The organism is Rhodovastum atsumiense (assembly GCF_937425535.1).
GTDB classification, from domain to species: domain Bacteria; phylum Pseudomonadota; class Alphaproteobacteria; order Acetobacterales; family Acetobacteraceae; genus Rhodovastum; species Rhodovastum atsumiense.
This window is the reverse complement of the sequence record NZ_OW485602.1, coordinates 173,015-220,129: the sequence shown is the minus strand read 5'-3', so window position 1 is coordinate 220,129 and position 47,115 is coordinate 173,015. Positions and strand designations below refer to the sequence as shown.

General features: G+C 66.2%; 41 protein-coding genes and 1 pseudogene. 15 read left to right on the top strand and 27 right to left on the bottom strand.

What is annotated here, in order from left to right; genetic code table 11:
* The coding region (locus tag NBY65_RS30015) for a hypothetical protein (RefSeq protein ID WP_250265951.1) at positions 1–399 on the top strand (399 nt) is incomplete at its 5' end.
* An 84-nt stretch (positions 400–483) separates the two neighbouring features.
* Complete coding sequence (locus NBY65_RS30010; RefSeq protein WP_250265949.1) at positions 484–1,818, top strand: bifunctional glycosyltransferase/class I SAM-dependent methyltransferase; 1,335 nt, start codon at positions 484–486, stop codon at positions 1,816–1,818.
* 57 nt (positions 1,819–1,875) lie between these two features.
* Here the strand turns inward: NBY65_RS30010 and NBY65_RS30005 are convergent, their stop codons facing one another.
* From NBY65_RS30005 to NBY65_RS29965, 9 genes are all read right to left on the bottom strand, one after another.
* Positions 1,876–3,657, bottom strand: a complete 1,782-nt coding sequence (locus NBY65_RS30005) for a DUF1217 domain-containing protein (RefSeq protein WP_250265947.1) — start codon at positions 3,655–3,657, stop codon at positions 1,876–1,878.
* Between the two features lie 4 nt (positions 3,658–3,661).
* Positions 3,662–3,991: a hypothetical protein gene (locus tag NBY65_RS30000; RefSeq protein WP_250265946.1), complete on the bottom strand. Its 330-nt coding sequence runs from the start codon at positions 3,989–3,991 to the stop codon at positions 3,662–3,664.
* Between the two features lie 85 nt (positions 3,992–4,076).
* Positions 4,077–4,505, bottom strand: a complete 429-nt coding sequence (locus tag NBY65_RS29995; protein ID WP_250265944.1) for a flagellar biosynthesis repressor FlbT — start codon at positions 4,503–4,505, stop codon at positions 4,077–4,079.
* Positions 4,506–4,564: 59 nt separating this feature from the next.
* Positions 4,565–4,972: a flagellar biosynthesis regulator FlaF gene (gene flaF / locus NBY65_RS29990; protein ID WP_250265943.1), complete on the bottom strand. Its 408-nt coding sequence runs from the start codon at positions 4,970–4,972 to the stop codon at positions 4,565–4,567.
* Positions 4,973–5,083: 111 nt separating this feature from the next.
* On the bottom strand, positions 5,084–6,766 hold the full coding sequence (locus NBY65_RS29985) for a flagellin N-terminal helical domain-containing protein (RefSeq protein ID WP_250265942.1): 1,683 nt from the start codon (positions 6,764–6,766) through the stop codon (positions 5,084–5,086).
* Positions 6,767–7,102: 336 nt separating this feature from the next.
* A complete protein-coding gene (locus NBY65_RS29980; protein ID WP_250265941.1) occupies positions 7,103–7,501 on the bottom strand; it encodes a hypothetical protein in 399 nt (132 codons plus the stop codon).
* Positions 7,502–7,535: 34 nt separating this feature from the next.
* Entirely contained in the window at positions 7,536–7,865 is a 330-nt protein-coding gene (locus tag NBY65_RS29975; RefSeq protein ID WP_250265940.1) for a rod-binding protein, read from the bottom strand.
* Positions 7,866–7,877: 12 nt separating this feature from the next.
* Entirely contained in the window at positions 7,878–8,354 is a 477-nt protein-coding gene (locus tag NBY65_RS29970; protein WP_250265939.1) for a bactofilin family protein, read from the bottom strand.
* A gap of 326 nt (positions 8,355–8,680) precedes the next feature.
* Positions 8,681–8,995, bottom strand: coding sequence for a hypothetical protein (locus NBY65_RS29965; protein WP_250265938.1), 315 nt, complete (start codon positions 8,993–8,995; stop codon positions 8,681–8,683).
* Positions 8,996–9,283: 288 nt separating this feature from the next.
* Between NBY65_RS29965 and NBY65_RS29960 the strand changes: the two genes are divergently transcribed.
* Both NBY65_RS29960 and NBY65_RS29955 read left to right on the top strand, forming a co-directional pair.
* Positions 9,284–10,987, top strand: coding sequence for a hypothetical protein (locus NBY65_RS29960; RefSeq protein ID WP_250265936.1), 1,704 nt, complete (start codon positions 9,284–9,286; stop codon positions 10,985–10,987).
* Between the two features lie 312 nt (positions 10,988–11,299).
* Positions 11,300–12,826: a tetratricopeptide repeat protein gene (locus tag NBY65_RS29955; RefSeq protein ID WP_250265935.1), complete on the top strand. Its 1,527-nt coding sequence runs from the start codon at positions 11,300–11,302 to the stop codon at positions 12,824–12,826.
* A 75-nt stretch (positions 12,827–12,901) separates the two neighbouring features.
* On the opposite strand, the gene NBY65_RS29950 is transcribed toward NBY65_RS29955, so the two are convergent.
* Together NBY65_RS29950 and NBY65_RS29945 are read right to left on the bottom strand one after the other, a co-directional pair.
* On the bottom strand, positions 12,902–13,348 hold the full coding sequence (locus tag NBY65_RS29950; protein ID WP_250265934.1) for a VOC family protein: 447 nt from the start codon (positions 13,346–13,348) through the stop codon (positions 12,902–12,904).
* A gap of 29 nt (positions 13,349–13,377) precedes the next feature.
* A complete protein-coding gene (locus tag NBY65_RS29945) occupies positions 13,378–13,800 on the bottom strand; it encodes a hypothetical protein (RefSeq protein WP_250265933.1) in 423 nt (140 codons plus the stop codon).
* A 184-nt stretch (positions 13,801–13,984) separates the two neighbouring features.
* Here NBY65_RS29945 and NBY65_RS29940 point away from each other — a divergent pair, with 184 nt between their 5' ends.
* Complete coding sequence (locus NBY65_RS29940) at positions 13,985–14,806, top strand: S1 family peptidase (RefSeq protein ID WP_250265932.1); 822 nt, start codon at positions 13,985–13,987, stop codon at positions 14,804–14,806.
* A gap of 48 nt (positions 14,807–14,854) precedes the next feature.
* Here NBY65_RS29940 and NBY65_RS29935 read toward each other — a convergent pair whose 3' ends face one another.
* Positions 14,855–17,689, bottom strand: a complete 2,835-nt coding sequence (locus tag NBY65_RS29935; RefSeq protein ID WP_250265931.1) for an ATP-binding protein — start codon at positions 17,687–17,689, stop codon at positions 14,855–14,857.
* A 572-nt stretch (positions 17,690–18,261) separates the two neighbouring features.
* Between NBY65_RS29935 and NBY65_RS29930 the strand changes: the two genes are divergently transcribed.
* Entirely contained in the window at positions 18,262–19,974 is a 1,713-nt protein-coding gene (locus NBY65_RS29930) for a PAS domain-containing protein (RefSeq protein WP_250265930.1), read from the top strand.
* A 621-nt stretch (positions 19,975–20,595) separates the two neighbouring features.
* A complete protein-coding gene (locus tag NBY65_RS29925; RefSeq protein WP_250265929.1) occupies positions 20,596–21,231 on the top strand; it encodes a hypothetical protein in 636 nt (211 codons plus the stop codon).
* A gap of 36 nt (positions 21,232–21,267) precedes the next feature.
* Here NBY65_RS29925 and panB read toward each other — a convergent pair.
* The 6 genes and pseudogenes from panB to NBY65_RS29895 all read right to left on the bottom strand — a co-directional run bounded on the left by panB (position 21,268) and on the right by NBY65_RS29895 (position 27,542).
* Positions 21,268–22,077: pseudogene (gene panB, locus NBY65_RS29920) on the bottom strand (3-methyl-2-oxobutanoate hydroxymethyltransferase).
* Complete coding sequence (gene panC / locus NBY65_RS29915; protein WP_250265928.1) at positions 22,074–22,940, bottom strand: pantoate--beta-alanine ligase; 867 nt, start codon at positions 22,938–22,940, stop codon at positions 22,074–22,076. The pseudogene panB and the gene panC overlap by 4 nt, the downstream one beginning before the upstream one ends.
* Before the next feature lie 156 nt (positions 22,941–23,096).
* On the bottom strand, positions 23,097–23,948 hold the full coding sequence (nadC, locus tag NBY65_RS29910; RefSeq protein WP_250265927.1) for a carboxylating nicotinate-nucleotide diphosphorylase: 852 nt from the start codon (positions 23,946–23,948) through the stop codon (positions 23,097–23,099).
* Between the two features lie 5 nt (positions 23,949–23,953).
* Positions 23,954–25,477, bottom strand: a complete 1,524-nt coding sequence (locus NBY65_RS29905; RefSeq protein ID WP_250265926.1) for an L-aspartate oxidase — start codon at positions 25,475–25,477, stop codon at positions 23,954–23,956.
* Positions 25,474–26,451 carry a quinolinate synthase NadA gene (nadA, locus tag NBY65_RS29900; RefSeq protein WP_250265924.1) on the bottom strand — a complete coding sequence of 326 codons (978 nt, stop codon included), beginning with the start codon at positions 26,449–26,451 and terminating at the stop codon, positions 25,474–25,476. The genes NBY65_RS29905 and nadA overlap by 4 nt, the downstream gene beginning before the upstream one ends.
* Before the next feature lie 167 nt (positions 26,452–26,618).
* Positions 26,619–27,542: an NUDIX hydrolase gene (locus NBY65_RS29895; protein WP_250265923.1), complete on the bottom strand. Its 924-nt coding sequence runs from the start codon at positions 27,540–27,542 to the stop codon at positions 26,619–26,621.
* 372 nt (positions 27,543–27,914) lie between these two features.
* Between NBY65_RS29895 and NBY65_RS29890 the strand changes: the two genes are divergently transcribed.
* Together NBY65_RS29890 and NBY65_RS29885 are read left to right on the top strand one after the other, a co-directional pair.
* Positions 27,915–28,328, top strand: coding sequence for a hypothetical protein (locus NBY65_RS29890; protein ID WP_250265921.1), 414 nt, complete (start codon positions 27,915–27,917; stop codon positions 28,326–28,328).
* A gap of 209 nt (positions 28,329–28,537) precedes the next feature.
* Positions 28,538–29,926 carry a trypsin-like peptidase domain-containing protein gene (locus NBY65_RS29885; protein ID WP_250265920.1) on the top strand — a complete coding sequence of 463 codons (1,389 nt, stop codon included), beginning with the start codon at positions 28,538–28,540 and terminating at the stop codon, positions 29,924–29,926.
* A gap of 33 nt (positions 29,927–29,959) precedes the next feature.
* On the opposite strand, the gene NBY65_RS29880 is transcribed toward NBY65_RS29885, so the two are convergent.
* From NBY65_RS29880 to NBY65_RS29870, 3 genes are all read right to left on the bottom strand, one after another.
* On the bottom strand, positions 29,960–30,343 hold the full coding sequence (locus NBY65_RS29880; RefSeq protein WP_250265919.1) for a hypothetical protein: 384 nt from the start codon (positions 30,341–30,343) through the stop codon (positions 29,960–29,962).
* 307 nt (positions 30,344–30,650) lie between these two features.
* Positions 30,651–32,348, bottom strand: a complete 1,698-nt coding sequence (locus tag NBY65_RS29875) for a thiamine pyrophosphate-binding protein (RefSeq protein ID WP_250265918.1) — start codon at positions 32,346–32,348, stop codon at positions 30,651–30,653.
* Between the two features lie 125 nt (positions 32,349–32,473).
* Entirely contained in the window at positions 32,474–32,728 is a 255-nt protein-coding gene (locus tag NBY65_RS29870; RefSeq protein WP_250265916.1) for a hypothetical protein, read from the bottom strand.
* A 136-nt stretch (positions 32,729–32,864) separates the two neighbouring features.
* On the opposite strand from NBY65_RS29870, the gene NBY65_RS29865 reads away from it, so the two are divergent.
* From NBY65_RS29865 to NBY65_RS29840, 6 genes are all read left to right on the top strand, one after another.
* Positions 32,865–35,198 carry an FdhF/YdeP family oxidoreductase gene (locus tag NBY65_RS29865; RefSeq protein ID WP_250265915.1) on the top strand — a complete coding sequence of 778 codons (2,334 nt, stop codon included), beginning with the start codon at positions 32,865–32,867 and terminating at the stop codon, positions 35,196–35,198.
* A 145-nt stretch (positions 35,199–35,343) separates the two neighbouring features.
* Complete coding sequence (locus tag NBY65_RS29860; protein ID WP_250265913.1) at positions 35,344–36,246, top strand: LysR family transcriptional regulator; 903 nt, start codon at positions 35,344–35,346, stop codon at positions 36,244–36,246.
* A 90-nt stretch (positions 36,247–36,336) separates the two neighbouring features.
* Positions 36,337–36,813 carry a formate dehydrogenase subunit gamma gene (locus NBY65_RS29855; RefSeq protein ID WP_250265911.1) on the top strand — a complete coding sequence of 159 codons (477 nt, stop codon included), beginning with the start codon at positions 36,337–36,339 and terminating at the stop codon, positions 36,811–36,813.
* A complete protein-coding gene (locus tag NBY65_RS29850) occupies positions 36,810–38,363 on the top strand; it encodes a formate dehydrogenase beta subunit (protein ID WP_250265910.1) in 1,554 nt (517 codons plus the stop codon). The genes NBY65_RS29855 and NBY65_RS29850 overlap by 4 nt, the downstream gene beginning before the upstream one ends.
* A 13-nt stretch (positions 38,364–38,376) precedes the next feature.
* A complete protein-coding gene (fdhF, locus tag NBY65_RS29845; RefSeq protein WP_250265908.1) occupies positions 38,377–41,217 on the top strand; it encodes a formate dehydrogenase subunit alpha in 2,841 nt (946 codons plus the stop codon).
* A 49-nt stretch (positions 41,218–41,266) separates the two neighbouring features.
* Positions 41,267–41,503: a formate dehydrogenase subunit delta gene (locus NBY65_RS29840; RefSeq protein ID WP_250265907.1), complete on the top strand. Its 237-nt coding sequence runs from the start codon at positions 41,267–41,269 to the stop codon at positions 41,501–41,503.
* 5 nt (positions 41,504–41,508) lie between these two features.
* Here the strand turns inward: NBY65_RS29840 and hypE are convergent, their stop codons facing one another.
* From hypE to mobB, 6 genes are all read right to left on the bottom strand, one after another.
* Entirely contained in the window at positions 41,509–42,543 is a 1,035-nt protein-coding gene (gene hypE / locus NBY65_RS29835) for a hydrogenase expression/formation protein HypE (RefSeq protein ID WP_250265906.1), read from the bottom strand.
* The gene (hypD, locus tag NBY65_RS29830) at positions 42,540–43,691 is read right to left on the bottom strand and encodes a hydrogenase formation protein HypD (RefSeq protein ID WP_250265904.1); all 1,152 of its coding nucleotides are present in this window, start codon (positions 43,689–43,691) and stop codon (positions 42,540–42,542) included. Before hypD ends, hypE begins: the two co-directional genes overlap by 4 nt.
* Positions 43,692–43,710: 19 nt before the next feature.
* A complete protein-coding gene (locus NBY65_RS29825; RefSeq protein WP_250265903.1) occupies positions 43,711–43,989 on the bottom strand; it encodes a HypC/HybG/HupF family hydrogenase formation chaperone in 279 nt (92 codons plus the stop codon).
* Between the two features lie 8 nt (positions 43,990–43,997).
* On the bottom strand, positions 43,998–44,813 hold the full coding sequence (gene hypB, locus NBY65_RS29820) for a hydrogenase nickel incorporation protein HypB (protein WP_250265901.1): 816 nt from the start codon (positions 44,811–44,813) through the stop codon (positions 43,998–44,000).
* A gap of 377 nt (positions 44,814–45,190) precedes the next feature.
* Entirely contained in the window at positions 45,191–46,441 is a 1,251-nt protein-coding gene (locus NBY65_RS29815; protein ID WP_250265900.1) for a molybdopterin molybdotransferase MoeA, read from the bottom strand.
* Between the two features lie 28 nt (positions 46,442–46,469).
* Entirely contained in the window at positions 46,470–47,000 is a 531-nt protein-coding gene (mobB, locus tag NBY65_RS29810; RefSeq protein WP_250265899.1) for a molybdopterin-guanine dinucleotide biosynthesis protein B, read from the bottom strand.
* Positions 47,001–47,115 lie beyond the last annotated feature (115 nt).

The window sequence follows — 47,115 nt, the reverse complement described above, 5'->3', positions numbered from 1 at the left end:
TCCAACTACTTTGTCGCCCGCCCCGCCTTCTGGCGGGAGTGGCTGGCCCTGAACGAGGTCCTGTTTGCCCTGTGCGAGGGACCGGACAGCCCCCTGCGCCAAGCGCTCTGCAGGCCAACGACCTATCCCGAGACGGTGCAACGGAAGGTGTTCCTGCAGGAGCGTGTCGCTTCTTTGCTGCTGGTGACCCAGCCACAGTGGCGCAGCGTGGCCTACAATCCGTTTGGCATGGGCTGGTCGGCATCGCGGTTGCGCGAACATCCAACCGACGCGGTCATCAGTGATGCATTGAAGATAGCATTTCGCGAGCAGGCATATCCTGAGTACTTGTCCGCCTTTGTCGGCGTGCGGGAGCGGTTCCGTAGTTCATCCGCGCCAGAAGGCGAGCAGTCTGAATGAAGCGCACGGCCACAAAGTCAATGCCGCACAGAATAATATAACACCTTTGGAGCTTTCTACGGACACGAAGAAGGAGAAAATTTCGTGAATGTGCAGGAAATTCCAATCATTACAGTATGTTATAATACTCCAGACCTTATTGAGAATTTAATTTCACAACTTCGAAATTACTATAGTAATATAATATATATTATTGATGGATCTGACGAAAAATACGCCAAATCCATCGCTGATATTGCTAAAAAATATAGCAACGTTAATTTGACGCACTTCAATTATAACATTCATCATGGTCCAGGGATGAAATGGGCTTTTCAGAATCTTGGTCTCTCTGGTCGTGTTCTTGTTCTTGATTCCGATGTCCACATTATTCGTGGAGGCTTCGTCGAAAAACTCGCGGCGATCCTGCAACCTCATATGTACGGCGTGGGTTGCCTCAACTGGGTGAACCGGGAAGGGTTCAACATAGATTACCGGGACGGGGCGATCAGGTATCTGCATCCGGCAGTGATGCTGTGCAATATGGATGTAGTACAGCAATGGCCAATGCCCACCAAGCATGGAGCCCCAATGGTGGAAACCATGGTGGCGTTGCACGATGCCGGCAGATCAGATTTGCTTGGCCATGCCGAGTGGTTGGAAAATGATTTCTCGAACTCTGATAATAAGAATTATCTTATTCATGATTCAAGGGGCACAGTGTTCAGGGTTGGAACGTACAATCTTGATGAATGGCAGGCAAGCGTCATGGAAGATCGTGTAAAGGCAGAAGGTTACAACAAAGAATTGCTGGCAATGATCCCGAAAGATGCCAGAGGTATTGTTGAAGTCGGCTGTAATAACGGCTCTCTGGCCTGTGCCTACAAGCTCATCAATCCGCAATGTATTTATACTGGAATAGAAATAAACTCAATGGCGGCCGAAAGCGCACGGCGCCATTGTGACTCCGTGCTCGCGATGGATATCGAGAAAGCGGAGGAAGGCTTTTTCCGGGAATGCATGAGCCGGAGCAATGTCTGGGTGTTCGGTGATGTTCTTGAACACCTGGTTGATCCATGGAGCTTACTGGGGAAAATCCGGAGGACCTTGCCGGCCGATGGATGTGTCGTCATATCCCTCCCCAATGCGCAGCATTGGAGCGTGCAGGGGAAGTTAAGCTGCGGTTTTTTACGATACGAGGAGCATGGTCTGCTTGATAGAACTCATCTGCGCTTTTTCACGCGCATCACGATGCTTGAACTTTTGCATGGAGCCGGTTTCCGGGTTGATCAGGGCGTAACCAGGAACTTCGGTGGCATCAACAGCAGCAATGTCATCGCGGCGATCAAGCTCATGGCCGCATCCTTCGGGGCGGATCCGGAGATGGCACTTGCCGATTCGCTGCCGCTTCAGTACGTCGTGCGCGCGGTACCGGCATAGCCACGCCAGTTGCGTATCTGCGCGGTGGTGATCATGGAGCCCGCGGCTGCCGGATGATCAGTTGCCCTGGGTGTTGGCAAGCAGCAGCGCGGCCAGGCTGGCGCCACTGAGCGTACTGGTTGCGCTCGATGCGCTGATGCCCGTCATGTTGCCCAGCATCATCACTGCGGGGTTCAATGAAGTGGCGCTGGTGGACGATGCCGGCACGTCAGTGCCGTTCGCCATACTCATTGAGACGAATTTGTTGAGCAAGGCGGCGAGCTTGGTCGGATTTTGGAAGTCCTTGACGTCCATCTTCGACTTCAGCATCGAGACCTGCCTGTCTACGTCCAGTTTCACGAAAGTGTCGGGCAGGCCGAAGGCCGTCTGGATGACATTGGCAAGCGGGCGGTCGGAAATCACCGAGTACCAATTGGTGATCTTGGGCAACTGGCGTTGCGCATACAGCGCCTTGCGCAAGGCGTCGGAAGAAGTGTCGCCCACCACCTGCTCGAATTTCGCCTGGGTGTAGAGCTGCACCACCTGGTCAATGAAATTCTTGCTGGTCACGGCGGGTCCGCCCTGCTGGGCCACCGCCTGTGAGCCTGCAACCAGCTTGGTGGGAGCGGCCGCGGTGGTGCCGTCGGAGGCAGCCGCGAAGATGAAGGAATCAGTGGTGCCGCCGCCCTGCCTGTCCTTGAACGTCAGCGTGTCGCCGTCCGCGGTTACGCTGATGCTGCTGCTGTAGTTGTCAGCCTTGTGGAATGCGGCCTGCAAGGCCGAGGCGACCTGCGCAGGTGTCGAGGCAGAAGAAAGGTCCACATTCTCCACCGTCACACCGGCAAAGTGCCCGCTGAAGGAATCGAAGCCGAGGCTGCCATTGAGATCCTTCAGCGTCAGCGAGGTCGCCGAGGCACCTGCCGTTGGGCCTTCCGACTTCGCGGCGAAGGTAAAGCTGTGCGAAAGACCGCGACTGCGCCCATCCGTGAGCACCAGATTGGATCCGTCAGCGGTCACGGTGATATCAGTGCGGCCGCCATCGGCCTTCTGGAAGGCGCTCTGCAATATGGCAGCGACCTGGCCGGGGGTCGTCGCCTTCGTCAGGTCGACGTCCTTCAGCGCCACATTGGCGAAACTGCCAGCGAAGGACTGGAATACACCTTTGTCCAGGCCATCCAGCGTGACCGTGGTCGAGGCCGCAGTCGCGCCTGGCACATTCTCACCGGTATCGAAGGTGAAATCCTGCGCCGTGCCGCGGCCAAGGGCATCGCTGAACTGCAGCTTGAAGCCGAGGGCCTTTACCGTGATGTCGCTGCGGTTGCCGTCGGCACGTCGGAAGGCGGCCTGCAACTTCGCTGCGATCTGGTCTGGCGTTACCGCATCCGTCAGCCAGACATCCTTCACACTGACACCGCCGAAGTTGCCAGAGAAGGAATTGAAGGCCTGTCCAGGATCCTTGATTTCAACCGCCGCCGTGGAGGCAACCGCAGCCTGCGCTGCCGTTACCTTCGCACCGTAATTGAACGCCGCCGCGATCGAGCGGTAGCGAGGATCGGTCATGCGTGCGGCGGCTGAAGTCTTGTCCGTGACATCCGAGGCAAGGACCTGCTTCATCAGCCCCTGCATGCCGATTTGCGCCGTCAACCCGAAGGCAGTCAGGGCGATCTCCTCGAGGCGCGGATCCTTCAGCAGCGCCTCCGGCGTTGTGGCCTTCGGCGCCTTGTCACGGAAATACGCGATCTCCCGCTTCAGCACGGGATCATTGGTAAACGCTGTGAAGTCCGCCGGCTTCTTTGTCTGCAACGTCTTCCAGCCGGCCAGGCCGGCGGGGATGCCCAGATTGGAAACCAGCAGGTCCATGGCGTCACGCAGTCTCTTCGAAGCCTGTGGTGTCAGGCTGGTTGTCAGCTTCGTCTTTGGGCTTGTAGTCAGCAGGGATGCGCAGCAGCACACGGTCGGTGGCCGGGTCACGCAGCTCGCTGTAGAGATGCAGCGTGCGCGCGTCGAACTTCACGTCGAAGCTCGGCGAGGGCGGCGGTGCCTCTTCGCGGCGAGACGCCGTCTGCACTTCGGTGGTTCCGGCCTGGGCCGGCGCGGGTTCGGCGCGCGCGGCCTTCACCTCGGTCTCCTGCGTCTCCTGCGTCTCGGGGGACGCAGCGGCGGGGGTCTTGACGGACGAGACTGCATCGATCACGGCTTGAGTTCCTTTCCTGTTGCGGCGTTCTGCCGTTCGGGGACGGAATTCTTCAGTCCGACGAGCAATCCTTCAGGCATGGGGTTCAGCCTTGCCCCAGTCGGGCCCGCCGCCAGGGCGGCGGGTCCAGGTTCAGCAGCGATGCCTCCACGCCGATCAGTGTCTGCAACTGTACCAGCGCCTTGTAGTAGTCACCGGCGGTAACCACCCGGTCCACTTCATCCAGTGCCACGAGATTGTCGGGGCGGACGAAGGCCCGGCGCAGGGCAGCCAGTTGCTCCTGGTAGGCCGCCACCAGCTCGGGCGAGGGCGGTGGCTTCAGCAGCATCGCCTGTACGTGGAAGTACAGCCGTTTGGTTGGGGTATCGGCCTGATCCTCCTGCAGCACGTCCTTCTCGCGCAGGATATGGGCGAAGTTGCGCACCATCAGCGTGGTGCGGTAGCCACCATTGACCATGACTGCGCCGTTGACGACGAGCTGTTCGTTGGCCCCGAGCTTGAGCTTGAGAGGCATCAGGCGTTCCCGGGCGCGTGCGCCCTGCATGAGGGTGAGGCCGTCCGCTGAGGCGGTGCTCAGCTGCGGCTGTCCGGTTCGGCCTCCATCGGCGGGCACAGCCCGAGCATCACCGCGCGGTTGGTCTCCACCAGGTCGTGCAACGGAGTACCTTCACGCAGTGCGCGCGTGGTCTCGCCGTTCACCCAGATGGCCAGGCTCAGCAGGTTCGCGCGCAATTGCTCGGGAAGGGCGTTCGTCTCATCGACCAGGTCGCAGGCCAGTGCGGTCCACAGCTCGCGATTGGCGTGCAGGGCCCGGACACGGTCCGTGAGGCCGGCAGCCGGATGGCTGGCTGCTTCCAGTGCTGCGGTCGCCTGGGCGAACACACGGCACTCGATTTCACGCGCCGATTCAGTGTGGCGGATGATGTTGCCGTAGACCGAGGCGGCGCTGGGCGCTGCGAGAAGCTGGGCGGAGTCGGACATGGTGCGGACCTTCTGTTCGCGAGGAGGGGGCTCAGGCCGGCCCGTACGGGCCGGCAGGCGCAGGCGGTTGGTGCGGGGCCGGCGTTGCCGCCGGTCCCGCACCGGTCAGGCTTACTTGAACAGTGACAGGATGTTCTGCGGCGCCTGGTTGGCGATCGAGAGCGCCTGCGTGCCGAGCTGCTGCTGCACCTGCAGCGCGGTCAGGCGGGCGGACTCGGTCGACATGTCGGCATCCACGAGGTTGCCCACGCCGGCCTGCAGGTTGGCAACCAGGCTGTCCACGAAGGTCTTCTGCGTCTCGACCCGCTTCTGCGCCGAGCCGAAGGTGGCCGAGGCAGTCGTCACGGTCGAGGCGGCGGTGTCGACCTGCGTGAGCAGGTTGGCGTAGTCGGTGGTCGCGCTGGTGATCTGGAGATCGTCAGTGGCGTCCGCCGTCGCGATCGTCAGGGTGTTGTTCCCTGCGCCGTTGGCAGCGATTGCACTGGAGGTGATGCCCAGCTTCGTTGCGGCGCCGGCGGTGCCGAAGTAGTTGCCCGAAGCGACGGTCGTCGTTCCATCCGCGGATGTCCAATCCGTGCTCTGCAGAGCGGTCGAGATCGCGCTGGCAATCGTGGCGCCCGTGATGCCGTCACCGCTGACGCTGTTGACGTTGAGGGCGATGGTGTAGCTCAGCTGAGTAGCGTTGCTCGCGTCTGTCGCGGTGGAGCTGCTCAGGATTCTGCCGGTGGCTTCGTTGCTGATCTGCAGTTTGATTGTCGTGCTTTGCGACGATACCGTACCTGCGTGGGCACCCTGTTGGAATTTGAAAGTGAAGCTATCCGAAGTTGTCAGCGGAACGCTGTCCTGGAAGCTCAGGGTCGTTTCACGAGTGGCAACCGCAGCGGCTGCGAGCATTGTCGAATTGGCGACGCTGGTGACCGAGCCGGCTGTCGTACGGGTGGCCATGCTGAAGGCGAGATTGCCAGCGCTGTCTACCGACGCATGGAAAAGCTTGGCAAATTCCGTATTGGAGTTGAGGTTGCTTGCCGTCGTAGAAGCGGTGTCAGCATTTGCGACGGTAATGTTGAAATTCGTGGTCTGTGATTTTCCCGTCGAGTCAACATAAGTGACGGCAAAAGTCTGTGTGCCGGCAGCGCCGGGAGCAGTGTAAACGTAGCCAACCTGCCGCGTCGCATAGGCGTTCTGCTCGGCAGTCACCGCCGCAGTCTGGCCAGATGCATTGAACATCTGGTCGGAACGTGACACCACCGACAGATTGCCAAGGCCAGTAAGAGAGCCCGTGGAGCTGGTGTTCAGGTTGACACCGTCGACGCTGATGTAGGCTGGCGTCGAGTTACCTGATCCGTCGGTAACAACGGAAGAAACAAACTTCTGAGTATCTTTCGAATTGAGCAGGTTGACGCCGTTGAAGCTGGCTGCATCCACCGTGGACTGGATCTGTGCAACCAACTGGCCGATGTCGTTCTGAACCTTATAGACATCGGTCCCAGGGGCCTTCGAGGCGGTCACCTTGGCACGGATCTGGGAAACCAGGTCGGCGATCGAGGAGGTGGCGGACACCGCGGTGCCGATCACGCTGTCGGTCTGGCTCAGGTTGGAGCTGACCTGCTGCAGATTGGCAATCGAGCCCTTCATCTGGGTGGAGATCGCCCAGGTGGCGGCGTCGTCCTTCGAAGTGCCGACCTTCAGGCCGGTGGAGATGCGGTTCTGGGTATCCAGCAGGTTCTTCTGCGTCGCCTGGAGATTTTGCAGGGCGACCAGCGAACCGAAATTCGTGAGGATCGAGTTAACCACGAGGGAAAGCTCCCATTCAGGGCGGGGTTTTCGGGAGCGCCTTTCTGACGCAAGCCGCACCATGAAGGGGCCTTCGGGCACCGGGCTGCGGCGCCATGGCTTTTAGCAAAACGTCCATTAACCTGGAAGCGAAAATTGCTCCAGAAATTCTCCTGATAGGAATGCAAGGCCATCACAGAGACACGCAATAGTAGCGGCGCACCAATACAGGCAACGCGCCGCCCGGCACTGGCAATTGTGATTTCGCAATTTCATTGAGCCTTCTCTTCCCCCTGCGCGAGAGGGAAGGAAAAAGCGTCGGGGAAGAAGCAGGGGGAAATCCTGCCTCCGTCCTTTTCAGATTTGTGCGTCCAGCCGCGCCGCCAGCACGTGGCGTGGGCGCTGTCCGTTCGGGCCATAGATGCCAGGATCAGCCGCGGAGCTCAGTGCCGTGCGCAGCACACCGGCGGTATGTTCCAGCGTTGTTTTCACCGCTTCCAGCACGATCGCGTTCTCGTCGGCCGCTGCCATCAGCTCGCGCAATGCCGCCCGCGCTACCGGGGCGAGGTCGGGAGATGTGGCGTCATGGCTGCGCAGAAACACCGCGAAGGCAGCCTGCTTGGCTTCCGCCGCAGCGGCCAGTTCGCGCAATGCGCCGGCATGGGCCAGCGCCGTTTCCTGCTCCAGGGCCCGCGTGAGGCGGGCCGCGGCCTGCGGAAGCGGCAATGGGGAATCGTTACGAAGAACTTCGCTCATGGAGAAGACTGCCTTTCGCAGACGGCGATCGAGATCAGCGGGACGGGGAGGACCGACGCGTTGGGCCACTCGCCCCTAATGCGCGCTCGATTTCGCGGGCGAGTCCGGTACCGCCACTGGCCACCGCCGCGTCGCCGAGCGCCTGGTCCATGAACACTTGCCAGGATTTCTCGGCGCTGCCGGTGGCAAAGGGACCGTGCGGTTTGGAAGGGGGACGTGCCTGGCGCAGCATCTCGGTCATGAACACGGCCTCGAACTGGCGGGCCGTCTCGTGCAGCCGTTTGTCAGATCTGGTGCTGCTTCCGGCGGAAGGGCGGGCAGGCAGGGTGGGCGCGACGGTCAGCCCGGGGGGATCGAGGGGCATGCGCCGCCCCGTTCAGTCCGCCGTTTCGGCAAGTTGCGCCATGCGGCTCTTGAGATCGTCGAGCCCAATCACCGTGCGTTCCAGCGTGGCCTGCATGGCGGCCTGGGCCGTCGCGGCGTCGAGCGGGGCCGCGTAGCTGGCCTGCGGAGACGGGGGCGCCTCGTCGCGCTGCTTGTGCACGCCGCGCACGCGCGCGCCGCGCTCGATGGCGATTTCGGTATAGGACATGTCGGCATCGACGCGCGCGGCGCGCAGTACATCGATCTCGCGGGCAGCGACACTGCCTTTCACTTCGCCGGCGATGCGTACCGATCCGGCCTCGATGGCGCCTTCCACGCGGCCTTCCTCGCCCACGGCGACGCGGTCGGCGATCACGGTGCCGGTGACCGAACCTTCGATCCGCAGGTTGCCGGCGGCGCGGATGGTGCCTTCCAGCACGGTATCGGCGCCGATCACCGTGCCTGGAATGGCCGGGCCAAGGTCACGCATGGGGGGGCCGGGGGGGACCGGCAACGGGGGGGCCAGGGTGTCGGCAAGCGGAGCAGGAGGGCGCGCAGGCTCAACCGCTCGTGCAGGCTCGGGCATTTGGAACGACGACTCGTCCAACAGGCGCCGACCTTCGAAGACGATCTCCGGTTCGGTCTGTGGCGCCTGCTTGCGATTGAACATTGGGTCGGCCCTTTCCATTCTGGATGCCCGGCGCCCGGGTCTGCGTGGCTCTTTCGGCGCCATTCTGGCGGCCGCGGCACAAGTCACGCCTCTAGTCTAGGGATTTCGCAAAATTTGGCAAGGAGATTTACAACCCTTGCGTGCCTTCATGCGGCGTCTCTCACCTGTTCTTTTGCAGTCGGCAATGCGGCCAGGGCTGCCACCAGCGAGGGTTCCAGCGGGGCCTCCACGGTGGCGATGACAGCGGCGATGTCTGCCCCATGGATCGAGATCTTCGCATCCAGCGCCAGGCTGCGCAGCCGCGGGGCACCGAAGCGGGCAAGTTCGCCGGCGCGAGCAAGCACGGCGGCGGAAAGGGCGGCGATCACCTCCTGACGGGTGAGCGTGATATCCTGGCTCACGTAGTAGGTGTTCGGCAGGGCAGGCAAATTGGCAGTGGGCTGGGGCGCTTCAGGGAGCATGGTGATTCTCCTGGGACCATCATCGTGGCGGCCGGTTCTGGCCTGGCACCCCGCTATCACATTTTCGCAAGAGATTTCCAGCAGTAGTCAGTTGCTCTTGCGAACCGGCCCGTCTCCTGCTTAAAGGGCCGGGGAATACAAGTGCAAAATTCACTGGCAGCCCCATGTCGGTGAACCGCCGGCATTAGCAAAGGGCGCCGTCCCGAACGGTTTCACCACCCGTCCCTGGGATATCAGGGGCAACACTGCGCGAAATGCGGTCGTGCAGAAAGCACGCGAGGAGCGATCATGGCGGGATTGAAGGCGAATCCGGGCACCGCGCCCGCGCACCTGGTGCAAGTCCAGGGAGAAGGCGCCAGTCTCGGCCACTTCGCCATCATGCGCATCTCGCCGGAGACGGCGCCGAGCCTGCTCGCCCGCAAGCGCCCCGGCGCCGGACGCAACCCCGCCGCCGTCGCCGCCTATGCCCAGGCCATGCGCAGCGGCGAATGGGTGCTGAACGGCATGCCCATCATCCTCTCTCGCAGCGGCGTGCTGCTCGATGGCGTGCAGCGTCTCTATGCCTGCCTGGAGGCACAGACCCCCTTCATCACCGTCTATGTCGAAGGCGTGCCCGACGACACCCTGCACACCATCGACCAGCAGCGCCGCCGGTCCTTCACGGGCGTGCTCGAAACCCGCGGCATCCCTCGCCCCGCGGCCGTCGCCGGCCTGCTGGCCAAGCTGATCCGCTACGACGACGGCACACTGACGCGCGGCACCTCCACCCCCCCCTGGAGCCGCATGGAGCGCGCGCTGGAGGCCAACCGGGTCGAGATCGACACCGCGGTGAAATTCAGCTTCGACAGCCCCGCCCGCGTCCTGACCGAGTCGATCCGCTCGCCGCTCGCCTTCATGGGATTGCAGGTGGACCGCCATGCCATCCGCCGCTTGCTCGACGCGATCGCCCATCCCGAGCGCTTCGAGGCCGGCGAACCAGGGGTGATGATCCGCCGCCGCCTGGTGGAAGGCCGTGCCGACCGTGCCCACCGGCTCTCGCCCGTGGCGCTGTTCGCGGTGGCGATCAAGGCGCTGAACGACACCGTGGCCGGCACGCGCAGCGATGCCTATACCTGGAGCGACGGCGCGCGCGGCACCCGCGCCGAGCCGTTTCCCCGCCTCGCCGGCTACCCGGGGCTGAAGGATCCCGTGGCCGGCGAGCAACGCGAAAGCGCGCTCGCCCGCGTGGTCGAGACGGCGGAGGCGGCCCTCGCCGACCCGTTTGCCTTCCCGATGACGATCGAGACGATCACCCCCGACCGGGCCGAGGAATACCTCGCGCACAACCGCGGCAACCGGAACATCGTGCAATCACACGTGGCCGCCCTCGCGCGCGACATCACCGCGGGGCAGTGGATGTTCAACGCCCAGCCGATCTGCTTCTCGCGCTCGGGACGGCTCCTGAACGGCCAGCACCGGCTGTCGGCGGTGCTGGAGGCGGGCCAGCCGATCGAGGTTCTGGTCATGCGCGGCCTGCCCGAGGAGGCGTTCGAAACCTACGACAAGCAGGCCAAGAAAGCGCCCGTGGTCGAGGGCGAATTCGAGGAATTCGGCGACAAGGCGCTGATCTCGGCGACCGCGGTGCTGCTGTGGCGCCGCGAACTGAAGCCGGCCGGCCAGCCGAATGCCCGTCCGACCGCGACCGAAGTGCGCGAGGTGATCCGTACCCATCCCGAGCTGATGCGTCTGCGCGGCTTTGCCCGCAAGATGACGCGGCACGGGCGGTCCTCGGCGATGCTGTACGCAGCGCACCGCATCCTGCGCGATGATGCCACACTCGGACAGGTGTTCCTCGATCGGCTGGAAACGGCGGCGAATTTGCCGGCCGGGCACCTGATTCTGCGCCTGCGCGATCGGCTGATCGATTTGCGCAAAGCTGACCAAAATACGCAGATCGACGAGATCATGGCGGCCTGGGAGAAGTTCCGGAAGAAGCCGGGCATCCCGCTTTAGCGGTCGGGCCAGCCACAAGCGATCGTGGCGCGAATTGCCCGGCTCCATCGGGGCAATTCGCCTTTTCGATGCCTGCCAGGAACCATGCCTCCTGGAGTTGGATTCACATGCTGGCGCGGCGCGGCAGTCTCACGTGAGTGAAAGATGCATTGCGGTCACGTTGCTAAAAATTAGCGGTGAATAATCTTATCTTCACCATGAAGATTGCAAATCTCTATCCCCCAAGAAGGGGTCTAAATATTTTTAAAAATGGGATCTGAGTGGCATAATATTTTCTGATTTCCTTAATATTTACCTCAAAGCACTAGATGGATGAAGCGTCATTCACGTCAGACTGCCACAAAGCAGGGCAGACCCGGACTGCGGCAACCGGCCCTCTCTGCTGAAGCGGTGTTTGCCGAGGCTTCCCGGCATCATCAGGCCGGATACCTGGATGAGGCCGAACACCTCTACCGGCAGGTTCTTGCCATCGAGTCCCGACATGCCGACAGCCTGAACCGGCTCGGAACCATTGCCTGGCAGCGAGGGCATCACGACCGGGCCATTGATTTGATCGGCCGGGCCATCGCGATCGATGGCGAAAATGCTTCCTTTCATTCCACCTTGGGGGCCGTGCTCGACGAGCAGGGGCGGCCAGATGCGGCGATCGCCTCCTTCTGCACCGCTCTTCGCCTCAGGCCGAATTACCCGGAAGTCCTGAACGACCTCGGCAACGTGCTGTTGAAGCAAGCCCGGCCGGAGCAGGCAGCCGCTTGCTACCGCCTGGCCCTGGAGATCACCCCGGACAATCCGGGAGCATACAGCAACCTGGGCAAGGCATTGCAGGAGCAGGGCCACCCGGAGGAAGCATTCACCTGCTTTCAGCGAGCCATCGCGCTGGCGCCCGACCTGCCGGACGCACGCCACAACCGGGCGATGGCATTATTGGCCCGGGGAGACATGGCGGCGGGCTGGCAGGAGTACGAATGGCGTTGGCGAACACCGCAGATGACCCGATTCCGGCGCGATTTTCCGCAGCCCCAGTGGCAAGGTGAAGCAGCGCCGGGACAGACCTTGCTGATCCACGCCGAACAGGGGTTTGGTGACACCCTGCAATTCTGCCGCTACGCCTCGTTGGCAGCAGCCCGCGGTTTGCGGGTCATCATGGAAGTGCAGCCACCTCTGCTGCGGCTGCTCCGTGATCTGCCGGACGTCGACCGGGTCGTGGCACGCGGTGAGGAACTGCCGCAATTCGACCTGCACTGTCCGATGCTCAGCCTGCCATTCGCGCTGGGAACCACCCTCGCGACCATTCCCGGCGACACACCCTATCTGCATGCGGATGCAACGCAGGTGGTGGCCTGGAAAGCCCGTCTTGCTGCGACTGTCGGCCAGAGACAGCGCATCGGCCTGGTCTGGGCAGGCAATCCTCGTGCACACTTGGCTGTTGGAGCGGCATTGGATCGTCACCGTTCAATACCGCCGGAGCGGCTGGCATCCCTGCTCGACCTGCCCGGGCGGCAATTCTTCAGCCTGCAAAAGGACGGTCCGGCAGCACCGGCCGGTCTGGGGCTGATCGACCACATGGCGGAGATGAAAGACTTCGCCGATACCGCTGCGCTGGTTGTCGCCCTCGATATGGTCATCTCGGTCGACACCGCGGTGGCGCATCTGGCGGCGGCGCTGGGGCGTCCGGTCTGGTTGCTGGACCGCTTCAATCCGTGCTGGCGCTGGCTGCTCGGGCGGCGTGACAGCCCGTGGTATCCAACGCTGCGGATCTACCGGCAGCCGCGTCCGGGCGACTGGGACGCTGTCCTCACCGAAGTTGCCCGTGATCTCGGTAACCTCGGGCAAACATGAACTCCGGACTTACCGGTCGGGTAGTCGGCCGGGGGAATATCCCAACCGACCACCCGATCGGCATGCGCTGCCCGTTTAGGCCATGCAGTTTTCCCGCACGACTGACCTCGGCTCATTCCTGGACGGAGGACTTGCGGCCGCCGTCCGGCGTGGCTGCTGCAGCAGCCAGTGATTGCCATCCGGATCCCGGAACGTGGCAATGCAGGCTCCCCAGGGAGCAAGGGTAATGGGGGAGATATGTAATCCGGCTTTCGCAAGTGACCGATGGGTCGCCTCGATGTCATCGGTTTCAAGCGTGAGCCCGGTCAGGCTGCCGGGTGCCATCGTGGGATGCCAGGTAACCAGGGAGATCGTGGTTCCCCCCTGCGGAGGCTCGAGCTGGACCCAGCGCAGCCCCGCATGGCTCATGAAGTCGAGCGGTTGCTCGCTGATGACGTGAAAGCCAAGTGTGCGCGCATAGAATGCCTTGGCGCGCTCCTGGCAACTGACCGGGACCTGGATGATGCCAATGCGGGTGTCCATTCGTTCCCTTTCCCCTGGTTGTTTCGCCATCAGGCGAGGCGTTCGAGCTGCAGTTTGCGCAATATCTGCGCTTCGTCCGCACGTACGGCGGTGCGGCGGTCGGTGGCCCGCTTTGCCGCTGCTTCGGCATTTTGCTGCACTGTCTCCAGACGCTTGAAGTCGACCACCGCTTCGCGCAGGGCAGTGCGGGCCGCCTCCTCGGTGCGCTCGAGCTGCGCGCGCCGCGAGTCCAGGGCCACGCGGCGTTGCGCATCGGGGCGCACCCAGGCGGCATAGGCTGCAAGCGCTTCCGGCCCGGTCGCCGCGAGATCGGCCTCCGCAGCAGCCTGCCGAACATGCGCCGCCACCGCTGCCTGCGCGGCCGCATGGGCTGCAGCAATCCGACCAAGCTCGATCCGGCGTTCGTCCGCTTCCGCATGAGCCAGTCTGATGAGAAGGGGGAGGCCGCGCACCTTAAACCTATGGTTGATTCACCAGGCAAAATACCACCAACACGCGCTCTTGCCAGTAAGTTTCGCAGATTTGTGGCCAGTGAGATTCGCATGCACAATGCCGTGAGCCATGCTATCCGAAAGCCTTTGGAAAACGAGGAAGCCTGATTGTAGGCACGGCATCGGGAATATGGCCGGGAGAAGAATGGTTTGGAGTGTGCTTGGCGCACTCGCGGGCAGTGCATTGCTGGCGGGCGGGCTGCTGACAGGCGAAGTGGCCGGGGCGGTGCCGCAGCCGGCTGTCCCCGAGGCACCTCCGGTTCGCCATAGTGCGGGAAGCGGTTTCGCAGTGGCGCCGGGGTTGGTGGTGACCAACGCCCACCTGGTACTGCGTTGCCGCCAGGCCGATCTGCCCCTGGTTGAGGTTGGGCGACGCGGTGCCTGGCGCGTGGTCTATGAAGATCCCGATCTGGATCTTGCCCTGCTCGCTCCCCCTGCGGGCGGAGCGTTGCCGTCGCTTCGCCTGTCGGCCGCGCGGCATCTGGCACCGGGCGCAGCCGTGATGCTGCTTGGCTATCCCGGTGGTGAAACCCTGGCCTCATTGGTTGGCACCCCCGGTCGGATCGCCGGGGCGACCCTGACCGTGCACCGGCCAGAAACAGGCCGGGTTGCCAGTCTGCAAACGCGCGACGCTTCCGGCCGCGAGGTGACGCCGACCTGGGCCGATGGGGTCGCGTGGTTCGGCGCGGACAACGCGGCCCGGTTGCGCTGGGTGGTCCAGATCACCGCGGGCACCGGTCCGGGCGGCAGTGGTGGCCCGGTGATGGATGGGGCAGGAGCGGTGGTAGGCGTGGTGTTTGCCGGCCAAGCTGGTGGCCCGACTTATGCAGTGCCGCTGGCCGACCTCGTGGGGTTCCTGGTCAGGGCCGGGTTCGTTCCGGATTTCGCACCACCGTACGAAGGCACACCCAACTGGCCGATGGTTCAGGACGCGGCGGCGGGTTCAATGGTGCGGCTGGCCTGCTGACGCCACGGCAGGAATACTTACGAAAGCACACAGCTTGAGCGGGCGGGCTCACCGCGCCGACGGCATCGGGTTGGGATGGCGGACCAACGGACAGGCCGGCGAGCATGCGCCCCCCATACCCGGCATTGGCGGAACATGGTCCGCCACCAGTGCCGCCACGGCCTGCTGCGCCAGCACCTCGATTGCGGCAACACGGCCAGGCGCATCCACGGGAGCGTCGCGCCTGAGGTCGTTTTCCAGACTGCGTGCCGCCATCTCCAACCCGCGCAGCCCGAGCGTGCCGGCGCTGCCGGCCAGCGTGTGGGCTTCCCGCGTCAGTTCGGGCATCGCCGTTCCTTTCGCCAGTGCCCGCAATCGCACAAGTTGATTGGGCACATCCTTCAGAAAGGTAGTGACGACCTCCGCGAGCGTCTCTTTTCCCAGCGTCTCCGCAAGCGTGTCCAGTACCGCTTTCTCCGGCCCTGCCGTACCACAGACATGCTCGATCTCACGCGCCAGCCGCTCGCGTGTGATTGGCTTGGGCGCGAAACCATCCATCCCGGCGGCCCGACATTCCGCTTCGTCGTCACGAAACGCGTTCGCGGTCAGCCCGATCACCGGAACCCGGCCGGCCGTCCCCGGCAGGGCGCGGATAGCCCGCGTCGCCGCCAACCCATCCATGACCGGCATCATCACGTCCATCAGGACGAGATCCACCCCCCCGCGTTGCACCACGGCCAGCGCCGCCGCTCCGTCTTCCACCGTTTCCACCTGATGCCCCAGCTTTTCCAGAAGGCCGGAGGCAACCAGCCGATTGACGTGGTTATCCTCAGCCAACAGCACGCGCAGGCGGCCGACCCGGTTGGACGCCTCGCTGGTCACGGAGACCGCACAGGACAGCCTGACCATGATGTGAAAGCGAAACTCCGCCCCTTCGCCCTCGCGGCTGTCCACGGCGATGTCACCGCCCATGGCGATGACCAGGCGCCGGGAAATCGCCAGCCCCAGCCCGGTGCCACCGAAGCGGCGGGTAATCGAGCCATCGGCCTGGGCAAATTCCTGGAACAGATGCCCTTGCAGATCGGCAGGAATGCCGACGCCGCTGTCGCGCACACGGAAATCAAGGCGCCATCCCAGCCCGGCCGGTGTGGCACCGAGTTGCACCGCGATGCCGCCCGTATGGGTGAACTTGATGGCGTTGCCCATCAGATTCAGCAGCACCTGCCGCAGACGATGTGCATCACCACAGACCTGGGCGGGTACCTGCTCATCCACTTCCACGCTCAGCCATAACCCCTTCTCCTCGGCCAGGGGCGCCATGATGGTGCGCACCGCCGCCAGCAGCCCGGCGGGTGCGAAAGGTGCCATTTCCAGCTCGATCGCACCGCGATCGATCTTGGAAAAGTCGAGAATGTCATTGAGCAGGTCGAGCAGATGCCGCCCGGAATCCCGCACTGTCCGGACATAGCGTTCCTGCTGCGGGGACAGAGGCGTGTCATGCAACAGCTCGGCTGCCCCCAGAATGCCATTGAGCGGCGTGCGGATTTCGTGGCTCATCACCGCAAGAAACTGCGTACGTGCCTGCACGCCCGCCTCCGCTGCCTCCCGCGCCGCCTGCAGGGCCGCCTGCGCCTGTTCCCAGGCAGTGACATCGCTGAAGGTGCGGACCACCGAGCGATCAGGCAATACCCGGGTGCGGACCTCCAGCACGGTGCCATTGGGACGGGTGCGCTTGTACAGCGGCAACACATTGCTGAAAAAGCCAGCCATCTGGCCAATGAGCGCCGTCGCTTCCGGCGGCTCGACGGCCCCCGTGAACTCTCCGGCGGCGACCTGCCAGGCGGTGACATCCTCGATATGGCTGCCCTGGCGCAGATGCGGCGGCAGATCGAGCAGTTCCGCCAGCCGGCCGTTCATCACCGCGACACGCCCGCTCGGCTCGACCATCAGCAGGCCCTGGCTGATGTTCTCCATCGCGAGATTCAACTCTCGCTGCGCCTGCTCGCGTCGGCGCCGATGTCTTGATTCGGCAAGCGAAGCCAGGATCACCACCAGCGTAAGCACAAGGCTCACCAGCACGGCGCGTCCTATGTCGCCGCGATGCTCGGCCAGCACCTCGTCCTCAGCGAGGCCGACCGACAGCACCAGCGGCAGGCCGGGCAGACGGCGAAAGCTTTCGATGCGTCGCGTCCGGTCGTGCAGATCCGTCCAGGTGAGATGGCCCGCTGCGGTCCGTACAGCGTCGGCAACCACGGGGCTCGTACTGACGTCCCCCGTGGTCATGCGCATGTCCGTCGCGGCCACCCGCGCCAGGATCATGCCGTCCGCGCCGAACAGCGTGACCGTCCCCTGCGCGCCGACATCCGCCACGGAGGCAAAGCCCAGCAGATCCCGAGGTGCGACCGAGACCACGACGAGACCGTTGAACGACCCGTCCGGCCCCCGCAGCAGCCGCAGGAACGGCAATGTCCACGCTTCCGGTGCCTGCCCGGGCAATGGCGGGCTGATATGCAATCCATCCCCGGAAGATGCGGCAAAGCGCCGGAAATGCGTTTGGTCCGAGAGATCAGGATGCGCGAACGGCCCGGGCGGGGTGCTCAGACGCACCTTCCCATCCGGCCCGAGCACCATGATTCGCATGGGGATGTGCCGCATGGGAACGAGAGCATCCAGCCAGGTGGCGATATCAGGTCCCTGGGTGCCACGTTCGTCCAGCGCCCGCACCAGCAGTGCCGCATGATCGATCTCGACGATGCCGCGCAGAAGGGCATCGGCATAAGCCTGCGCCCGGCTGGCGCCATTGGCTTCCGCCGCGCGCAATGTATCGCTGCGCCCCTCGGTCAGATGGATCGCAGCCACTCCCCAGACCAGTGCGATCGCAACCACCGCCCATGGCTGGCGCATGCCGATCCGACGGCCAGCCCGCCCCAGCGCCCGATAAAAGGCGGCGAGAGCGTCGTGTGGCGCGGTTATGAATCGGCGGCATCGGCCCACGTATCGCCCCATGTGCAATCCTGCAGGTGCGCACCCGGTGCCGCACCGCACAATCTGAGAGAGAACAACAGGACCGGCCTATCACGCAGCCAGGCCGCTCACCAGCCGGGGATTGTCTGCAATTTTGGTAACTCCGCCGCTCAACTGCGGCCTGGATCTTGTCGCATCGCGCGGGTCATCTTCGATCTCTCCGGCGCGACGGGTGCATAGGCCGGCGTCATTCGGCCTTCCGCTTGCCGCCCCGTGCGATGATTCCGGACAGTTTCGCAGGAAGCTGACGCGTTCGATCGCGTGCCAAGCTGACGTCGGCACGCGGCAATGCATTCTCAGAATGCAGATCATAGTTCAGTAAATGCTTAATAATTTTCTAACTAATTAACATTATCCATTTATAAAAAATGCCGGACGTAGCGTTTTCTTCACTTGGCAAAATCAAAATCAGCTCATATTGTCGAGTATCACTCTTATGTGAAGGCACAGCCTTGGGCGCCACCCCATCGGAACATCCGCGCGGCCAGACATGCCGGCCATCCGCGCCGCGTGTGCCGGCCACCGCGTGGTTAGGGGTGGGATGTCTGCTCCTGTTTACCCTGGGGCTCATTGCCGGTGTCTTCGGTACGCTCGGATCCACCCGCCCCGGAAATGGCCACCGCGATAGCAATTTCGCCACTTCCGACGCGGAGCTGTCTCGTCTCGTAACGACCACGGCCGCGAGATTGCTCGCTGATCTGCGGCAGGAAGCGACAATCCGGCATGCCTTGTCGCTTCCGCATGGCACCGCCGGATTTTCCAGGCAGGAAGAAGGGGGGGGATGGCCGCCCCTGGCACGACTCCCTGCCCGCCTCTCCGATCAGCCCATGGCAGCCGTGATTGCTGAAGCCGGGGACGGAGGGCTTGCCGAGGCGGCCAGCCATGCTGCTGGCGCAGTCATCACCGATGCACAGGCCATCCTGCGGTCGGATGACATCCGGCAGGAAAATACACCGTCGCAGCGTATCCTGCCGTTTACCGTTCTGGCCCTGGCAGCGACCAGTGGAGCGCTGCTGCTGGGTGGCGTCCTGGTCCTGCGCCTGCGCGCCACCTCCGTGACACGGGCCGAAGCCCTGGATGTCGCGGAACTGCAGTGGCTCCTGGGCTCGCTCGACCAGGCCTGTGTCATGGTGCGCGATTGCGACGACATCATCCGCTTCTGGTCCGATGGCTGTCAGCGTGTCTATGGCTGGACCGCGGCACAGGCCGTCGGACGGTCGGCGCAGGATCTGTTGCAAACAATCTTCCCGGTGCCCGAGGACGAGTTGCGCGAGACGCTGCTGCGCGAAGGCGAATGGCGTGGCGACCTGCGGCAGCGCACGCGCGACGGCGCAGAGGTGACCGTCGCCGCGCACCTTGCCGTGCGACTGGATGACTCCGGCGAGGTCGTTGCCATTCTCGAGGACACGACCGACGTGACAGCGCTGCGCGAGGCGGAGGCGGCGCTGAGCGAAGGTACCGAGCGGCTGCGCACAGTGATGAATGCCGTGAACGAGGCGGTCGTGGTGGCAACGGCCGATGGATGCATTGCGTCCGTCAATCCCACGGCGCTGCGCCTGTTCGGTTACACACGGGCCGAGGACCTGCTCGGCCGCGATGCGGACCTGCTGGTGCCACCCGCCTGCACGGCACGAGGACTACGCGGCCGTCGCCGCGACGGCTCGGAATTCCCGATCGAATTGTCGCTGGTCAATGGCAACGATGGTGGTCACACCGCCCTGATCCGCGATGCAAGTTCTTCGGGCCAGGCGGCTCTTGCGCTACGGGAGGCCGAACTGCGGCTGCGGCTCGCCCGGCAACTCGGCGAGATCGCCGATTTCGAATGGACGATCTCGGACTCCATGGCCATTGCGGGACCGGACTGGTGCCGCTTGTACCGGCTCCCCCCCGGGCGGGAGCGACTGTCCTGGCAGGACTGGGTCGCGCTCCTGCACCCCGAAGACCGCAAGCGTGTCATCGGTGAGATGCGCGTGCTGGTCGCTCGTGGCGGGGCGATCACGACCAGGTTTCGCATCCATGGCGGTGATGGCGCCGTGAGACAGATCCGCCTCCATGTGGAATCCGTACGAGCCGCCGACGGCACGACGCTACGGCTGATCGGTGCGCAGCAGGAAGTCATCGCGGATACGCCACCGACACGGGCCGTTCAGCGCTCAGCGGCTTGATCGGGCGAAGATTCGCTTTCTGGGTCAATACCGTATCCGCTCATCGGCCAATCGCCTGCCTCAGCGCCAGTCAAAGTCACGACGCGTGATACGGCGACACCGTGGCCAGCCGAGCGGGTGAACCGGCAGTTCGGCCCCCCGTCCTCTCAAGCAGATGCTGCATGATCGCCGCCCTGTCCGAGGCAACAGTCTGAACTGAGCATCTGGCCGAGAGTGCAGGATGCCCGCAATTCCAATTGCGAAATGCGCGAAAAAACCCTACATCAAGCGCGCAAGGGTAGAAAATCCTATGCTTTCGTTTCTGAAGTCCCTGTTTTCGCCTGCATCCTCCCGTATTAGCCCCGCCGAAGCGGAAGCCAGGCTGGTGCTCCTGCGCGAGCGCTTCCGCATCGCGGTTGCGATGAACGGAGCACGTGTCAGCAGATCTCTCTCCGTGCCCCCCAGGGCAGTACCAAGCTGACATTTGTCCCACGCCAAAACAAAAATAATGAAGCAGCTTCAGATGTGATGGCATCGATATCGACAATGCCATGAGCATGGCGACACTTCCTGACTCAATCGCGCGCCGGAAACGGCTTAAACGACAATCACGAACGCGTGATATTGGTCGGGAATGCCAAGGTGTCTATTGCCCTGCGTCCTCTGGTCTCGCTCGCCGGTTCACTGCTTGATCGTCTTTGGCGGGTTCGCATGTCCAAACCGGTCGGCGTGCTCTTGCCTGACTGGAGCGACCCCTTTCTCCCCGATCCCGTCACGGCCCTTCCAACCCACCTGGAAACGGAGCTGCGGGATCAACTCGGTCTGCTCGCACTGCGCCTGCATGAACTCGGCCCCACCTTGGCGGCACGTGAAACCCTGCGGTTGGCCGGTCGCGACCAAACCCGCATGGTGGTTCTGCTTGCATTGGCAGGATGCGCCCCCTGGCAGGAAGTCGGCCCAGGAGCAGCGATACGCCTGGCGGCAGACAACGTGACCTATGAGCTGCGCGCAGCAGAGGGTGAAGGCGCACCGCATGCCGAGCATGCCGTTGTGACCCTTGCCCAGCATCTGCGGATTGGACCTGCCTCGATCACCGACACAGCGACTTTGGCCGGATCGGGCGGTATCCTTTGCCTTTCACTCGTCTGTGCCCTGCGTGACGTTGTGCTGCGCCTCGGCACTGCCGGCGAGATGCTGCTGGCCACCGAGGTCGCATGCGCCGGCGGGTTGGATGCCGCGCTGCTGCCCTCGCCGGCCACAGCGCGGGTGGCAGCCTGAACCGCACCGGCTCAGCGACCGGTCATCGCTCTTGCTTCAGGACGGCTCGACGCAGTGTTCGGGCCCGGGGAAGCGGCGGGCGCGGACATCGCCGGCATAGGCCTCGGCCGCTGCGGAGACCATCGCGCCAAGATCGGCCTAGCGCTTCACGAAGCGTGGCGTGAACGCCGTGAACAGGCCGAGCATGTCATCGCTGACCAGGATCTGCCCGTCGCATTCCGGCGCGGCACCGATGCCGATGGTGGGAACCGGCAGGTCACGGGTAATGGCGGCAGCAAGCGGGCGCGTGGTCCCTTCGATCACCACGGCGAAGGCCCCCGCGGCGGCGACCGCGCGGGCATCCTCGGTCACGCGCCCGGCTTCCGCCGCATCGCGTCCCTGCACGCGGTAGCCCGTGGCGTTCACCGATTGCGGCATCAGGCCGACATGGCCGCAGACCGGCACGCCGCGCGCGGTGAGAAAGCGGATCGTCTCCGCCATCTCGACGCCGCCTTCCAGCTTGACCGCGGCGCAGCCCGTCTCCGCGAGCAGGCGCGCGGCATTGCGGAAGGCCTGTTGCGGCGATTCCTGGTAGCTGCCGAACGGCATGTCCACCACCACGCAGGCCCGCTGGGTGCCGCGCATCACCGCCGCGCCGTGCGCGATCATCATCTCCAGCGTCACCGGCAGGGTGCTCTCCAGGCCGTAGAGCACCATGCCGAGGGAATCGCCGACGAGCAGCAGGTCCACATGTGGATCGAGCAGGCGCGCCATCGGCGTGGTGTAGGCGGTGAGGCACACGAACGGGCCTCTGCCCTTGCGGAAATGGCGCAGGCCCAGGCGGCGTGTGGCGTCGGCGACACTCATGGTACGCCCTCCGGCGGCAGGATCGGCATGTTGTCGATCAGTCGGGTGGTGCCGAGCCGCACCGCCGCCAGCACGCGCGCGGGGCGGACGACCACATCGATGGGGGCGAGCGTGTCGGCATCGCGCAGTTCCAGATAATCGATCGCGTCGAAACCGGCTGCCCGCAGCTCGGCCAGGCCCCATGCTTCCTGGGCGGCGACATCGCGGCCGTCCTGCGCGAGCCGGGCCGCGATCGCGGCCAGCGTGCGGGGCAGGGCGGTGGCGACACGACGCTGGCCAGGAGAGAGAAAGACATTGCGCGAGGACAGGGCAAGCCCGTCGGGCTCGCGCACCGTGGGCACGCCCTCGATGCGCACGGGTATATCGAGATCGGCGACAAGGCGGCGGATGACCAGCAACTGCTGGTAGTCCTTCTCGCCGAAGAAGGCGACATCCGGCAGGCCCTGCAGCAGCAGCTTGGTGACGACGGTGGCCACGCCGTCGAAATGGCCGGGCCGGAAGGCACCGCACAGCCCCTCGGTGAGGCGGGCCACGCTGACCGTGGTGGCGTAACCGCCCGGATACATCGCCGCCGGGTCGGGCGCGAAGACCAGGGTGGCGCCGGCGCCTTCGGCATTCGCGACATCGGCCGCTTCCTGGCGGGGGTAGCGCTGGAAATCCTCGCCGGCCCCGAACTGGCGCGGATTGACGAAGATCGAGACAACCACCTGCCGGCAGGATGCGGCGGCATGGCGGATCAGTGTCAGATGGCCCTCGTGCAGGGCCCCCATGGTGGGCACCAGCGCGATCCCCTGGCCCTGCGTACGAGCGGGCCGCAAAGCCGCGCGCAGGGCAGGCACATCACGAACAATGGTCACAGGCAATGGCGGGCCTCCCGGCTGCACGGCGGTTCCTGAAGCGGGTCCGATGCCGGGTATTGGCGGGACCGACCAGGACACCCTGCCTTCCCCGCTGCCCCCGAGGAGGAGCGGGGCACCCCTTCTACAGCCCGGCATGCGAGACGCGCCCCGATAAACGGGTCAGCCGCAATGGTCCAGCCCGATATCCAGCACCGTGGCACTGTGGGTCAGCCAGCCGATCGAAATCAGGTCCACGCCGGTGGCCGCGATCTCGCCGGCGGTCTCGGGGGTGATGCGGCCGGAGGCCTCGGTGATGGCACGCCGGCCGACCATGGCAACGGCCTCGCGCAACACCGGAGGGGGCATGTTGTCGAGCAGCACGGCATCGACGCCGAGGTCGAGCGCCTCCTGCAACTGCGCCAGGCTGTCCACTTCCAGCTCGATCTTCACCATGTGCCCGGAATGGGCGCGGGCGCGCTCCAGGGCGGCAGGGATGCCGCCGGCGATGGCGATATGATTGTCCTTGATCAGGACCGCATCGTCGAGGCCGAAGCGATGGTTGGAGCCGCCGCCGACGCGCACGGCGTATTTCTGCACCGCCCGCAGGCCGGGCATGGTCTTGCGGGTGCAGCAGATGGCCGCGCGCGTGCCGTGTACCGCCGCCACGATGCGGGCCGTCGCGCTGGCGACGCCGCTGAGATGGCACAGGAAATTCAGGGCCACGCGTTCGGCGGTGAGCAGGCCGCGCGCCGGGCCGGCGAGGGTCGCGATGACGTCGCCCCGCAGCAAGGTACTGCCATCCGGGCGTTCCACCGCGACCTCGATGCGCGGGTCGATCAGCCGGAAGGCCTGCAAGGCGAGATCGAGCCCGGCCACCACGCCGGGTTGGCGGGCGACCAGGGCGACACGGGCGGTGGCATCGGCCGGCACGATGGCGTCGGTGGTGATGTCGCCGGCGCGGCCAAGGTCCTCGAGCAGGGCGGCACGCACCAGAGGCTCGGTCATGACCAGCGGCAGGGGAGGGATGGGCATCTGGGTCAGGCCCTCAGGACAACGGGATCAGCAAGCCCCGCCGCGGCCTGCATGGCCTCGGCGAGGTTCAGCGTCAGGCGGCGGGCGCGGCCGGCACCATGAGTGGGGAAGTCACTGCGGGCATGGGCGCCGCGGCTTTCTTCCCGTCGCAGGGCGGCGACGGCGAGCATCAGGCCCAGCGTGGCCGGATCGGAGGCCGGGCCGCCCCCGGCAGCGAGCGGAAGCAGCGCGCGGAGCGCTGCCCGCAGGCCCTCGGCATCGCGCAGCAGGCCGACGTGACGCCACAGGATCGGCCGCACCACGGCCGGATCGGGCAGGGGGGGCAGGCGCCCCTCGGCGAGCGGACGCAGCCGCACGGCCGGCGTGGCGGCGACGTCCCCGGCCACCCAGCAGGCGCAGGTGGCCGCCTCCAGCAGCGAGTTGCTGGCCAACCGGTTGGCACCGTGCAGGCCGGTCGAGGCCGTCTCGCCACAGGCCCAGAGACCGGCGACGCTGCTGCGACCAACTGCGTCCACGGCGACGCCACCCATGTGGAAATGCGCGGCCGGGGTGACCGGGATGGGCTGCGTCGCCGGGTCGAGGCCGGCGTCCCGGCAGGCGGCGGCAATGGCGGGGAAGCGCTTTGCGAAGCGGTCCCCGAGCGCCTGGCGGGCATCGAGGAACACCTGGTGGCCGGCGGCGAGATGGCGGAAGATGCCGCGCGCCACCACGTCGCGCGGGCCGAGTTCGGCCCCGGGCGAGTCCGCAAGGAAGCGGCTGCCGGTCTCGTCGATCAGCAGGGCCCCCTCGCCGCGCACCGCCTCGCTGATCAATGGCAGCGGATCGGTGCCGGTGGCGAGCGCGGTCGGGTGGAACTGGACGAATTCGAGATCAGCGAGCGCTGCGCCAGCCCGTGCAGCCAGCAGCAGGCCCTGGCCCCAGGCCTGCGGCGGGTTGGTGGTATGGGCGAACAGGCCGCCGATGCCGCCGCTCGCCAGCACGACGCGGCCGGCGGGAAGCGTCATCGCCCCATGCGGACCGGCAACGAGCACGCCGCGGATGCGGCCGTCCTCGACCAGCAGACGGCGCGCCTCCGTATGCTCCAGCACGGTGATGGACGGGGTGCGGCGCACGGCGGCGATCAACGCCCGCATGATCTCCGCACCGGTGCCATCACCCGCGGCATGCAGGATGCGGTGGCGGGAATGCGCGGCTTCCAGCCCGAGAGCAAAGCGGCCGTCGCCGGCGCGATCGAAGGCGACGCCACGGCGCAGCAGGGCGGCGATGGTATCGGGAGCGGCGCCCAGGATGCGGGCGGCAATGGCGGCATCACAGAGACCATCCCCGGCGGCCAGGGTGTCCTGCAGATGCCGTGCGGGATCATCGTCGGGGCCGACGGCGGCGGCGACGCCGCCCTGCGCCCAGGCACTGGCGGCAGCCTCGCCAAGCGGCGCGCGGGCCAGCACCAGCACCGGCATGGGGGCGAGATGCAGCGCCGTCATCAGGCCGGCCAGGCCGGCGCCGATGACGATCGGGCGATCCTGCGTCATCGCACGGCCAGCATGCGCTCGACCGCGGCACGTGCGCGGGCAGCAATGGCGGGATCGATGCTGACCTCGTGGCGCATCTCTTCCAGTGCCGTACGGATGTTCGTCAGCGTGATGCGCTTCATGTGCGGGCAGAGATTGCAGGGGCGGACGAACTCGATCCCGGGATGCCGCACGGCGATGTTGTCGCTCATCGAGCATTCGGTGATGAGCAGCACGCGCGCGGGCGCGCGGGTGTCGACGAAGTCGCTCATCATCGCGGTGGAGCCGGCAAAATCGGCCTCCGCGACGACATCGGGCGGGCATTCCGGATGGGCGAGCACGACGACGCCGGGATTCTCGCGCCGCAGCGTGCGGATCTGGGACGCGGTGAAGCGTTCATGCACCTCGCAGTGGCCGGCCCAGGTAATGATTTCCACGCCGGTTTCCCGCGCCACGTTGCGGGCCAGGAACTCGTCGGGGATCATGATGACGCGGGGCACGCCGAGTGATTCCACGATCCTGCGCGCATTCCCCGACGTGCAGCAGATATCGGATTCCGCCTTCACCGCCGCCGAGGTGTTGACATAGGTGACGACCGGTACGCCGGGGTAGCGTTCACGCAGCAGGCGCACGTCGCGCGCCGTGATGCTTTCGGCGAGCGAGCAACCAGCCTGCGGGTCCGGGATCAGCACGGTCCGGCCAGGATTCAGCAACTTTGCCGTCTCGGCCATGAAGTGCACGCCTGCGAGTACGATGACATCCGCGTCCACGTGCATCGCCTCGCGCGCCAGGGCAAGGCTGTCACCGGCGATGTCGGCGACACAGTTGAAGATCTCGGGCGTCTGGTAGTTGTGCGCGAGCACGACGGCGCGACGCTCCTGCTTGAGCTGCAGGATAGCCGCGATGTCCCCGGCGAAGACAGGCCACTCGAAAGGCGGGATGACGCGTTTCACCCTCTGGTAGAGGGCAGCGCTGGACTCCAGGGCCGCGGACATGCTGTGTCTCCCTTGATATGCTCCATGTGAGCATTATACGGCCCGGCCTTGCTCCGGTCGGGAGCGTTGTTATGCTAGATATGAGCATAAGGTGTCAAGCGAGGGAGGCAGCAGGGCAATCGCCAAGCTCGTCAGGCTGGTCCGATGCCGTGCAGAATCGGGAGAATTCAAGCGCTGCGGGCGAGGGGAAGCTTGGTGCCGGCAATGGCGCGCTCGAGCAGCACCTGCGGGCGGAAGCGGAACAGCTTCGCGGGGCGGCCGCCGGTCTCGGCGGTGTGCTCGCCGGTTTCCTCGACCAGGGCCTGGCTGTCGATCAGGCGACGGAAGTTCTGCTTGTGCAGCAACTGCCCGGCCAGCGCCTCTACCGCGCGCTGCAACTGCAGCAGGGTGAAGCTCTCCGGCATCAGCTCGAACACGACCGGGCGGTACTTGATCTTGGCGCGCAGCCGCGCGATGCCGGTGGCAAGGATGCGCCGATGATCGTACTGCATCGGCACGCCAAGCCCGGCGACAACATCGCCGGCGGCCTCGGCCACCAACCCGGCCTCGTACAGCAGTTCGTAACGTTGCAGCACCATTTCCTCGTTCCAGGAATGGTCGGCCAGCCCGAAGGTGATCCGGGCACGCTGCTGGCGCTCGCGCCTGAGCGCCGGGGTGGCCGCCGCCGCGGCCCAGCTGCGCAGGCGTGGGGCGATCAACCGTCCGATTACCGGCGATGGCCCGTCGCGCCAGTCCTCCCAGGGGAAATAGCGATACCAGCTCCGCCAGCTCGCGGCGTGGCCGCCGGAGGCATGGGCCTGCCGTGTCAGGCCAAGATAGCTGATCGAGATCACCCGGCGCTGCGGATCATCGGTCGAACGGTCGCGATCGGCGAAGGTATAGAGTTGCTCGACATAGCCGAGCGGATGATGGGTCTGGCGTTCCACCCAGGCGCGCAGACTGGCCTGCAGGGAGCGATCGACCGTGGCAAAGGGGCCGGAGGGCAACAGGCTGCCATCGCGAATGGTGAGCACCTGTGGCTCGCCGTCGGTGGCCGCAACGATGACGGCGATCAGTTCGGCCTGCAGCGCCTGCCCGGAAATCGTGCTCACGGCCGGAGGGTGGCTCCCTGGTTGGCGGGGCTGCCAGGCGACGCGTGGCAGGCGGACCGGGCGGTTGTTGCCGCGGGCGCTGGATGTCATGAACCCGTTGATGACGCAAGCCGCGCCAAGGACCATCGCCCGGCCGGCCCCACCCCCGAACCATCTCGCCGTCCAGGAAATACCACAAGGTTGCAATAGTTAAATTTCAATTAAAGCGCGCAAAAACTTAGGAAAATGCCCTCCCCTGGGTGCTCGGTGTTAATTGATCAAATGATGCAGGCATCATCGCCCTAGGATGAGAAGAACGATTGCCTGCCGGCCATCAGCAACGGACGCAGCCCCGCGTGCCGGCATCCGGTGGGATTGATCTGGAGAGCTATCATGAGCTTCGTTCGTCTCTCGGCCGCCGCAGCGCTGATCATGGGCGCCACCCTGCCTGCCTTCGCGGCATCGCAGTCCGCAGAGGAGTGCCCCTTCTCTCGCCGCATGGTCATGGCCCAGGCGAGCCAGATCGGCAGCGGGCAGAATGTCGGGACAGCCTCGGGCCAGGAAATCGGCAGCGGCCAGAATGTTGGCACCGCGTCGGGCCAGCCGATCGGCAGCGGCCAGAATGTCGGCACCGCATCGGGCCAGCCGGTCGGCACTGGACAGGACGTCGGCACCGCGTCGGGCCAGCAGCAGACTGGCAGTGGCCAGAATGTCGGCACGGCTTCGGGTCAGCCCGAGCAGGCCGGCGGTGGCCAGAATGTCGGGACGGCCTCGGGCAAGCCTGCAGACGGTACAGTTCGGCGCTGAGTTCCACCCAACCGCACTGATCGGACAGCCAGGGAGCATTCCCGGCCAACGTTCTCTGGCTCCCGTGCCGTAAGCAACCTTGGGAGGAAAGGATGAAGGAACGGCGGGACGTGCGGGAAGCGACGATAAACCCGAATTCTTCCGGAATTCGGGTTTTGCTTTGTGTGGCGCGCAGCCGCCCCCTTCTCCCTGTGCGCCGTAGACCGGGATTGTATGCGGGCCTCCTGGCCTGCGCCCTGTCGCTGACAGCGCCGGACATGGGCCTTGCGGGCGAACCGCCCGGCCTGCGCACGCAAGTGGACCTGCCCGCGCTCGTGCAACGGTTGCTGCCGGCGGTGGTCAACATCACCATCCTCAAGCAACGTCCGATGGCAAGCGGCCATATGCCCACGGGCGGGGAAACCATGGTGGGCCCGATCACCGAAGTGGGCAGCGGCTTCATCATCGATCCCAGCGGCTACGTCGTCACCAACCGCCATGTCATCCAGGACGCCTATCGGATTATGGTCACCCTGGCCGGCGGCGACAGCTATGCCGGCCACGTCGTGGCGATCAACGGCGCACCGGATCTCGCGCTGCTCAAGATCGACGCGGCGGAGCCACTGCCGACCGTGCCTTTCGGTAACAGCGAGGCCCTGGAAGTCGGCGATGCGGTGGTGGCCATCGGCAACCCGCTCGGCCTGGCGAGCTCGGTCAGCGTGGGCGTGGTCAGCGCGCTCAACCGTGACGTCCACACCACGCTGTTCGACAACTTCATCCAGACCGATGCCGCCATCAATCACGGTAACTCCGGCGGTCCGCTGTTCAACACCCAGGGCGAGGTGGTCGGGGTGAACTGGGCGCTGGTCCAGCCGGAGCACGAGGGGGGGTCGATCGGGCTCGGGCTGGCGATCCCCTCCGATACCGTCAATTTCGTAGTCTCGCATATGCGCCAGTACGGGCGGCTGCGCCCGGGCTGGGTCGGCGTCGGCCTGCAGGGGGTCACACAGGACATCGCCAGCGCCGTCGGGCGGACCTCGCTGAAGGGCAGCATCGTCACCAACGTCGTGCCGGGCGGCACGGCGGCGGGCGTGCTGCGCCCAGGCGATATCGTGCTGGCTTTCGACGGGCGCCCAACCCGTGACACCCGCGCCGTTGCCCGCGCAATCGCCAGCAGCACCCCCGGCACGACGGTGCCGGTGCGGCTGTGGCGCGATGGACAGGAACAGGAGTTGCCGATCAAGGTGGCGAACTGGCCGGAAGGGCCGGGCAACCCCAGCGGCACCTGGACGATGCCCGATCGCGGCCAACGCATCAGCGCACCGAGCCTCGGCATGACCCTGGCTCCCCTGAGCGCCGAATTCAGAGAGCGTCACAAACTGCCCGAGACGCAGGAAGGCGTGGCCGTGCTCGGGGTCGCGGCCAACAGCCCCGGCGCCGATGCCGGCTTCACGGCCGGCGACGTCATCGTGCAGATCAAGGACGCACCGATCGACTCGATGGAAGATATGCACGCGACCGTGGAGCAGGTCCTGGCGGCACGCGAGCGCAGCGTGCTGGTGCTGGTGCGCAACGAGGCCGGGTTCCGCTGGCTGGTGGTGCCGACCGACGCCAAGTGATGGGGGCGCAGCCTCCGGGCGACGCCGCGCGCGTCAGGTTCCTACGACCGGGATCAGGATATCGGTCTCGCTCACCAACCCCCGGACAATCGCCGTCAGATCCGAGAATGCCCGCGGCTCGATCCGGAGCATTGCCCCCGCCGGACAGGCGCGGGCGCCGGCGGTTTCGCCACCGCGCCAGAGGGCGTGGACGGCATGGCCGGGCTCCTCGGCCGTCACGATCAGGCTGCCCTGGTTGACCCGCATCACCCCGACATCGAGGATGCAGGTGCCGTCCCCTGAAGCGGCATCGAGGAGCCGGACTTCGATGGGCCGCCGGCCACGAATGACCCGGGCCGGAATCTCCTGGGTGAATGCCAGCACCGACCCCAGGGAAGATCGATAAGCATCGAGCTTTTCCAGGCCCTGCGACAGCATTCCGACTAGCACGGCGGCACCAAGGCCAAGTGCGATGGTTTCAAGCCATGGAGTGGAGGTTCGACGGGGTTCCATGGTCAAGCTATTAATCAAGGCTATGTGATAGTCAAGAAATAGCGAGATTCATCAACTATAAATACAATGTCTGTTGATGATAATATTACACAAATTCGAAATAAATTATTTCTGCGGCTCCGGACATGGATCTGGCCACGAATGCGCCGTCTTGTTGGCATCATGCCTTCATGCCAGCATGATGCCAACAAGACGGCGCATCCAGCCTCACCGACGCCCGTATTGCCGGGCCTCAGCCCGGACTGATCACGATCTCGACCAGGTTGGCCCGGCGGCTGGCGATGCCGGCCTCGATTGCCGGCGCGACATCGCTTGCCTTTTCGATCCGGCGCGCCGGGACACCCAGCGCCTGCGCGAGCGCAAGGTAGTCCACTGCCGGATTGGCGATATCCATGGCAATGAAACGATTGCTGCGCACCGAGGCGTAGCCGGTCTGTGCCTTCATGAAGTTCTTGAGCACGTTGTACTCGCGGTTGTTCATCACCACGAAGGTCACCGGCAGGTCCTCATGCGCCGCCGTCCACAAGGCCTGCGGCGAATACAGCGCGGCGCCGTCACCCACCAGGCAGACCACCGGCTCGCGGCCAAGCCCGAGCGAGCAGCCGACCGCAGCCGGCATGCCCCAGCCCAGGCCACCGCCGCGCAGGAAGGAATACTGGCGCGACGAAGCGCTGTTCAGGAAGCCACGCACATGCACCGAGGTGGCGATCGCCTCGTCCACGATGGCGATATCCGGCCCGATGGCGCGCACGGCTTCCCGGGCCGCGACCAGGGGCGTGATGACCGGGGCATCGACCTGTGCCGTCGCCGCTTCCGCGAGCGTCTGGCGACGGCGGCGCTGCGCCTCTCCGGCCGCGCGCACCAGGGCGGCATAAGCCTGCGCCTGGGGGGCGGTCGCGGCGGCGAGCAGGGGCATCAGCGCGCGCAACGAAACCTGGATGTCGCCCACCAGGGACAGCGGCGTGGGATAGGTCCGACCGAGGTCGCGCACGTCGGCCGACATCTGGAACACGGCGCAGCCCGGGGGCACCGCAGGGCCTTCGGTATAGAGAATGGTGATGAGCGACTTGCCGCCGAGCGCGAACAGCGCGTCGTACTGCCCGAGCACGGCGGCGATATCGGTCGCCTTGGTCGGCAGGTTGCCGGCCCAGAGCGGATGCGCGGTCGGATACGGCAGGCGCGACGGCCAGGACGAGCCATAGACCGGCGCCCCCAGCATCTCCGCCACCTGCACCACCTCGGCGGCGGCGTCGGCGGCATAGACCTCGTCGCCGGCGATGATGGCCAGGCGGCCGGGGGCGATGGCGGCAAGATGCCCGGCCAGCACGTCCAGCGATCCGGCGATGGCGCGGCGCTCGATGACCGAGCGCTCGGCGATGCCCACGCTGCTCATCTCCTCCATGATGTCCATGGGCAAAGAGAGGAAGACCGGACCGGTCGGGGCGGCCATGGCGTCGTGGAAGGCACGGCGCACCAGCACCGGAAGCTGGTCGGCGCTGGTGACCTCCTGCGCCCATTTCACCGCCGGGCCGGCGATGCGCACCAGATCGCCGAACAACAGCGGATCGGTGATGGTATGGCGCGAATCCTGCTGGCCCGCGGTCACCACCAGCGGTGTCTGCGAAACGCTGGCATTGAGCAGGTTGCCCATCCCATGCCCCAGCCCACCCGCCGTGTGCAGGTTGAGGAAGCCGGGACGGCGGGCCGCCTGGGCGTAGCCGTCGGCCATGGCGACGACACTCGCCTCCTGCAGCGCCAGCACGTAGCGGATCGTGGGATGGTCGACGAGCGCGTCCATCAGCGGCAGCTCGGTCGTGCCGGGATTGCCGAAGATGTACTCGACGCCCTCGCTGTCCAGGATTTCCAGCAGGACATCAGCCCCCCGGCGTGGAGCGGCATGTTCGAGGCGTGAGATCGGCGTGGCCGTCATGATCGGACTCCGGGCATTCACCAGCGAAGCAAGATTATGCCCAAGCCCGTCCGTGCGGGAGTGGAATACACGGAACAGGTGTTTCGGCGGTTATGCGGGCGGCAGCCGATGACGGCGCGTGTCCGTCAGAAAAGCCTGCGCGCGCTCCCGCTGGCATGGCGTCCGGTCAGTCGGGAAACCAGGAAACCGGCCCCCATCGCCATGCCGAGGACCATGACAGGCCGTTGCCGCGTGCGCACGGCCAGCCGCTCCAGCACCGCTTCCACGGCCCCGGCCGCATCGATGGCCGCAGGAATGACCCGCTGATCGAAAAACAGCTTCGGCTGCGACGGCGGGGACGGCTTGTCGAGGAGATAGCCGTCTTGAACAAGTCGCACCACGCGCCGCCCTCCCGGACAGATGGGGAATGGACTGAACACGTCCGGGCCAGTGCGGTTGCAGGCCCCCGGGATTGAGGGACGCAACCCACGCCTCATGCCGGGGTTCTCGGGCCGTGCAAGGCGTGGAGCCCGAAGAATGAACCGCAATCCCTCTTTCAAGCCCTATACACGGCCCTCCGGCGGTTGGGGCTCCGCCAACTCGGTGCGCAACATCCTCAGCCGGGAAGGCATCCTGGCCAGCGGCGGACTGGCGCTGACCCGCCAGAACAAGGTCGACGGCTTCCAGTGCATCAGCTGCGCCTGGTCGAAGCCGGCGCAACCACTGCCGTTCGAGTTCTGCGAGAACGGCGTGAAGGCGACGGCCTGGGAGCTCACCGCGCACCGCTGCACGCCGGCCTTCTTCGCCGACCACAGCGTGACCGAGTTGCTCTCCTGGGAAGACCATGACCTGGAGGAAGCCGGCCGCCTGACCCATCCGCTCCGCTATGACCCGGCGAGCGACCGTTACGTGCCGGTGTCGTGGGACGCGGCCTTCGCCGAAATCGGCCGCGAGCTGCGCGCCATCACCGACCGGCGCTCCGTTGTCTTCTACAGCTCCGGCCGGTGCTCGAACGAGGCCAGCTACCTGTACGCGCTGCTGGCCCGGTTGTACGGCAACAACAACCTGCCGGACAGCTCCAACATGTGCCACGAGACCACGTCCGTCGCCTTGCCCGAGAGCATCGGCGTTCCGGTGGGCACGGTGACGCTCGACGACTTCGCCAAAACCGACTGCATCATGGTCTTCGGGCAGAACCCCGGCAGCAACAGCCCGCGCATGCTGCACCCGCTGCAGCATGCAAGTCGGCGCGGCGTGCCGATCATCGTCTACAATCCACTGCGCGAGCGCGGCCTGGAGAGCTTCACCAATCCGCAATCCCCGGTCGAGATGCTGACCGGCGAGCGGACCCGGATCGCATCCCAGTACCATCAGGTCAAGGCAGGCGGGGACCTCGCCGCAATCGCGGGCATTTGCAAGGCACTCGTCGCCATGGACGATGCCGCGCGCGCGGAAGGCCGCAGGGCTGTGCTTGACCATGATTTCATCGCCACCCACACCCAGGGTTTCGACGGCTTTGTCGCATGGCTGCGCCGGCAGGACTGGGACGCGCTGGAGCGCCGCTCGGGCCTGCGCCGCGCCGCCATGGAAGCGACCGCCACCACCTATGCGGCGTCCGCCTCCGTGCTGGGCGTCTACGGCATGGGCCTCACCCAGCATCGCGCCGGCGTCGAGACGGTGCAGATGCTGGTGAACCTGCTGCTGCTGCGCGGCAATATCGGCCGGCCCGGCGGCGGCATCTGCCCCGTGCGCGGCCACAGCAACGTGCAGGGCCAGCGCACCGTCGGCATCACCGAGAAACCCGAACTGGTGCCGCTGGACCGGCTTGCCGGGCAGTACGGATTCTCGCCGCCGCGCGAGCCGGGCCTCAACACCGTCGAGGCCTGCGAGGAGATCCTTGCCGGCAGGATCCAGGCCTTCGTGATGCTGGGCGGCAACTTCGTGCGGGCGATCCCCGACCGCGACCGCATGGAGCCGGCCTGGCGGCGCATGCGCCTGACCGTAAACGTCGCCACCAAGCTGAACCGCAGCCATCTCGTACATGGCGAGATCAGCTTCCTGCTGCCGGTGATCGGACGGATCGAGGTGGACATGCAGGCGAGCGGGCCGCAATCCCTGTCAACGGAGGATACCAGTTCCTGCATCCATGGTTCGCGCGGCGTGCGCTCTCCGGCATCGCCCCACCTCATCAGCGAGATCCGGCTGGTAGCCGAAATCGCCAAGGCCACGCTGGAGCCGAACCCAAACGTGCCGTGGGATGCCTGGGTCGACGACTACAGCCGCATCCGTGCCTCGATCGCCGAAACCTATCCGGAGATCTTCCATGACTATGACCGCCGCATGTGGGAGCCCGGCGGGTTCCATCGTCCGCTGCCGGCACGCCAGCGTGTGTGGCACACGAAGACCGGCAAGGCCAACATCATCACGCCGCGGGGCCTGGATGAGGATCCGGACATGCCGGAGATCGGGCATGACGTGCTGCGGCTGATCACGCTGCGCAGCAACGATCAGTTCAACACCACGATCTACGGCTACAATGACAGGTTCCGCGGCATCGACGGCACCCGCATGGTCGTGCTCATGAACCGTGACGACATTGACCGGCTCGGGCTCGCGGAAGGAGAGCAGGTGATGCTGCGAACCTCCGCACGGGACGGGATCAGGCGCGAGATGTCCGGCTTCCGGGTGACGCCCTACGACATCCCGGTGGGCTGCATCGGCGCCTATTATCCCGAGGCCAACGCCTTGCTGCCGCTGTGGCACTATGCGGAAGGCAGCAAGACGCCGGCAGCCAAGTCGATCCCCGTGACCGTGCACCGCGCCGGGGCGCCGGCTCCGCAACAAGCCCAACCGGAGCTGGCCACGGGTTAAGAAGGAAAGGCCAGGGCGCTGCCCTGGACCCGGCAGGGGCCACACGGCCCCTGCACCCCATTCTCGCTGCGCGGCAAAAAGTCCGCAGCCCCGCCAAGGCACCCGTCATCATTGCCAATGTGCCGGACCCATTTCAGACTGCGGCATGATCGACAAGCTCGAGTTCCTGATCGCCCTGGCACGCGAACAGCACTTTGGCCGGGCCGCCGAGATATGCGGGGTCACCCAGCCCACGCTGTCGGCCGGGCTGAAGCAGCTCGAGGAGACGCTCGGAACCTTGCTGGTGCAGCGCGGCGCCCGGTACCAGGGGCTGACGCCGGAAGGCGAGCGGGTGCTGCTCTGGGCCCGGCGCATCGTCGGCGACGTGCGGGCGATGCGGGAAGACGTCCGGACGTCACGCCACAGCCTGTCGGGAACGCTCCGCCTGGCCGCCATCCCGACCGCACTGGCCATGGTGCCGGCCCTGACCACTCCCTTCCGCAGCCGCCATCCGGAAGTACGGTTCACCGTCCTGGCCCGCTCCTCGGATGGCATCCTCGACCTGATCGAGAACCTGGTGGCGGATGCCGGCCTGACCTATCTCGACAACGAGCCGCTTGGACGCATGCGCGGAGTGCCACTGTACCGCGAGCGCTATCGCCTGCTGATCGCGGGTGGCAGCGCCTTCGGCGACCGTGCGCAGGTCACCTGGGCCGAGGTCAGCCAGGTTCCGCTGTGCCTGCTGACCCCGGATATGCAGAACCGGCGGATCATCGACCGCCTGCTGTCCCAGGCGGGGGAAATGGTGCCGCCGACGCTCGAATCGAACTCGATGATCGCGTTGTTCGCGCATGTGCGCACCGGCCAATGGGCGACGGTGCTGCCGGAGATCCTGGCGACCACGCTCGGCCTGACCGAGACGCTGCGGGCGATCCCGATCGTCGAACCGGAGGAAACCCACACGATCGGGTTGATCGTGCCAGACCGGGAACCACAGACGCCACTGCTGGCGGCGCTGTTGCTGACGGCGGACTCCCTGCGCCGGCAGTTGGAGCGCCACGGTCGATAGGATTGTTCTATCGCCGCATGTCGGGGATCGCTTGATCGGCCGCCCGGAACCATATGCTATGGGCGCCAATAACGATCGGGTGGGAACGTCATGGGCACATACCGGCCCTGGGACGGCCAGGCGGCACAGGCGCTGATCGCGGCGGAAGCAGGCCGTCCGGGTGCATTGCTGCCGATGCTGCATGCGCTTCAGCACGCATTTGGCCATATCCCGCAGGCAGCGATCCCCATGCTGGCAGAGGCGTTGAACCTGTCGCGCGCCGAAGTGCATGGGGTCGTCAGCTTCTACCACGAGTTTCGCCAGCATCCTCCGGGACGGCGCGTGGTGAAGCTGTGCCGGGCGGAAGCCTGCCAGTCCATGGGCGGCGAGGCGCTGGCAGATTCCCTGATGCGCCGGCTTGGCCTTGACTGGGGGGATACGACACCGGATGGGCGGCTGACGATCGAGCCGGTCTATTGCCTGGGGCTGTGCGCCTGCGCGCCGGCCGCCCTGGTGGATGGCGAGCCGGTGGGGCGGCTCGATGCGACCTCCCTGGAAACGGCGGCGCTCGGGCAGGGTGGCCCATGACACAGACACGCATTTTCGTGCCGCGGGACGCGGCGGCACTGGCCGTCGGCGCCGAGGGCGTGGCGCGGGCGATCCTGGCCGCAGCGGCGGCGGAGGGACGGGAGCTGCAACTCGTCCGTACCGGCTCACGGGGCATGATGTGGCTGGAACCCCTGGTGGAAGTCGAGACCCCGGTCGGGCGGATCGGGTATGGCCCGGTGGCCCCGGCTGACGTGCCGGGCCTGCTGCGGGCCGGGATGCTGGCCGGGGCGCCGCACCGCCTGCGCATCGGACGGCCCGAGGATCATCCGTTCCTGCGTGCGCAGACCCGGCTGACCTTCGCGCGCTGCGGGATCGTCGATCCGCTCGACCTTGACGGCTACCGGGGCCATGGCGGCCTGCGCGGACTGGAACGAGCCCTGGCCATCGGCCCGGCGGCCACGCTGGACGAGGTCACGCGTTCGGGCCTGCGCGGGCGGGGCGGGGCAGGGTTCCCGACCGGCGTGAAGTGGAAGACCGTGGCCGATGCCCCGGCCGAGCAGAAATTCGTCGTCTGCAATGCCGATGAGGGCGACAGCGGCACCTTCGCCGACCGGATGCTGATGGAGGGCGATCCGTTCGGCCTGATCGAGGGCATGGCGATCACCGGCTTCGCCGTGGGCGCGGCGCAGGGCTATATCTACAGCCGATCGGAATATCCGCAGGCGAACCAGGCGATGCAACGCGCGCTCGACCTGGCGCGGGCGCGGGGGCTGCTCGGGACGGACGTGCTCGGGTCCGGCTTCGTCTTCGACATCGAATTGCGGGTCGGTGCTGGCGCCTATGTGTGCGGCGAAGAGACGGCGCTGCTGGAGAGCATCGAAGGCAGGCGCGGCGTGGTGCGGGCGAAGCCGCCCTTGCCGGCACTGCGCGGCCTGTTCGGCTTGCCCACGGTGGTGAACAATTTGCTGTCCCTGGCCACGGTGCCGGTGATCCTGGCCGAAGGGGCGCAGACCTATGCCGATTTCGGCATGGGCCGCTCACGCGGGACGATGCCGGTGCAACTGGCCGGCAATGTCCGCCACGGTGGCCTGTTTGAAACCGCCTTCGGCATCACGCTCGGCGACTTGGTCATGGGCATTGGCGGGGGCACCGCGACCGGGCGGCGCGTGCGCGCGGTGCAGGCAGGCGGACCGCTCGGCGCCTATTTCCCGCCTTCGCTGTTCGACACGCCCTACGACTACGAGGCGTTCGCCGCCCGCGACGGGCTGATCGGCCATGGCGGGCTGGTGGTATTCGACGACAGCGTCGACATGGCGCGGCAGGCGCGTTTCGCCATGGAATTCTGCGCCCATGAATCCTGCGGCAAATGCACGCCCTGCCGCATCGGCGCGGTGCGCGGACGCGAGGTGATCGAGCGCATCATCGCCGGCGTCCGGCGCGAAGCGGAGGTGGCGCTGCTGGAGGATCTTTGCGCCACCATGCGCGCCGGCTCGCTCTGTGCGCTGGGCGGGTTCGTACCTTTTCCGGTGCTGAGCGCGCTGCGGCACTTCCCCGAGGATTTCGGCCTGCGGCGCAATGCCGCGGCATGACGGAGGACCGGCCATGGGCCTGATGCGCGACACCGATTACGGAACGCCGCCGGTCGCATCCGGGCGGCAGGTGCGGCTGGTCATCGACGGCAATGCAGTGGAGGTGCCGGAGGGCACCTCCATCATGCGTGCCGCCATGCAGGCGGGCATCAAGGTCCCGCGCCTGTGCACCACGGATTCGCTGCAGGCTTTCGGCTCGTGCCGGCTGTGCCTGGTGGAAATCGAAGGCCGCCCGGGAACGCCGGCCTCCTGCACCACGCCGGTGGCGGCCGGCATGCAGGTCTGGACACAAACGCCGAAGCTGCAGCGGCTGCGGCGCAACGTGATGGAACTCTACATCTCCGACCATCCGCTCGACTGCCTGACCTGCGCGGCCAATGGCGATTGCGAGCTGCAGGACATGGCGGGCGAGGTCGGGCTGCGCTCGGTGCGCTACGCCACGGGCGCAAACCACCTCTCGGCGAGCAAGGACGAAAGCAACCCGTATTTCGCCTTCGATCCGGCCAAATGCATCCTGTGCTCGCGCTGCGTGCGCGCCTGCGAGGAAACGCAGGGAACCTTCGCGCTGACCATCGCCGGCCGTGGCTTCGGCTCCCAGGTCGCCGCCGGCATGGGGGAGGCGCTGCTCGGCTCCGAATGCGTCTCCTGCGGTGCCTGCGTGCAGGCCTGCCCGACCGCGACGCTGATCGAGAAATCCGTGATCGAAACCGGACAGCCGGAACGTGCGGTCGTCACCACCTGCGCCTATTGCGGCGTCGGCTGCAGCTTCCGCGCCGAGCTGCGCGGGGCCGAACTGGTGCGCATGGTGCCGCATCGGGACGGCGCGGCCAATCGCGGCCATTCCTGCGTCAAGGGCCGCTTCGCCTGGGGCTATGCCACGCATCGCGACCGCATCCTGCGGCCGATGCTGCGGGCGCGCATCACCGATCCCTGGCGCGAGGTCAGCTGGGAGGAGGCGATTGCCCATGTCGTCACCGAATTCAGCCGCATCCGCGAGACGCATGGGCCGGGTTCGCTCGGCGGCATCACCTCCTCGCGCTGCACCAATGAAGAGACGTTCCTGGTGCAGAAGCTGGTCCGCACCGTCTTCGGCACCAACAATGTCGATACCTGCGCCCGCGTCTGCCACTCGCCGACCGGCTACGGTCTGAAGACCACCTTCGGCACCTCGGCGGGCACGCAGGATTTCGACAGCGTCGAACACTGCGACGTGGTGATGGTGATCGGCGCCAACCCGACCGACGGCCACCCGGTCTTCGCCTCCCGCCTGAAGCGGCGGCTGCGCCAGGGGGCGAAGCTGATCATCATCGATCCACGCCGCATCGATCTGGTGCGCACGCCGCATGTCGAGGCGGCCTATCATCTGGCCTTGCGCCCCGGCACCAATGTCGCGGTGCTGACTTCGATCGCGCATGTGATCGTCACCGAAGGGCTGGTCGACACCGCGTTCGTGCAGGCCCGCTGCGAGAGCGACGCCTTCGAGGACTGGGCCGCCTTCGTCGCCGAACCGCGCCACAGCCCGGAGGCCATCGAGCGCATCAGCGGCGTACCAGCCGGGGTGATCCGTGGCGCGGCGCGGCTGTACGCGACCGGCGGCAATGCCGCGATCTATTACGGCCTGGGCGTGACCGAGCACAGCCAGGGCAGCACCACGGTGATGGCGATCGCCAACCTGGCGATGGCGACCGGCAATATCGGCCGGCCCGGCGTTGGGGTGAATCCGCTGCGGGGACAGAACAACGTCCAGGGCTCCTGCGACATGGGCTCGTTTCCGCACGAGTTGTCGGGCTACCGCCATGTCGGCGACGATGCCACCCGCGCCCTCTTCGAAGCCGCCTGGGGCGTTCCGCTGGAGCGTGAGCCCGGCCTGCGCATCCCGAACATGCTGGATGCGGCGATCGCCGGCAGCTTCAAGGCGCTTTATGTCCAGGGCGAGGACATCGCGCAATCCGATCCGGACACGCAGCACGTGGCGGCCGGGCTGTCGGCAATGGAATGCGTCGTGGTACAGGACCTGTTCCTGAACGAGACGGCGAACTTCGCCCATGTCTTCCTGCCGGGATCGACCTTCCTGGAAAAGGACGGCACCTTCACCAACGCCGAACGGCGGATCAACCGGGTGCGGCGGGTGATGCCGCCACGCAACGGCATGGCCGACTGGGAGATCACCCAGGCCCTGGCACGCGGCTTCGGGCATGGCTGGAATTACGCGCATCCCTCCGAAATCATGGACGAGATCGCACGGCTCACCCCAGGCTTCGCCGGCGTCAGCTACGATCTGCTGGAGCAGCGGGGCTCGGTGCAGTGGCCCTGCAACACGACAGCACCGGAAGGTACCCCGGTCATGCATATCGATGGCTTCGCGCGCGGGCGCGGCCTGTTCGTGCTGACCGAGTACATCCCCACCGAGGAGCGAACCGGACCGCGCTTCCCGCTGCTGCTGACCACCGGTCGTATTCTGAGCCAGTACAATGTCGGGGCGCAGACCCGGCGCACCGCGAATGTCGTCTGGCACGAGGAAGATGTGCTGGAGATGCATCCCCATGATGCCGAGCACCGGGGATTGCGCGACGGCGACTGGGTACGGCTCGCCAGCCGTTCGGGGGAAACCACGCTGCGGCTGCGCGTCACCGATCGCGTGGTAATCGGCGTGGTCTACACCACGTTCCACCACCCCCTGACCCAGGCCAACGTGGTGACCACGGATTTTTCGGATTGGGCGACCAATTGTCCCGAATACAAGGTGACGGCGGTGCAGGTCTCGGGCTCGAACGGCCCGAGCGACTGGCAGGAAGCCTACCGGCGCCACAGCGAGGCCAGCCGGCGGGTCAGCACCGCGCCGGCCGCCGAATGATCCTCACTTTGCGATGACCCATAGCAGGTTGCCAGAAAGGAGACGGAGCATGGAACCCGACAAACTCGTCACGATGGCCAACCAGATCAGCCGCTTCTTCAGTGGCCAGAAGCGGATGGATGCCGTGCAGGGGACGGCGGACCACCTGCAGACATTCTGGGACCCACGCATGCGGACAGCGATCTGCGCGCACCTCGCGTCCGGCGGCGCGGGGCTGGATCCGGTTGCCAGGGACGCCGTTGCGCGCCTCGCCGCCACCGGCAGCGAGGCACGGCCGGTACTCTGACGAGGTCAGCAGATCCGCGGCAACTGGTCGCCGACCAGCAGGTCGACCAGGCGCTCGCCGCCCAGCCGGGTGCGCAGCACCACCTCACCGGCCGGTCCCTCGGCGATCCGGCCGATGGCGCGGGCCTCCACCCCGGCGGGATGCGCGCGCCAGGCCGCGAGCGCGGCCTCGGCCTCGTCGGACGGCACCACCGCGATGGCGGTGCCCTCGTTGGCGAGATAGAGCGGATCGAGGCCGAGGATCTCGCACAGCCCGGCAACTTCCGAACGCACCGGGATCTGGGCTTCCTCGATCGTCACCGCACGGCCGGCGGCTTCGGCGATCTCGTTCAGCACCGCGGCGACGCCGCCGCGCGTGGCATCGCGGGCGCAGCGCGTGCCGGGGGCGGCGGCGAGCAGGGCGGCCATCAGCCCGTTGAGGGGACGGCAGTCGCTGACCAGCGATGTTTCCAGCGCGAGATCGCCGCGCGCGGCCATCACCGCCGCGCCATGATCGCCGAGCGGGCCGTTGACCAGCACCACATCGCCCGGCCGCACATGCGCAGCCGCCAGGTCCCGCCCGGGCGGCAACACGCCCACCCCCGCCGTGGTGATGAACAGCCCATCGGCCGCGCCACGCTCCACCACCTTGGTGTCACCGGTGACGATCGCGACCCCGGCCTCTGCCGCCGCTGCCCGCATCGAGCCGATGATGCGCTGCAGCCGCTCGATCTCGAAGCCTTCCTCGATGACCACGGCACAGGACAGCCACAGCGGCGTCGCCCCGCCCACGGCGAGGTCGTTCACCGTGCCGCAGACCGCGAGCTTGCCGATATCCCCACCCGGAAATTCCAAAGGGCGCACCACGAAACCATCAGTGGTGAAGGCAAGCCGCGCGCCCGGCACGGCCAGTGCCCCCGCATCGAGCCGCGCCTGATCCTCCAACTGGCCCAGCGCGGGATTGTCGAAGGCCGGCAGGAACACCCCGGCCACCAGATCCCGCATCGCCCGCCCGCCGCCACCATGGGCGAGCGTCACCGTCCCGGTCAGGCGCCTTGTCATGCCGTCACCTCCGCCGCCGCACCACGTCGGCCGGCATATTGCCAGTAAGCCGCACAGGATCCCTCCGAGGAAACCATCAGCGCGCCGACCGGCGTCTCCGGCCGGCAGGCCGTGCCGAACAGGGGACAAGCAGGCGGCTTCATCGCCCCCTTCACCACGTCGCCGCACCGGCACCCGGCCAGTTCCGTGGCAGGGCGAGCGCGCGTGCCGCCATAGCCGATGCCGAATTTGCGTTCGGCATCGAAGCCGGCCCAGCGCTCGCGCATGCGCATGCCGGACCGGTCGATCTCGCCGAGCCCACGCCACTCGAAGCTCTCCCGTGGCTCGAACACCGCGTCGATGGCCGCGAGCGCCCGCGGGTTGCCGTCAGCCCGCACCACGCGGGCGTACTGGTTCTCCACCTCGGCACGCCCCTGGGCGAGTTGCTCAAGCACCATCGCCACCGATTGCAGCAGATCGACCGGCTCGAACCCCGAGACCACGACCGGGCGGCGGAATTCCTCGGCGATGAACTGGTAGGGCTGCAGGCCGATCACCATGCTGACATGGCCCGGGCCGATGAAGCCGTCGATGCGCATCTGCGGATCCTCGAGCAGTGCGCGCAACGGGGGGGGCACGGTGATGTGGTTGCAGAACAGCGAGAAATTGCCGATGTCCTCGCGCGCCGCCTGCAGCACCGTGGCAGCCGTCGCGGGCATGGTGGTCTCGAAGCCAAGCGCGAAGAACACCACCTCGCGATCTGGCATGCGCCGCGCGAGCGCCAACGCATCGAGCGGAGAGTAGACGATCCGCACGTCCGCCCCCTGTGCCTTGGCCGCCAGCAGAGAGCCCTGCGTGCCCGGCACCCGCACGGCATCGCCGAAGGTCGTCAGCACCACGCCGGGGCGGCGGGCGATCTCGATGCATTCGTCGACGCGCGCTTGTGGCAGCACGCAGACCGGGCATCCCGGGCCGTGCACGAACTCGATGCCATCGTGCACCAGGCGGTCGAGCCCATGGCGAAAGATCGTGTGCGTGTGCCCGCCGCAGATCTCCATGATGGTGACCGGCCTGGCACGGGTCGCGCCGATCGCGTCGGCAAGGCGGGCGATACGCGCGAGCTGCGCCCGCGCCTGCGCGGGGTCGCGGAATTCGTCGGCGAATTTCATGCGGAAGCCTTCATGGTCCTCACGGTGCCGGGGCGGCGCCGGCGGAGAATCCCTCCTCGGCAAGGCCCGTCGCGGCGAGCAGCTCGAGCGTGGCCTGTGCTTCGGCTTCGTCGAGGCGGGAGACCGCGAAGCCGACATGCACGAGGACCCAGACGCCAAGCAGGGCCGCGAGATCCTCCTCGGGCTCGGCGACGCAGAGCACGTTGACTTCACGCCGGACGCCCGCCACCTCGGCGAGTGCGAGCATCCGATCGGAATCGGTGATGGCGACGATCTGCGCGGGGACGCCCAGGCACATGGCGTGCCTCAGCCCATCGCCGCGAGACGCCGCGCCTCGAGCCAGGCGAGCCAGGCGTCCATGCCTTCGCCGGTGCGCGCCGAAAGTGCCAGCACCTCGACAGAAGGGTTCACCCGCCGTGCATTGGCCGTGAGCGCGGCGATGTCGGCGTCCACATAGGGTGCGAGGTCGACCTTGTTGACCAGCACGAGCCCGGCAGCGGCGAACATGTCGGGATACTTGATCGGCTTGTCGTCCCCCTCGGTGACGGAGATGACCGCCACCTTGGTCGCTTCGCCGAGATCGAAGGCCGCGGGGCAGACGAGGTTGCCGACATTCTCGATGAACAGCACGCCGCCGCGGACAAGGTCGAGATGATCGCAGGCATGGCCGACCATGTGCGCATCCAGATGGCAGCCCTTGCCGGTATTGATCTGCACCGCAGGGGCTCCGGCGGCACGGATGCGCTCGGCGTCGTTGCTGGTCTGCTGGTCGCCCTCGATCACCGCGGCCGGCACACGGCCGCCGAGGGCCTTGATGGTGCTCACGAGCAGCGTCGTCTTGCCCGAACCGGGGCTGGAGACGAAATTCAGCGCCAGCACCCCGGCCCTGGCGAAGCGCGCACGGTTCTGCCCGGCAAAGCGATCATTCTCGGCGAGGATGTCGCGCTCCAGCGAGATCGTGCGTGAAACGACACCGTCGTCACCGTGCGCATGCGCATCCGGTGATCCATCGTGATGATGGTGGTGGTGGTGGCCATGATCGTGGTCGTGGTGATGGCCATCATGTGCATGGGCCGTCACAGCCGACACTCCGGCACCACTGCATCCGCATGTCGTGCACATCAGGCAGTCTCCATTTTGACGATTTGCAGGCTATTGACACACGGTTGAGCCATGATGTGCCGGCCGGATGCCTGACCGACCCGGACAGGCCCCCTCCAATCAGGCAGGTCGAGGCTATTTCGACCCCGGCCAATCAGCAGGATCAAGGAGCAATTCGTAACTCGTTTCATTGTGCCCCAACTGCCCCCTGCATGAACAACCGCAATGATTTACCACTGCGGTCAACCAGCCTCCAATCCGGATCCGGTGTGGCCCGGCAAGGGAAGCAAATTAGCACTCTCTAAATAAGCTGGCATGCCAATATTGCGCATTCCGGATCACGCCTGCCGCGCTTCCTCTGTGCGTCGTGGCATCGCGGGGCGAGGTTGGAAGGACACTCAGAGCAGCAACTCGTAAGGGATGAAGCGCAAGGAATCACCGGGGGCCACGGCCGTGGCAGACTCGGGCAGGGCAACGAGCCCATCGGTCTCGGTCAACGACGTGAGGGCCGCGGATCCGTCACGCGAATGCTTGTAGGCGACGGGCACGGCATCCGGTCCGGTTTCAAGCCGCACCCCCATGAATTCCCGCCGTCCGGCTTTCTTCCGGTAGGAAAATCCCGCCACCACCGGGACCGTGGGCACCGCTGGCACGGCCATGCCGGCCAGCGCCGCCAGGAGCGGGCGGACGACATGAAGAAACGTGACGAAAGCCGCGACGGCATTGCCCGGCAGGCCGACCGCCGGCACGCCCCCCACAAGCGCCATCGCCACCGGCCGGCCCGGCTTGATTGCCAGACGCCAGAACACCAGTTGCCCGGATTCCTTCAGCACGGCACGGACGTGATCCTCGTCGCCGGCCGAAACCCCTCCGGAGGTCAGGATCACGTCATGCCCGGCGACCGCGTCCATGATGGCACGGCGCGTTGCCACGGCCTGGTCCGGCAGGATGCCGAGATCCGTCACCGTCGCCCCGGCCGCTTTCACCAAAGAGGCCAGCAGGGTGCGGTTCGAATCATAGCGCTGCGCCGGCCCGAGCGGCGAGCCCGGCTCGACGATCTCGTTGCCCGTTGAGAACAGCGCTACCCGTACCCGTCGGCGCACCGGCAGGTCACGCAAGCCGAGCGCCGCGGCCAGCGCGAGGTCCTGCGCCCGCAGGCGCCGGCCACGCGGCAACGCCAGTGCGCCGCAGGCCACGTCCTCGCCGGCGCGACGCAAATTCGCGCCGCGCCGCAGGCCGGCAGGCAGGGTGACGGTGCGGTCCTCGTTGACATGCACATCTTCCTGCATGAACACCGTGTCGGCGCCGGAGGGAATGGCCGCCCCGGTCAGAACACGGCATGCCGTGCCGGGCTGCAGGGGCCCGACCGCGGCGGCGCCGGCAGCCAATGTTCCCTCGATCGGCAGGCGCCCGGCATTGTCGAGATCGGCAATCCGCACCGCATAGCCATCCACCGCCGAATTATCGAACGGCGGCAGGTCGCATGGAGACAGCACGTCCTCGGCCAGCACGCGCCGGCAGGCATCGGCCAGCACGACCCTTTCGACACCCTCGACCGGAGCGACATTGCCCGTGATCAGGCGTTGCGCTTCCTCGACCGTCAATTGGCTGCCGGCATCGGCGAAGCAGTTCTCGGAAAGCTGGGTCATGACAGGATCATTCAGATGGAAGGATCATTCAGCGCGCTGGTTCGCTACCCCAGGCAATGGACTCCGCCGCCACCGCATGCGCACGCACGGCACTGGCGATGGACACGATATCATCAAGCCCGATCACCGGCACGGATGCAGCAGGAAACGGCATGTCGGAAGCAATGGCGACGATCCTGGGATCATCCGGATGCAAGGGCGGCTTGCCATTGGCAGCCCGAAACACCTCGATCTTCGGATGCGCCTCCCACTTGAAGCCCTCGACCAGCACAAGATCCACTTCCGCCATGCGCACCAGCAACTCCGGCAGGCGTGGCTCGGGGGCACCGCGCAGTTCGTGCATCAGGGCGAAGCGGACCGGGGAGACGACCATGACCTCGGTGGCACCGGCTTCGCGGTGCACCCAGGAATCCTTTCCAGGCTGATCCACATCGAAGTTGTGATGCGCACGCTTGATGGTGGAAACCCGCAGTCCCGCCGCCGTCAGGACCGGCAGCAGGTTGCGCAGCAGCGTGGTCTTGCCTGCCCCACTCCATCCGGCGAGTCCGATCACTTGCATTTTTGACTTGTCCTTCAATTGGCTCCTGGCCTGCGGGTCGATGCGGATGGGTCCGGGCAGCATAAACCGCAAACACAAGGCATGGGGAATGATTGTTGGAAACAATAGGCAGGAC

Coding starts and splice junctions, on each gene's coding strand:
- NBY65_RS30005 (WP_250265947.1), bottom strand. CDS start 3,657: ATGGACCTGCTGGTTTCCAATCTGGGCATCCCCGCCGGCCTGGCCGGC.
- NBY65_RS29995 (WP_250265944.1), bottom strand. CDS start 4,505: ATGCCTCTCAAGCTCAAGCTCGGGGCCAACGAACAGCTCGTCGTCAAC.
- flaF (WP_250265943.1), bottom strand. CDS start 4,972: ATGTCCGACTCCGCCCAGCTTCTCGCAGCGCCCAGCGCCGCCTCGGTC.
- NBY65_RS29980 (WP_250265941.1), bottom strand. CDS start 7,501: ATGAGCGAAGTTCTTCGTAACGATTCCCCATTGCCGCTTCCGCAGGCC.
- NBY65_RS29975 (WP_250265940.1), bottom strand. CDS start 7,865: ATGCCCCTCGATCCCCCCGGGCTGACCGTCGCGCCCACCCTGCCTGCC.
- NBY65_RS29970 (WP_250265939.1), bottom strand. CDS start 8,354: ATGCGTGACCTTGGCCCGGCCATTCCAGGCACGGTGATCGGCGCCGAT.
- NBY65_RS29965 (WP_250265938.1), bottom strand. CDS start 8,995: ATGCTCCCTGAAGCGCCCCAGCCCACTGCCAATTTGCCTGCCCTGCCG.
- NBY65_RS29960 (WP_250265936.1), top strand. CDS start 9,284: ATGGCGGGATTGAAGGCGAATCCGGGCACCGCGCCCGCGCACCTGGTG.
- NBY65_RS29955 (WP_250265935.1), top strand. CDS start 11,300: ATGAAGCGTCATTCACGTCAGACTGCCACAAAGCAGGGCAGACCCGGA.
- NBY65_RS29950 (WP_250265934.1), bottom strand. CDS start 13,348: ATGGACACCCGCATTGGCATCATCCAGGTCCCGGTCAGTTGCCAGGAG.
- NBY65_RS29940 (WP_250265932.1), top strand. CDS start 13,985: ATGGTTTGGAGTGTGCTTGGCGCACTCGCGGGCAGTGCATTGCTGGCG.
- NBY65_RS29935 (WP_250265931.1), bottom strand. CDS start 17,689: ATGCGCCAGCCATGGGCGGTGGTTGCGATCGCACTGGTCTGGGGAGTG.
- nadC (WP_250265927.1), bottom strand. CDS start 23,948: ATGCCCATCCCTCCCCTGCCGCTGGTCATGACCGAGCCTCTGGTGCGT.
- NBY65_RS29905 (WP_250265926.1), bottom strand. CDS start 25,477: ATGACGCAGGATCGCCCGATCGTCATCGGCGCCGGCCTGGCCGGCCTG.
- nadA (WP_250265924.1), bottom strand. CDS start 26,451: ATGTCCGCGGCCCTGGAGTCCAGCGCTGCCCTCTACCAGAGGGTGAAA.
- NBY65_RS29890 (WP_250265921.1), top strand. CDS start 27,915: ATGAGCTTCGTTCGTCTCTCGGCCGCCGCAGCGCTGATCATGGGCGCC.
- NBY65_RS29880 (WP_250265919.1), bottom strand. CDS start 30,343: ATGCTGTCGCAGGGCCTGGAAAAGCTCGATGCTTATCGATCTTCCCTG.
- NBY65_RS29875 (WP_250265918.1), bottom strand. CDS start 32,348: ATGACGGCCACGCCGATCTCACGCCTCGAACATGCCGCTCCACGCCGG.
- NBY65_RS29865 (WP_250265915.1), top strand. CDS start 32,865: ATGAACCGCAATCCCTCTTTCAAGCCCTATACACGGCCCTCCGGCGGT.
- NBY65_RS29860 (WP_250265913.1), top strand. CDS start 35,344: ATGATCGACAAGCTCGAGTTCCTGATCGCCCTGGCACGCGAACAGCAC.
- NBY65_RS29855 (WP_250265911.1), top strand. CDS start 36,337: ATGGGCACATACCGGCCCTGGGACGGCCAGGCGGCACAGGCGCTGATC.
- NBY65_RS29850 (WP_250265910.1), top strand. CDS start 36,810: ATGACACAGACACGCATTTTCGTGCCGCGGGACGCGGCGGCACTGGCC.
- fdhF (WP_250265908.1), top strand. CDS start 38,377: ATGGGCCTGATGCGCGACACCGATTACGGAACGCCGCCGGTCGCATCC.
- NBY65_RS29840 (WP_250265907.1), top strand. CDS start 41,267: ATGGAACCCGACAAACTCGTCACGATGGCCAACCAGATCAGCCGCTTC.
- hypE (WP_250265906.1), bottom strand. CDS start 42,543: ATGACAAGGCGCCTGACCGGGACGGTGACGCTCGCCCATGGTGGCGGC.
- hypD (WP_250265904.1), bottom strand. CDS start 43,691: ATGAAATTCGCCGACGAATTCCGCGACCCCGCGCAGGCGCGGGCGCAG.
- NBY65_RS29825 (WP_250265903.1), bottom strand. CDS start 43,989: ATGTGCCTGGGCGTCCCCGCGCAGATCGTCGCCATCACCGATTCCGAT.
- hypB (WP_250265901.1), bottom strand. CDS start 44,813: ATGTGCACGACATGCGGATGCAGTGGTGCCGGAGTGTCGGCTGTGACG.
- NBY65_RS29815 (WP_250265900.1), bottom strand. CDS start 46,441: ATGACCCAGCTTTCCGAGAACTGCTTCGCCGATGCCGGCAGCCAATTG.
- mobB (WP_250265899.1), bottom strand. CDS start 47,000: ATGCAAGTGATCGGACTCGCCGGATGGAGTGGGGCAGGCAAGACCACG.